This window comes from Micromonospora sp. NPDC049257, assembly GCF_040678915.1.
GTDB lineage: Bacteria > Actinomycetota > Actinomycetes > Mycobacteriales > Micromonosporaceae > Micromonospora > Micromonospora antibiotica.
Map to the genome: position 1 here is coordinate 57,672 of NZ_JBFAQU010000015.1, position 56,608 is coordinate 114,279.

52 protein-coding genes (2 of these 52 only partly in view) are annotated in these 56,608 nt (G+C 71.2%); 34 read left to right on the plus strand and 18 right to left on the minus strand.

Annotated elements, in window-relative coordinates:
* Positions 1-318 carry the 3' end of a DUF4132 domain-containing protein gene (locus tag AB0K25_RS21315; protein WP_363822204.1) on the plus strand. The gene continues 2,115 nt to the left of window position 1, outside the view, so 318 of the gene's 2,433 nt are visible here — the last part of the coding sequence; its start codon lies off the left edge, out of view; the stop codon is at positions 316-318.
* Positions 319-398: 80 nt separating this feature from the next.
* Here AB0K25_RS21315 and AB0K25_RS21320 read toward each other — a convergent pair whose 3' ends face one another.
* Positions 399-1,268, minus strand: coding sequence for a helix-turn-helix transcriptional regulator (locus AB0K25_RS21320; RefSeq protein ID WP_219460408.1), 870 nt, complete (start codon positions 1,266-1,268; stop codon positions 399-401).
* A gap of 101 nt (positions 1,269-1,369) precedes the next feature.
* On the opposite strand from AB0K25_RS21320, the gene AB0K25_RS21325 reads away from it, so the two are divergent.
* The 7 genes from AB0K25_RS21325 (at position 1,370) to AB0K25_RS21355 (ending at position 6,761) form a co-directional block, all read left to right on the plus strand.
* Complete coding sequence (locus AB0K25_RS21325) at positions 1,370-2,143, plus strand: SDR family oxidoreductase (protein WP_219460406.1); 774 nt, start codon at positions 1,370-1,372, stop codon at positions 2,141-2,143.
* 115 nt (positions 2,144-2,258) lie between these two features.
* Entirely contained in the window at positions 2,259-3,089 is an 831-nt protein-coding gene (locus AB0K25_RS21330) for a M23 family metallopeptidase (RefSeq protein ID WP_219460403.1), read from the plus strand.
* 137 nt (positions 3,090-3,226) lie between these two features.
* Complete coding sequence (locus tag AB0K25_RS21335; RefSeq protein WP_208570549.1) at positions 3,227-3,397, plus strand: hypothetical protein; 171 nt, start codon at positions 3,227-3,229, stop codon at positions 3,395-3,397.
* A 218-nt stretch (positions 3,398-3,615) separates the two neighbouring features.
* On the plus strand, positions 3,616-3,948 hold the full coding sequence (locus tag AB0K25_RS21340; protein ID WP_219460401.1) for a hypothetical protein: 333 nt from the start codon (positions 3,616-3,618) through the stop codon (positions 3,946-3,948).
* Between the two features lie 219 nt (positions 3,949-4,167).
* Positions 4,168-4,935, plus strand: a complete 768-nt coding sequence (locus AB0K25_RS21345) for a hypothetical protein (protein ID WP_219460398.1) — start codon at positions 4,168-4,170, stop codon at positions 4,933-4,935.
* Positions 4,936-5,017: 82 nt separating this feature from the next.
* Positions 5,018-5,371 (plus strand): hypothetical protein, encoded by a 354-nt coding sequence (locus AB0K25_RS21350; protein ID WP_219460395.1) that lies wholly within the window; start codon positions 5,018-5,020, stop codon positions 5,369-5,371.
* A 739-nt stretch (positions 5,372-6,110) separates the two neighbouring features.
* The gene (locus AB0K25_RS21355) at positions 6,111-6,761 is read left to right on the plus strand and encodes a DUF4291 domain-containing protein (RefSeq protein ID WP_363822209.1); all 651 of its coding nucleotides are present in this window, start codon (positions 6,111-6,113) and stop codon (positions 6,759-6,761) included.
* A gap of 150 nt (positions 6,762-6,911) precedes the next feature.
* On the opposite strand, the gene AB0K25_RS21360 is transcribed toward AB0K25_RS21355, so the two are convergent.
* Complete coding sequence (locus AB0K25_RS21360) at positions 6,912-8,441, minus strand: hypothetical protein (RefSeq protein WP_363822212.1); 1,530 nt, start codon at positions 8,439-8,441, stop codon at positions 6,912-6,914.
* Positions 8,438-8,974: a hypothetical protein gene (locus AB0K25_RS21365; protein WP_219460389.1), complete on the minus strand. Its 537-nt coding sequence runs from the start codon at positions 8,972-8,974 to the stop codon at positions 8,438-8,440. Before AB0K25_RS21365 ends, AB0K25_RS21360 begins: the two co-directional genes overlap by 4 nt.
* A gap of 379 nt (positions 8,975-9,353) precedes the next feature.
* On the opposite strand from AB0K25_RS21365, the gene AB0K25_RS21370 reads away from it, so the two are divergent.
* Positions 9,354-10,241 (plus strand): macro domain-containing protein, encoded by an 888-nt coding sequence (locus AB0K25_RS21370; RefSeq protein ID WP_219460386.1) that lies wholly within the window; start codon positions 9,354-9,356, stop codon positions 10,239-10,241.
* Positions 10,242-10,270: 29 nt separating this feature from the next.
* Here the strand turns inward: AB0K25_RS21370 and AB0K25_RS21375 are convergent, their stop codons facing one another.
* Positions 10,271-11,845, minus strand: coding sequence for a hypothetical protein (locus tag AB0K25_RS21375; RefSeq protein ID WP_219460383.1), 1,575 nt, complete (start codon positions 11,843-11,845; stop codon positions 10,271-10,273).
* Positions 11,846-11,871: 26 nt separating this feature from the next.
* On the opposite strand from AB0K25_RS21375, the gene AB0K25_RS21380 reads away from it, so the two are divergent.
* Together AB0K25_RS21380 and AB0K25_RS21385 are read left to right on the plus strand one after the other, a co-directional pair.
* Positions 11,872-13,389: a hypothetical protein gene (locus AB0K25_RS21380; RefSeq protein WP_357537279.1), complete on the plus strand. Its 1,518-nt coding sequence runs from the start codon at positions 11,872-11,874 to the stop codon at positions 13,387-13,389.
* Positions 13,386-14,576, plus strand: a complete 1,191-nt coding sequence (locus AB0K25_RS21385; RefSeq protein WP_219460379.1) for a nucleotide-binding protein — start codon at positions 13,386-13,388, stop codon at positions 14,574-14,576. The genes AB0K25_RS21380 and AB0K25_RS21385 overlap by 4 nt, the downstream gene beginning before the upstream one ends.
* A gap of 164 nt (positions 14,577-14,740) precedes the next feature.
* On the opposite strand, the gene AB0K25_RS21390 is transcribed toward AB0K25_RS21385, so the two are convergent.
* The 3 genes from AB0K25_RS21390 to AB0K25_RS21400 all read right to left on the minus strand — a co-directional run bounded on the left by AB0K25_RS21390 (position 14,741) and on the right by AB0K25_RS21400 (position 17,030).
* A complete protein-coding gene (locus tag AB0K25_RS21390) occupies positions 14,741-15,559 on the minus strand; it encodes an alpha/beta hydrolase (RefSeq protein ID WP_357537282.1) in 819 nt (272 codons plus the stop codon).
* 19 nt (positions 15,560-15,578) lie between these two features.
* On the minus strand, positions 15,579-16,148 hold the full coding sequence (locus AB0K25_RS21395) for a DJ-1/PfpI family protein (protein WP_208570275.1): 570 nt from the start codon (positions 16,146-16,148) through the stop codon (positions 15,579-15,581).
* Between the two features lie 93 nt (positions 16,149-16,241).
* A complete protein-coding gene (locus AB0K25_RS21400) occupies positions 16,242-17,030 on the minus strand; it encodes a GntR family transcriptional regulator (protein ID WP_363822217.1) in 789 nt (262 codons plus the stop codon).
* A 398-nt stretch (positions 17,031-17,428) separates the two neighbouring features.
* Here AB0K25_RS21400 and AB0K25_RS21405 point away from each other — a divergent pair, with 398 nt between their 5' ends.
* The 7 genes from AB0K25_RS21405 to AB0K25_RS21435 all read left to right on the plus strand — a co-directional run bounded on the left by AB0K25_RS21405 (position 17,429) and on the right by AB0K25_RS21435 (position 25,919).
* On the plus strand, positions 17,429-18,814 hold the full coding sequence (locus AB0K25_RS21405) for an extracellular solute-binding protein (RefSeq protein ID WP_308290677.1): 1,386 nt from the start codon (positions 17,429-17,431) through the stop codon (positions 18,812-18,814).
* On the plus strand, positions 18,811-19,764 hold the full coding sequence (locus tag AB0K25_RS21410; RefSeq protein WP_219460363.1) for a sugar ABC transporter permease: 954 nt from the start codon (positions 18,811-18,813) through the stop codon (positions 19,762-19,764). Before AB0K25_RS21405 ends, AB0K25_RS21410 begins: the two co-directional genes overlap by 4 nt.
* Positions 19,764-20,681, plus strand: coding sequence for a carbohydrate ABC transporter permease (locus AB0K25_RS21415; protein ID WP_219460361.1), 918 nt, complete (start codon positions 19,764-19,766; stop codon positions 20,679-20,681). The genes AB0K25_RS21410 and AB0K25_RS21415 overlap by 1 nt, the downstream gene beginning before the upstream one ends.
* Complete coding sequence (locus AB0K25_RS21420; protein ID WP_219460358.1) at positions 20,681-21,748, plus strand: ATP-binding cassette domain-containing protein; 1,068 nt, start codon at positions 20,681-20,683, stop codon at positions 21,746-21,748. The genes AB0K25_RS21415 and AB0K25_RS21420 overlap by 1 nt, the downstream gene beginning before the upstream one ends.
* Positions 21,748-22,824 (plus strand): ABC transporter ATP-binding protein, encoded by a 1,077-nt coding sequence (locus tag AB0K25_RS21425; protein WP_208570269.1) that lies wholly within the window; start codon positions 21,748-21,750, stop codon positions 22,822-22,824. The genes AB0K25_RS21420 and AB0K25_RS21425 overlap by 1 nt, the downstream gene beginning before the upstream one ends.
* 230 nt (positions 22,825-23,054) lie before the next feature.
* The gene (locus AB0K25_RS21430) at positions 23,055-24,515 is read left to right on the plus strand and encodes an NAD-dependent succinate-semialdehyde dehydrogenase (protein WP_357537287.1); all 1,461 of its coding nucleotides are present in this window, start codon (positions 23,055-23,057) and stop codon (positions 24,513-24,515) included.
* Between the two features lie 195 nt (positions 24,516-24,710).
* A complete protein-coding gene (locus AB0K25_RS21435) occupies positions 24,711-25,919 on the plus strand; it encodes an iron-containing alcohol dehydrogenase (RefSeq protein ID WP_357537289.1) in 1,209 nt (402 codons plus the stop codon).
* A gap of 142 nt (positions 25,920-26,061) precedes the next feature.
* Here AB0K25_RS21435 and AB0K25_RS21440 read toward each other — a convergent pair whose 3' ends face one another.
* Positions 26,062-26,838, minus strand: a complete 777-nt coding sequence (locus AB0K25_RS21440) for a maleylpyruvate isomerase family mycothiol-dependent enzyme (RefSeq protein WP_219460346.1) — start codon at positions 26,836-26,838, stop codon at positions 26,062-26,064.
* A gap of 487 nt (positions 26,839-27,325) precedes the next feature.
* Here AB0K25_RS21440 and AB0K25_RS21445 point away from each other — a divergent pair, with 487 nt between their 5' ends.
* The gene (locus AB0K25_RS21445; protein ID WP_219460343.1) at positions 27,326-27,940 is read left to right on the plus strand and encodes a DUF1062 domain-containing protein; all 615 of its coding nucleotides are present in this window, start codon (positions 27,326-27,328) and stop codon (positions 27,938-27,940) included.
* A 208-nt stretch (positions 27,941-28,148) separates the two neighbouring features.
* On the opposite strand, the gene AB0K25_RS21450 is transcribed toward AB0K25_RS21445, so the two are convergent.
* Positions 28,149-29,159: a LacI family DNA-binding transcriptional regulator gene (locus AB0K25_RS21450; RefSeq protein ID WP_219460339.1), complete on the minus strand. Its 1,011-nt coding sequence runs from the start codon at positions 29,157-29,159 to the stop codon at positions 28,149-28,151.
* A gap of 361 nt (positions 29,160-29,520) precedes the next feature.
* Here AB0K25_RS21450 and AB0K25_RS21455 point away from each other — a divergent pair, with 361 nt between their 5' ends.
* A complete protein-coding gene (locus tag AB0K25_RS21455; RefSeq protein WP_357537292.1) occupies positions 29,521-31,875 on the plus strand; it encodes an AbfB domain-containing protein in 2,355 nt (784 codons plus the stop codon).
* A 63-nt stretch (positions 31,876-31,938) separates the two neighbouring features.
* Here the strand turns inward: AB0K25_RS21455 and AB0K25_RS21460 are convergent, their stop codons facing one another.
* Positions 31,939-33,156 carry a chitosanase gene (locus AB0K25_RS21460; RefSeq protein ID WP_363822223.1) on the minus strand — a complete coding sequence of 406 codons (1,218 nt, stop codon included), beginning with the start codon at positions 33,154-33,156 and terminating at the stop codon, positions 31,939-31,941.
* Positions 33,157-33,562: 406 nt separating this feature from the next.
* A complete protein-coding gene (locus AB0K25_RS21465; protein ID WP_219460326.1) occupies positions 33,563-34,969 on the minus strand; it encodes an NAD(P)/FAD-dependent oxidoreductase in 1,407 nt (468 codons plus the stop codon).
* A gap of 382 nt (positions 34,970-35,351) precedes the next feature.
* On the opposite strand from AB0K25_RS21465, the gene AB0K25_RS21470 reads away from it, so the two are divergent.
* From AB0K25_RS21470 to AB0K25_RS21485, 4 genes are all read left to right on the plus strand, one after another.
* Positions 35,352-36,464: an IPT/TIG domain-containing protein gene (locus AB0K25_RS21470; protein WP_363822226.1), complete on the plus strand. Its 1,113-nt coding sequence runs from the start codon at positions 35,352-35,354 to the stop codon at positions 36,462-36,464.
* A gap of 59 nt (positions 36,465-36,523) precedes the next feature.
* Positions 36,524-36,637: an LPXTG cell wall anchor domain-containing protein gene (locus tag AB0K25_RS21475; protein ID WP_219460315.1), complete on the plus strand. Its 114-nt coding sequence runs from the start codon at positions 36,524-36,526 to the stop codon at positions 36,635-36,637.
* A gap of 85 nt (positions 36,638-36,722) precedes the next feature.
* Positions 36,723-36,935 carry a hypothetical protein gene (locus AB0K25_RS21480; RefSeq protein ID WP_363822229.1) on the plus strand — a complete coding sequence of 71 codons (213 nt, stop codon included), beginning with the start codon at positions 36,723-36,725 and terminating at the stop codon, positions 36,933-36,935.
* Positions 36,936-36,939: 4 nt separating this feature from the next.
* Positions 36,940-37,506: a hypothetical protein gene (locus AB0K25_RS21485; RefSeq protein WP_363822232.1), complete on the plus strand. Its 567-nt coding sequence runs from the start codon at positions 36,940-36,942 to the stop codon at positions 37,504-37,506.
* Positions 37,507-37,552: 46 nt separating this feature from the next.
* Here AB0K25_RS21485 and AB0K25_RS21490 read toward each other — a convergent pair whose 3' ends face one another.
* Positions 37,553-38,185: a TetR/AcrR family transcriptional regulator gene (locus AB0K25_RS21490; RefSeq protein ID WP_219460308.1), complete on the minus strand. Its 633-nt coding sequence runs from the start codon at positions 38,183-38,185 to the stop codon at positions 37,553-37,555.
* 84 nt (positions 38,186-38,269) lie between these two features.
* Between AB0K25_RS21490 and AB0K25_RS21495 the strand changes: the two genes are divergently transcribed.
* The 3 genes from AB0K25_RS21495 to AB0K25_RS21505 all read left to right on the plus strand — a co-directional run bounded on the left by AB0K25_RS21495 (position 38,270) and on the right by AB0K25_RS21505 (position 42,398).
* The gene (locus tag AB0K25_RS21495; RefSeq protein ID WP_255597984.1) at positions 38,270-38,890 is read left to right on the plus strand and encodes a CatB-related O-acetyltransferase; all 621 of its coding nucleotides are present in this window, start codon (positions 38,270-38,272) and stop codon (positions 38,888-38,890) included.
* 201 nt (positions 38,891-39,091) lie between these two features.
* Complete coding sequence (locus AB0K25_RS21500) at positions 39,092-39,553, plus strand: hypothetical protein (RefSeq protein WP_219460302.1); 462 nt, start codon at positions 39,092-39,094, stop codon at positions 39,551-39,553.
* Positions 39,554-39,644: 91 nt separating this feature from the next.
* Positions 39,645-42,398, plus strand: a complete 2,754-nt coding sequence (locus AB0K25_RS21505; RefSeq protein ID WP_363822236.1) for a tetratricopeptide repeat protein — start codon at positions 39,645-39,647, stop codon at positions 42,396-42,398.
* A 103-nt stretch (positions 42,399-42,501) separates the two neighbouring features.
* On the opposite strand, the gene AB0K25_RS21510 is transcribed toward AB0K25_RS21505, so the two are convergent.
* Positions 42,502-43,089, minus strand: coding sequence for an XRE family transcriptional regulator (locus AB0K25_RS21510; RefSeq protein WP_219460297.1), 588 nt, complete (start codon positions 43,087-43,089; stop codon positions 42,502-42,504).
* A gap of 80 nt (positions 43,090-43,169) precedes the next feature.
* Here AB0K25_RS21510 and AB0K25_RS21515 point away from each other — a divergent pair, with 80 nt between their 5' ends.
* The 4 genes from AB0K25_RS21515 to AB0K25_RS21530 all read left to right on the plus strand — a co-directional run bounded on the left by AB0K25_RS21515 (position 43,170) and on the right by AB0K25_RS21530 (position 48,637).
* On the plus strand, positions 43,170-44,234 hold the full coding sequence (locus tag AB0K25_RS21515) for an alpha/beta hydrolase (protein ID WP_219460294.1): 1,065 nt from the start codon (positions 43,170-43,172) through the stop codon (positions 44,232-44,234).
* Positions 44,231-44,869 carry a class I SAM-dependent methyltransferase gene (locus AB0K25_RS21520; RefSeq protein ID WP_308290676.1) on the plus strand — a complete coding sequence of 213 codons (639 nt, stop codon included), beginning with the start codon at positions 44,231-44,233 and terminating at the stop codon, positions 44,867-44,869. Before AB0K25_RS21515 ends, AB0K25_RS21520 begins: the two co-directional genes overlap by 4 nt.
* Positions 44,870-44,979: 110 nt before the next feature.
* Positions 44,980-45,180, plus strand: a complete 201-nt coding sequence (locus tag AB0K25_RS21525) for a DUF664 domain-containing protein (RefSeq protein ID WP_255597981.1) — start codon at positions 44,980-44,982, stop codon at positions 45,178-45,180.
* 184 nt (positions 45,181-45,364) lie between these two features.
* Entirely contained in the window at positions 45,365-48,637 is a 3,273-nt protein-coding gene (locus tag AB0K25_RS21530) for an FG-GAP-like repeat-containing protein (RefSeq protein WP_363822241.1), read from the plus strand.
* 116 nt (positions 48,638-48,753) lie between these two features.
* Here AB0K25_RS21530 and AB0K25_RS21535 read toward each other — a convergent pair whose 3' ends face one another.
* Genes AB0K25_RS21535 through AB0K25_RS21555 form a run of 5 tightly spaced genes read right to left on the minus strand, consistent with a single transcriptional unit; the run spans position 48,754 to position 53,487 of the window.
* Positions 48,754-49,512, minus strand: a complete 759-nt coding sequence (locus tag AB0K25_RS21535; protein WP_219460282.1) for a hypothetical protein — start codon at positions 49,510-49,512, stop codon at positions 48,754-48,756.
* The gene (locus tag AB0K25_RS21540; protein WP_363822244.1) at positions 49,509-50,543 is read right to left on the minus strand and encodes a hypothetical protein; all 1,035 of its coding nucleotides are present in this window, start codon (positions 50,541-50,543) and stop codon (positions 49,509-49,511) included. The genes AB0K25_RS21535 and AB0K25_RS21540 overlap by 4 nt, the downstream gene beginning before the upstream one ends.
* Positions 50,540-52,258 (minus strand): AMP-binding protein, encoded by a 1,719-nt coding sequence (locus tag AB0K25_RS21545; RefSeq protein ID WP_363822246.1) that lies wholly within the window; start codon positions 52,256-52,258, stop codon positions 50,540-50,542. The genes AB0K25_RS21540 and AB0K25_RS21545 overlap by 4 nt, the downstream gene beginning before the upstream one ends.
* Before the next feature lie 7 nt (positions 52,259-52,265).
* Positions 52,266-52,508, minus strand: coding sequence for a phosphopantetheine-binding protein (locus tag AB0K25_RS21550; protein WP_219460270.1), 243 nt, complete (start codon positions 52,506-52,508; stop codon positions 52,266-52,268).
* A 19-nt stretch (positions 52,509-52,527) separates the two neighbouring features.
* On the minus strand, positions 52,528-53,487 hold the full coding sequence (locus AB0K25_RS21555; RefSeq protein ID WP_363822249.1) for a hypothetical protein: 960 nt from the start codon (positions 53,485-53,487) through the stop codon (positions 52,528-52,530).
* A gap of 292 nt (positions 53,488-53,779) precedes the next feature.
* On the opposite strand from AB0K25_RS21555, the gene AB0K25_RS21560 reads away from it, so the two are divergent.
* The 3 genes from AB0K25_RS21560 to AB0K25_RS21570 all read left to right on the plus strand — a co-directional run.
* Positions 53,780-55,375: an amino acid adenylation domain-containing protein gene (locus AB0K25_RS21560; protein ID WP_363822252.1), complete on the plus strand. Its 1,596-nt coding sequence runs from the start codon at positions 53,780-53,782 to the stop codon at positions 55,373-55,375.
* Positions 55,376-55,660: an acyl carrier protein gene (locus AB0K25_RS21565; protein ID WP_219460261.1), complete on the plus strand. Its 285-nt coding sequence runs from the start codon at positions 55,376-55,378 to the stop codon at positions 55,658-55,660.
* A 372-nt stretch (positions 55,661-56,032) separates the two neighbouring features.
* A protein-coding gene (locus AB0K25_RS21570) for a helicase-associated domain-containing protein (RefSeq protein WP_363822255.1) crosses the window boundary here: on the plus strand, positions 56,033-56,608 show its beginning. Its footprint extends 1,125 nt past the window's final position; the window shows 576 of its 1,701 coding nt (coding positions 1-576); its start codon is at positions 56,033-56,035; its stop codon lies beyond the right edge, outside the window.

A 56,608-nucleotide genomic window follows, 5' to 3' on the forward strand; every position in this document is an offset into this window, starting at 1 on the left:
TCGGCGGAGATTCGCCGCGACGCCCTGGCCCGGCTGCTCCCCCGCCTGACCATCGCCGACCGGGTCACCCTCACGGACCGCTACCTGCACGTACGCGGGAACCTGCGCGGCTACCGGATCCACCTCGGCTCCGGCAACATCCTGATGGAGCCCCACGACGCATACCTGTGCATCGTCCCCGCGCGCGGGGGCACCGGCCGGCTGCACCTGCCGTTCGAGGACGACCCGATGTTGTCGATGATCCTGTCGAAGGCGATCATGCTCGCCGCCGACGACACGATCACCGACCCCACGGTGCTGGGGCAGCTCGCCCGATGACCGGGCGGGGCGGGCCCCGACGTCGTTCTCGCCGCATCGCCGCGTTCACCGCGCCTGTGCTGATCAGCCGGGCGGCTCGTTCAGGTGGTGGATCGGCCCGCACCGGGTGCCGCCTGCGGCTCGGTTGTCCAGCTGGCCAGCAGGGGCAGCACCCGCGCCGTGGGTGAGTCGGGTTCGACGGTGTAGACGACCAGACGTTGCTCGGGATCGTGCGGCCCGACGACGGATTCGATGCCGAAGCTGAGCGGTCCGGCCGTCGGGTGGACCAGTTGCTTGGTCAGCGAGGTACGGAAGGTGACCCGCTGGTCGTCCCACCACTGCGCCACGTCGGGATCGCCGTCCCGCAGCTCCTGCACCAGCTCGACGAGTCGCCGGTCGTCGGGGTGGCGTCCCACCTCGTAGCGCAGCGCTCCGACCGCGGCGGCGGCGAAGTCGGCCCAGTTGACGATCCGCACCCGCGCGTCGGGGTCCAGGAACAGCCACCGCGCGAACGACGACCCCGGTTCGGCGGCTGACCCCAGCACCGCGCTCAACAGCCCGTTGCGCGCCAGCACCTGCGTACGGCGTCCCAGCAGCAGCACCGGGACGTGGCTCAGCGCTCCCATCAGGCGCAGCATCCCCGGGTCGGGTCGCTGCGCGACCTCCGGCCCCACCCACCGCCGCCGCGAGGTCGGCGCGGCCAGATCCCGCAGGTGGGCACGTTCGATCTCGTCGAGCTGCAGCGCCCGCGACAACGCCTGCACCACCTCGTCGGTGACGACGTGCTGGCGTCCCTGTTCCAGGCGGCTGTAGTGGTCCGGGCTCAGCCCGGCGAGCACGGCGAGTTCCTCCTTGCGTAGACCCGGCACCCGCCGTGGGCCGGGGAATGCCTCGATGCCGGCCTGGGCGGGGGTCAGGCGGTCCCGCCGAGACCGTAGGAACGCCCCCAGGGCAGTGCGGTCGGCAGGCACCCACCCAGTGTAGGAGCGGACCTCGGCGCGAGCCTGGTCATGCGGTGACCGGGCAGCACGCGCCCTGGTGCGGGCCGCGTGCCTGCCCTGGGATGGTGACCATGACCCACCCCGAGACTCCTGCCGGGCGGATCGGCACCGTCCTGATCACCGGCTCCACCAGCGGCATCGGTGCCGCCACCGCCCGGATACTGGCGGCGCGGGGATGGCGCGTCGTCGTCACCGGCCGCGATCGGACCCGCGGTGCCGCCGTCGTCGCCGACATCGAGGGCACCGGCGGACACGCCGTGTTCGTCGCCTCCGACCTGACCGGCCCGCCCGCAGTGCTGCGGGACTTCGCCCGCGCCGCCAGCGAGGCCGCCGGTGGGCACCTGGACGCGCTGGTCCACAACGCCGCGCTGTGCCCGGCCGTCGACACCGTACGCCTCACCGACACCGACCTGGAGGCCACGCTCGCGGTCAACGTCCGCGCCCCGCACGTCCTGACCGCCACCCTGGCTCCGGCGATGGCGGCACGCGGTCACGGCGCGATCGTGGTCATCGGCTCGTGGATGGCCCACGTCGGGCACCCCTTCGTCGGGCTGTACTCGGCGACCAAGGCCGCGGAGATCCAACTCGCCCGCAGTTGGGCCGCGGAGTTCGGTCCCCACGGGGTACGGGTCAACACCGTCTCCCCCGGGGCGACGCGTACCCCGATCAACGCCGGCGACGGCGACGTGATCGCCCGGATGACCGCCGGCACCCCCGCCGGACGACCCGGGACCCCCGACGAGACCGCCGACGCGGTGGCGTGGCTGCTCTCGGAGCAGGCCGGCTACGTCCACGGCGCGGAGATCGCCGTCGACGGAGGTATCACGGCGACCCGTCCCGGTTGAGTGCCGTCACGCAGGCCCGAAGACGCCGGGTGTGCTCGCCGGAAGGTCATCGACGCTCCCAAACGATCGGGGTGAATCCCTTGCCCCGCAACGGAGATGACCTTAGGTTACATTGATGATCCTCAGTGGTGAGCCGCACCCTGACCCTCCGCGGAACGCCGGGGCCGGCGCTCCGCGGCCCGAGGATCTCGATGGCGTCGCCTATCTGCGGGGGCTGTCGAGGCGGGGCTTCATCACGGCGGCCGCGTTGGCGGCATCCGGGTTGTCGGCCGCCTTCGCGCTGCTGCCCGACTCCGCCCGGGCTGCCGGTGGCTACCTGCGACCGTGCGGAAACGTCCGGATTTCCAGCTCCTGGCAGGACCACCGCAACCGGACGCCGCCCTCGGGTGAGCCGGGCACCGACTACGCGGTCGGCACCGGCACTCCCGTCATGGCCGCGGCGAACGGCACGATCCGCTTCGTGAAGACCGACACCGCCACCGCCACCGGGCGCGTCGTGGGAATGGCCCACGACGACGGCAACTACAGCCGGCACCTGCACCTGTCGACGATCACCGTCTCCGTCGGTCAACGTGTGTCACGAGACCAGCCGATCGCGTACTCCGGCTCCTCGGCGAACGGCAGTGACCACGGTGTCGGACCGCACGTGCACACGAGTCTCTGGCTGAACACCGCAAGCCCGACGAACTTCTCCGCGACGGTGGACTTCGAGAACCACGTCGGAGACGTCGCCAACCCGAACCCGCCGGACCAGGAGGTAGACGAGGTGTTCATCGCGAACGTGAAAGGTAGCTGGTACCTCATAGTCCCCCAGGGGACCGGTAAGCCGCGGGCGGTGGTCCTGGGTGGCGACAGCAACGCCGCCGCCGCCGGCCTTCCCGTGCTGAACTTCAGCTGGGACCCGTCGATCAACGCGCTCCGGGCCGCGGTCGACGGCATCGGCTGAGCTGGCCCGGGATCTCCTCCGGTCACCGGTCGTCCGCCCGCGCCGCCGTCGTCCCCGCCGAAGGCGGACCGGGACGACCATGAAGGGTGGGCCGAGGCAAGTGGGTGCCCGATGCGACCATGGCGGATAATTGCCCGATGACAAATCCAGACCTCGACCCCGACGTCTACCCACCCCTGGACCCCGGTGAGCCGGTGCCGGACGACGCCGGCGAACTCCTCCCCGATACGCCCGGCGAGCTGCCGGAGGCACCGGTCGAGCCGATGCCCGACGACGGCGAGCCGGGCGGCGTGCCCGAGCCGGCCTGACGGCGAGCGCGGACGGGCCGGCCGCTCGTGCGCGCCTCCACCGGCCGCCGCCGGTCACGTCCCGGCCACCTTCGGTCACGTCTCGGTAGCCTTCGGTCACGTCCCGGTCGCTCTGCTCACGTCCCGGTCGGCGCAGGCGACGGTCGGGGGCCGCAGACGTGATGTCGACGCCCCCCGCCGCCGCGCCGACGGGGGGCGTAGGTCAGCGGCTCCGACCGGTGGGACTGCGCCGCCACCCTTCGAGCTTCCCAGGGTTACGGACCGGGTGCTGCCCGTACGGCTGGGTCGGCAGATCGTCCTTCGCCGAGCAGGCCGGATGGTCGCTCACCACGGCGGGACGCCGGCGCAACGAGGCGCAACTGCGCGCCGAACTCGACCGTGTCCGCGCCCACGGCACCGTCGCCGACACCCACGAACTCTTCCTGACCCTCAACGGCGGGGCGACCCGGGTCTTCACCGCCTGGCAGCTGCGACACCGGGCGAGGCCACCGGGACGCTACGTCACCTCGCCGGCCTCGCCGACGAACTCCGCGACCTCGAACGACACCTGACTGCGTGCCTGGCCCGCTTCGCCGGCTACCACGACCGGGTCACCCGGGCGCTCACCCGGGCCGGCGACGATTTGGCGTGGATCACCGGCGTGCAGGTCGACTCGTGCCACCACGTCTGGTTCGAACTCCACGAGGACCTGATCGCCACCCTCGGCATCACCCGCTGACCGCACCACGCATCGACTCCCGCAACTGGCGCGGGGCTGGGACACTGCGCCCATGAGTCAGGGTGTGCCCGGCGTGTCGTCCGGCCGGTGGTGGGGAGCGTTACGGATCGCCCTGGTCCTGCTGTGGCTGCTCGGGGCGGCGACGACGTGGTGGACCGCTCCGCGCCAGCAGGGCTACGACCGGGCCAGGGTGGACGTGGTCGCGGGCCGGGTGGTCGCGTACCAGTGGGGTGACCGGTGGCAGGTGGACCGTTCGCCACCCTGGTTCGGCTCCGCCACCCTGTGGGCCTCCGGCACCTCCGGGCCGCTGTTCGCGTGGAGAACACCCGACGGGCGGGTGCACTGGACGAACACCGACCGGTTCGGACAGGTGAGCACCACCGGGACCGTCGAGCAGGAGACCTACTCGGGACCCGGTGCCGTCGGTATCGCGCAGCAGCTGCGGGTCGCCGGGCTCGAACACCGCGCCGGTGGCGTCCACTCACCGATGACCGTCGTCAGCGGGACCGGCCTCCTCGTCGCAGTCGTCGCGCTCGTCGTCGTCGCCGCCGGCCCGGCTCCGGTCCGGGGCACCCGGTGGTTCTGGTTCTGGCTGATCTGCCTCGCCCCGTACGGCCTCGGACTGCTGTTCTGGATGGCCCGGGACCACCCGTGGTCGAGGTCCACGGCGGCGGTGACCACGCGGAGCCCGACGTACCCACGGGACCGGGGCGTGCTCGGCTTCGGCGTCGGCGCTCTCGCGTCGGTTCTGATCGGTGCCGTGCTGCTGGTCCTGCACCAGTCACTGGGTGACTGGTGGGTGCCGCGACCGGACGCCTAGCAGCACGCGGTCTCCCCGCGTATCGACCGGGGACGGGTCCGAACGGTCCTCGGGTGCGACCGGGGTGCGGGACAATGCTCCCATGACCTCTACCGGATCGTCGCGGCTGTCGTTGTGGTCCACCGACTCGGTGCTGTCGATCGGGTCGCGGGGCTCGGTGCTGTCCATCGGCAGCGTCGGCTCGATCGCCTCCGTCGGCAGCGTCGGCTCCGCCGGATCGGTCCTGTCCATCGGGTCGGCACTCTCGGTCGGGTCGGCCCTGTCGTGGCGGTCCCGCTGGTCGCTGCTGGCCGACCGTTCCTCGGGGGCCGCGATGGGTTCCCGCGAGAGCGCCCGCACGCTGGTCGGTCCGACGGCGACGGTGGCGGCCGTGGCGTTGGCCGCCTACGCCGGCTACCTCCTGACCCGCAGCCGCCATCCGGGTGAGGGTCGTTGAGGGCGGACGCGGCAGGGGTGCCGGGGGAAGGTGGCACCCGGCACCTTCGGCAGTTTCCGGGCTTGTCGTTGCGTGTCACAGCGGTCCAAGTGAGCAGCTGGCCGGGCACCACCGTGACCAGGTAGGGGCTGCCGTCGGACTGCTTGAGCGTCTTCGCGTACGCGTCGCTGACGGCGTGGACGCGCAGTTCGAAGCTCTGCCCCGGTGACCTGTCGTCGCCGACCACGACGCGGTTCGCCGGCCAGGTGTGCGGGGTGGGGAAGTGGAGCGGCTGTTCGTAGGAGTAGCCCTGGACACCGGCCGCGCGCACGAAGATCACGGCGGTTCGTCCCGCTGCCGGCTCGTCCCCCGTGCCGGAGACGTCCGAGCAGTTCGGCACGACCGTCGCACTCGTGATCGCGAAGCGCACCGACGGGGTCCTGGACGGTGTCGGAGCCGTCGTGGAGGGCGTCCGGGTGGGAGGTGGACTGCTTCGTGTCGGCGGTGGAGTCGTCGTCTCCGGTCCGGTCGATGCGTCAGAAGTCGGCGTCCCTGGTGGAGATGGCGTCGGGGCCGGGGGTGACGTCTGGCCGAGCGACGACTCAGCCGACCCGGGTTTTCAGTACGCAAGGTGCGAGCAACAGACACTCTCCTTCGTGGCGGCGATCGGCGCGACGGCACGGTCCACTGGGGATGATGCGGCTCGGTGGAGGCGCGAATCCGGTGGACCTGTCGGTTCCTGATCGTCGAGGATCGGCGGATGTCCGTACCCGTACGTCAGATCCGTGCTCGCTACTCGACCACGACGATCACCGTGTACCAGGCGTACCCGCCGCAGATCGCGCTGCCGGCGGTGTCCGCCGGACGTTTCGTGGCCCCCTTCAAACGGGACCGGATGACGTGGATCAAACCGTCGTTCCTGTGGATGATGTACCGCTGCGGCTGGGCCACCAAGCCCGGGCAGGAACGCGTGCTGTCCATCGAGATCACCCGGGCGGGTTTCGAGTGGGCGTTGGCACACGCCTGCCTGAGCCACTACGACCGTGACCTGCACGGCGACGCGGCGACCTGGGCGCAGCAGGTGAAGACCAGCCCGGTCCGGGTGCAGTGGGACCCGGAGCGGTCGCTGCGTCTGACCGCGTTGCCGTACCGGTCGCTACAGGTCGGGCTGTCCGGCGAGGCCGTCCACCGGTACGTCGACGACTGGATCGTCGCCGTCGAGGACGTCACCCCCGCCGTCGAGCAGATCCGGGACCTGCTGCGCCGGGGTGACGAGCAGGCAGCGGCAGCACGCCTGCCCGCCGAGCGCGGCTATCCGCTCCCGGACCGGATCGCCGTCGGCCTCGCGGCCAGCCCCGATGTCGCCGCTGCGCCGGGAGTCCCGCTCGACGGCACCGGCAGGGGCAACTGACGCCCTGCGGCCTGGCCGCAGCAGATCACCCGCCCGCCGACGTTCCGGCGGCTTCGGCCGCCGCCGCGCCGTGCTCCCCTGGCCCGGGGCGCACGGTGCTACACCGCGGGCCCGGACCGCCGCCGACGGGCGCCAGGCGTCACGTCCGGCTCAGGGCGGAAAACCCGGCGGCCGGGGCCACTGCTCCGCCTCCGGGTCGGGCCGGTAGCCCGGTGGCGGCTGCCCGGCGGGTGGGCGTACCGAGGACGGCGGCGCGGCGGACGGGCCCGGACCGTGCGCCCCGGCGGCGGGTGCAACGGTGACCCCGGCCACGGGTGGAGGGCCGCCGCCCGGTGGGGGCGCAGCCGCGACGCCGACCACGGGCCGGGCCACGCCGGGCTCGGCCGGGACACCCGGCGCGTCCATCGGTGGGGTGGCAGGCCGCGCGGCCGGTGGCTGGTGGCTGGTGGGCTGCGGCCCCGGGAGCGCCGGTACGGCAACCCGGGGCCGCCAGACCTGCTCCCCGCCGATCAGGCTGCGGAAGTCGAACTGACACTTCGGGCAGGTGCGCAGTGCGGTCTCGGCGCGGCGGTCACCGCACTTCTGGCAGTAGGTCACCACCGTCTCGTCGGCGTCCATCCCCTGGCAGCGGGGGCAGGCGAACTTGGGACCCTTGTTGTTGAGCTGTACCAGCCGGCCGGCGAGCACGTAGGGCGTGACCAGCCCGCCGATGCTGCTGGCCAGGTCCCGGGTCCGTCGAGTGCGCTCCTGCATGCGTTCCATCTCGGGGTTGGCGACCTTCTCCAGCCGGCAGGTGGTGCAGGTGCGCAGGGTCCGTACCGGCAGCAGTCCACGTAGCCGGGCCTGCTGGTGCAGGAAGGTCACCGCCGGCACGTCCGCCGGCTCGACGGTGATCCGGTCGACCCCGCCCGCCGCGAGGCGTTCCTCGACCCGGAACACCAGCGACTGCACCTGCCCGACGAGCTTCGGCGGCATACCGCCCGGCCGGCTGACGATCAGCGTGCCGACCATCAGCATGCCGTCGGCCAGGTTGGCAGGGACCTCGGCAACGGCGTCGGCCGTCTCGAAGGTGAAGGTCGCGCCGCCGGTACGGGTGACGACCGCCTGCCGGTGCGCCTGCCCGTCGCCGTCGAGCAGCCGGCCCGCGTGCCGGGACAGTGCCGCCTGCGCGCGGTTGGCCAGGCCGGCGGCGTGCTGCATCATCGCCACGTCACCCGGGCCCGTCTGCCGCCACCATGGGCTGAACGAGGTGGCCGCCGCCGGGTCGAGCCGACCGAGTACGGCGTCGAAGGCGCTCAGCACGGACTCGAAGAGACCGACGTACACCGAGGTCACGCCCCAGTTCCGCCCCAGCCGGCCCGGCCATCGGTCGACCAGCAGCACGCCCACCAGTGCCCCTGGGCCGTCGGCCTCCAGGGTGATGCGCAGCTGTACCGGCACCTGGGTCGGCGAGAGGGTGACGCCACCGAGGCGGGAGCCGCGTACCGCCTCCAGCAGGCTGAGCTGCTCGGTCTTCAGCTCGAAGGCGAGTTCACGGAGACTGCGCAGCAGTTGCTGGCGGGCCACGCTCGGCGGGGCGCCGAGCCGTCGTTGCGCGCCGGCCGCCAGCCGGCCGGGCTCCAGCCCGGCCGCGACGACCGGCGGCACGGCTCCGGGTCCACCGGTGTCAGCCCAGCTCATTCCGCTACGTCGTAGGAGACGCTGGTGTCGAAGCTGGACCCGGTGGCGTCGTAGCCCCCGGCGTCGTAGGAGGTGTCGTACGACGTGCTGGCGTCGTAGGAGGTCGCGTCGTACGTGCTGGTGTCGTAGGAGGTGCTGGTGTCGGTGCCGCTGGTGGCCCAGTCGACCTCGGCGGCTGCGGTCTCCACGTGGTCCACGACGGCGTCGGAGTAGTCGGCGGAGACCGTGTAGTTGTTCTCGGCGATGTCGGCGTGGTCGGCCGCCCGCGCCATGGCGCTCTCGGCGACGTCGATGTTGCCGGCGGCGGCGTTCTCCACGGCGTAGTCGGCCCAGTCCTGGGCGGAGTCGGCCCAGTCGTCACCGCTGTCCGCGTGCCAGTTCGACCAGTCCTGGTCGCCGACCGCGCCGCTGATCTCACTTTCCACGATGGACGCCGAGGGTTCCGGTAGCGCCACCACCGCCTCGGTCGGGGTGGTGTCCCCGATCGGCGTGTCGGTGGTCAGGAAGTCGCCCCAGTCCGAGTCGGCACTCATGCTCTGATTCCCCATATTTCGATGAACGTTTGCGGTAGGCGGTCGTCGGCCGAGCGCTCCGGCCGACGACCAGAACTGTCCCACGATCGCGACCGGGGCCGCGCGCTCGCCGCGACGGGGGGTGGACGTGTCGGCCGAGGTCACGGTGGTTTCCGGCCGTTGCGGCGGCGACGGTGTCTAGATGCCGACAGAGACTTCACCGCACCGGTGCCCGTTGCCGGGGCCGGCGAGCCGGGTCGAAGACGACTGGTCTCCTACGGTGCACCATCGACTGAACGGTGCCCCTGGTTTCGGCTCCGCCGGTCCGGCCTCCCGTGCCATGGCGGCCCCAGCGACCACGGCAGGGCAACCGTTGGTGCGAGCTGAACACAATGTCATCATGAAGAACCTCTCGGTTGTCGGCCCGGCTTGTGCCAGCCGCGCGATCTTCCGCACCCGCCGTGGACTACGCACCCTGCTCGCTCACTTTCTCGCGGCCGTCGGCCTGGTGTCGGCAGTGGTGCAGTTCCTCGGGCAGATGTTCTTCAACCAGGCATTCCCGGCGCCAGTCGCCGTCACGGCCGTCACTCTTTTCTGCTGCTTCGCCTGGGCTGTCGCCCAGGCCTATCCCCGCTCCCGGATCGAGCGCGAGTTCAGCACGCCGGACACCACGGTCCGGGTCGAGGTCGGTGACCTGTTCGAGCAGGAGACCCACCTCGTGGTCGGCTTCACCGACACCTTCGACACGGCGGTGGGCGACGACCGCATCATCAGTGGTGCCGCCGTGCAGGGGCAGCTTCTGCACCGGCGCTACGGTGACGACCAGCGGCGTCTCGACCAGGAACTGGCAGCCGCCCTGCGGCGTGCGGCACCGATCGCGACAGAGCCACCCGGGAGCAAGCCCGGCAAGCGCAAACGGTACCCGATCGGCACAGTTGCCGTCGCCGGCCGGCCGGGGCAGCAGATCTTCGCCGTGGCGTACAGCCGTCTCGGCAACGACCTCGTACCACGCTCGTCAGTGGACGATATGTGGGTCAGCCTGAACCGGCTCTGGGACGCCGTCTACGAGCGCGCCGAACGACGCCCGCTCGCGATGCCCATCATCGGTTCGGGGCTGGCGCGCATCGATCAGCTCGACCGCGAGTCCCTACTGAAATTGATTCTCATCTCTTTCCTGGCGCGGTCCCGAAAGACGCCGATCTGCCGGGAGCTACGCATCATCGTTCATCCCGACGACCTGCACTCCGTGAATCTTCTTGAGGTCCGGGCCTTTCTCCGGGCTCTGTGACCGGGGGACGGCGGTCGAAGGCCCGGACGTCAGGTCGGGCCCCCCTGTTTGAGCAGGTGCCAGGCGTTCAGGACGAAGTCCACAGCGAAGCCGGTCGCCGCCGGGTGCTCCTCCAGCAGCGTCGGCTCCAGCACGACCTGCCCGGGGTGGCGGCGGCGGAGGCGGTCGGTGAGCAGATACATGCCTGCCGGGGTGCCGATGCACAGGAATCGGAACGGGTGGTTGCGGGTGACTGCGAGCATCAGCAAGGTGACGTCGCCGATGTCGCGGGTTGCCGTGCGGACCAGGATCCCGCTGGCCGTCCACTGCGCGACATGCCGCTCCACCGGCAGGTCCATCAACACGAACACCGGCTCGACGGTTTGCAGCATTGCCAGCAGGTCACCGTGCCGGGCCAGCGTGTGATGGGTGGTCAGGGCCAGTAGCGGCCGGTTCGCCACCATGCCCTGGCACTGCGTCGGCGTAGCCCCGTCAGGCAGTAGCCCGAGCCGGATCGTGGCACCGCTCACGCTGGCGATCGCGGCGAACCGCTCCGGCACGGCCTGCTCGCCGAACGTGAACTGGCCCTTCGCCACGGCGCCGTCCAGCCAGAGCCCACAGACATGGTCCTCGCCGCCGGCCGACTCCGCGACGGAGGCGAACTCGGCGGTCAGCGGCGCCCGGAGCAGAACCCGCTGCCGGTGCAGTTCGAGCCCGTCCTCGTGCGCCGCCAGACGCTCCCGGGCCACCGTGATCAACGCAGCTGTCTCCGGGTCGACCTCGGCGACGGCGTCCCGGTACGCGGTGGCCAGCGCGGACTGCTGGTGGGACCCGACCGAGCCGAGGCCGGCCCGGTCCAGGACCTCGCACACATGGGCGTGGCATCGGGGACCGAGGACCTCCTCCTCGAACTGGCGCAGCCGCTCGAATCCCGGCGAGCCGGCCCTCGGACGTGCCGCGCCGTCGTCACCGCCCCGTTCCGGGAACTCGGCGCGCACCGCCGCGAACAGTTGTGTCCAGGACTGCGGCCCGCCTGTCTGCTCGAACACCGCCAGACGCCGGTCCGGGCTGTCCCGGCCAGCCGCCACGTCGTCACTGGCGAGTTGGCGGAACCCGCGGTGCACCAGGTCGAGTGACATCGCAGGGCGCATGCAGACTCGCAGCACCGCGTCGATGGCGCTGATCCGAAACTGCCAGGGCCAGTCGCCCGCCACGTCGACGAGGGCAAGCCCTCGATCCAGGTACGCCAGGTACTCGCGGTTACCGACCAGCAGTTCGCGTGCGGCGTCGACACCGGTCACGATGGCGGAGAGCGTCGTCGCGTACGTCTCGTGGCTGTCTCTCGACTGGTCGACCAGACGCAGAAAGACCTCGCGCAGCGTGTGCCGCCGGAATCCGGAGCGGGCTAGAATTCCCGCACCGGTCGCCAGCAGCCCCCATCCGGACGACCGTTGCAACTCGTGATGGAGCGCCTCGTGCAACTCTGTCATGGACACCTGGGCCGGCCCGGTCAGGCTTCCCATCGTCAGGGCCCAACTGTCCGACCCGTCGTAGGCGCCGTACTGATCGAAGCGAAGGACATCGGAGAGGTGATCTCGTCCGCAGCTCAGGGTTTCGCCGGCCATGTACCGATGATGCACCTTGGTGACCGGTGATCCCCCAGACCTTCGCCTGTTCGCGGGACGGCCTGGCCGCCGTGCTGCTCGGCGGGTACGACGGTGCGGGATCGTGGTCGATCGCCGCGCCCCAGATCCGCGGTGACGACGAACAACTGCTGGTCGAGACCCACGAGGGACTCCACCACGAGCTACAGAGTTCCACCGGCTACGGACTGGTCGCCGCGCTGTCCGCCCGGCTGTCCGGGCGGGGGGTGTCCCGCTACCGGCTCCGCGAGGTGTTTCACGAGATGGTCGTCCGGTCCCGGCAGGTCCACGAGGTGTTCGCTACCACCCTGGCGGCCGGCGTGGTCGGCGTCGATCTCACCCGGCGGCTGTTGTCCGACAACACCGACTACACAGGACACCTGGAGACCGGCCTGCGACTCGCCGGTCCCGGCGTGCCCGAGCCTCAGCGGGCCACGGTCGCGGCCGCGGTGCTGCGCTGCTGCATGGCGCCTGCCGGCGTCTCGACCCTGATCTCCAGCGGGTTCCGCCGCCTCTCCCGGGAGCACCTGGCGGCAGACGACCTCACCCCGGACGTCCGGCTGGATCGGTTCCGCGCCGCCCGCGCCGGTCCTGAGCTCGGCCGGATGGTGCGGGACCTGGCTGGCGCTCCGGAGGGGGAGCTGATGCGGGCCACGTACGAGCACGCGCGGCACGTCCTGGACCGGGTCGGCCTGCCGTCGGTCGCGTGGGCCGACCAGGCTGAGGTGGCCGAGGCGCTGCGGGCTGCGGTCGGCGCAGTGGACACCGACCTGGCGGCCCGGCTGAACATCGTGACCGGACGGCGTCCGCTGCTCGACGACGGCCTCGAATACGACCGGCAGAAGGTCGTCCTGCGCGATCGGCTGCCCGCCGAGGTCAGCATCCTGACCGATGCCGAGCAGGCCAGCCGGTCCTTTGGTGGGTCATTCGTCTGCGCCGTCTGGATGAGACGAGACGTACTGGCCAAACAGTTCCGGCTTCCGGCGACGCCTCCGTTGCCCGATCTGGTGGCGGCTCTGATCGACGGCGGTGGAACGGAGCCGGTCGTACGGCTCGGACTGCTGCCGGACGGCATGACACCCGGTGAGGTGCAGACGTGGCTCGGACCGGTGCCGGTCGTGGCGCTGACCACCCACCTCACGCTCGCCGTCCCGGAGGCCGACGCGCTGCTGCGGCGGTCCTCGCCGGTCCTCGTGTTGATGGATCTTCCGGTAGCTTGGCACGTAGCCGACTGGCTCAGGCAGGGCGCCACCGTCCGGCTGGCGCCGACGCCGCTCGACTCGCCGTTCGGTGGCGTCGAGCTGTGGTTGGCGGTGTTCGCGATCGACCGCCGACCCGGGCTTCGTTTCCTCGCGGTGGGAGGCAAGGTGGGAGTGTCGGTACTGGTGGAGCGGCTCCGGCAACGGCATGGTGAGCGGTTGGTGATCGACGGCGCGCTCCTGAGCACTGAGGCGAGCGTCGTTAACGCCGTTCTCACCAGGGTCTTCGACACCTGGCACGTGTTCGACCAGGACGCTGTCGAGTGACCGCCCGCTCCTGGCCACTGGCCCTGCTCGGCGCGACGGAGCCAACCGTCGATGGCACGGTGCCGGTGGACGCCGCATCGGTCAACCGGCTCGGCGACACCCTCGGTCTCGATCCGGACGACACCCGCGTGTGGATGCGCGGACTGATCGAGCAGGAGCATCCGCTGGCGGCGTTCGAGATGCGGTCGGGGGCTTGGCGCGTCAACCTTCTCCCGGCGGTCGCCGTCTCGGCGGTGACCGGGCTGGTCGGCGCGGCGGTGCTCCAACTGCTGGACGTCGGCTCGCTGCCCGGGGTACTGCTCGGCCTGGCCGCCGGGGCGCTGCTGCACGTCGAGCAGGTCGAGGTCGCCGAGGCTGACGTGGTCGTGCACGCCCGGCTGTGCGCGGCGGCGGCCAGCGGCGACCCGCAGAGCGTGGCGGCCCTGTACGCAGCGCTGCCCGCAGATGTCCGGGACGAGTTGACGCTGACCGAGTTCGCGGCGGTGGCGCTGCGCCTGCACGAAATCGGCCTGGTCGAATGGACCGGCACCGGCGTCAACCTCCGCGCGGCGAACGCCCGACGCGGATTCCGGTTGGTCGCCCGTGCCCCTTCGGCAGCCGCGATGTCGGCGGCGTTACCCGACGCCCCGGACACCTCCCACGAGCACCGTCAGCGGGTCTTCGTCGTCCACGGCCGCGACGACGCCTTCGTCGGGCGGATGTTCGAGCTGCTCAGCCTCCTCGGCCTGCGCCCGATGGAATGGGAGTCGCTGGTCGCGGCGGCAGACCGGGGACCCGCACCGGTCCTACACGAGGTGATCCGCGAAGGGCTGTCCCGGGCGCAGGCCGTGGTCGTGCTGCTGACCCCGGACGACGTGGTCCACCTACATCCCAATCTGCGTCGCGATCAGGAGGACGGCCACGAACTGACCCCGGCCGGTCAGCCCCGACCCAACGTCCTGATCGAGCTGGGCGGCGCCCTGTACGGTTTCGCCGACCGGACGGTCATCGTCCGGGCCGGGGCGATCCGGCCGATCGCCGATCTCGGCGGGATCAACTACATCGACTTCGACGGCCGCGAGCCGTCCCGGGCGAAACTCGTGGAGCGGCTTCGCCGGGCCGGTTGCGTCGTCGACGACCGGGGCACCGAGTGGCGGCGTCCGACCCGGTTCGAAGGGCTCGACACCTTCACCCGCCGCCCGGCCTGACCGGCACACCGGCACCCTGTTGCCGGGTCCGGAGGCCGGTCGTTTGCGCACGACGATGCGACATCGGTGATCCCGGTGGCACCTCAGGCTGTGCGCGGCGGCACCCGGCAGGGGCCGCGTCATCTGCCCGCCGGGGCGGGGGACCTGCCGCGGCGGCCGGCGCGTTACGTCCGGTCCGGGTTGAGGAAGCACGACAGCAGGTGCCGGAACTCGTGCGGGTGCTCGATCGCCGGCACGTGTCCGCAGCGATCGAACACGTGCAGACGCACGTCGGTCAGGTGGTCGAGCAGGGGTCGGGTCGCCGTCGCGAGCGGGGTGACCCGGTCATCGGCACCGTGGACGAGCAGGACGGGCGCGCGGATCGCGGCCAGCGTCCGCGCCCCGAGGGTGAGGTCGTCGACCCAGCGCGCCCGGGGCGGCGGGAACAACGCCGCGTACGCGGCGGCTCCCGCCCGCATCGCGTCCGCGCGGGCGGCGACGGCCGCGTCGGTCACCAGCGTCTGGTCGAGGAAGAGTCGACTGAGCATGTCCCGTGCCCCGACGGGGCCGGTGGGGGCGGCCCAGAGCGCGTCGAGGTCGGCCGACAGCGGTGCCCCGGGGGCACCCATCGTCGAGACCGCCACGACCCGGGTGACCTGCCGGGGGTACGCGGCCGCCAGGGCCAGCGCCACGGCCCCGCCCATGGAGTGGCCCACCACGGCGTAGTGCTCGATACCGAGCGCATCCATCAGTCCAGCGGCCTGCCGGGTCCACAGCCGGAGTCCACCCCGGGAGCCCGCCGGGACGGGGGTGCCGCCGAACCCGGCCTGGTCAGGGGCGAGCACGCGCCAGGACGGGCCCAGGGCCTGGGCCGTCGCCGCCCAGGCTCCGGACCCGGTCGTGCCGGGTCCGGAGCCGTGCAGCATCAGCACCGCCGGCCCGACGCCACTGTCGAAGACGTGGACGGGAGAGCCGTCGACGGTGACCGTCCGCGGTGTCGTCATCGGGACGGGCCGGGTGCGCTCACGCCGCGGGCGAGTCGACGGACTTCGCGAAGAGTTCCATCATCGCCCGGCCGAACTGCGGCATGTCGGGCCATCCCCGGCAGGAGACGAGGTTGCCGTCGACGACGTCGGGCGCGTCGATGACGGTCGCGCCCGCGTTCTCCATGTCACCGGTGATGGGCGGGAAGCAGGCCGTCTTGCGACCCTTGAGCAGCCCGTACACCGCGGGGACCTGCGCGCCGTGGCAGACCAGCGCGACGGGGAGGTTGCGGGCGAAGAAGTGTTCGGTGATGCGCCGGACGTCGGCGTCGACCCGGATCCACTCGGGTGCCCGTCCGCCGGGGATGATGAGGGCGTCGTAGCGTTCGACGTCGACCTCGGCCCAGGGCACGTCGACCGGCAGTTTCCTGCCGTTCTTCTCCACGTAGGCGTCGGAGTTGGGGTCGAACTCGTGGATGACCAGTTGCACGTCACGTAGCGTGCGTGACGCGACGTCGACGTCCCAGCCGCCCTCCTGCACGCGGTAGTAGGGATACATGGTGTCGAGTTCCTCGGCGGCGTCGCCGGTCAGGAGCAGCGCTCTGGGCATCTGCTTCTCCTCGCAATGTGGTGGCGGTGAGGTGGACGCGATCCAATCCGATCCAATCCGATTGAGCTAGCATTCCTCCGCCCCGCCCGCCCGTCAAGCCTGCACGGCCATCGCCTCCGCGCCCTCGATCTCGTCGAACAGCCGCCGGAAACGCTCGCCGGAGCGCAGGATGTGCCGACGCATCGCATAGGCGGCGGCGTCGGGGTCCCGCGCGGCGATCGCCGCCACCACGTCCTCGTGCTCGGCCATGGCCAGGTGGGTGACCTGCGTGTCGTGGTGCAGCCGGAACAGGTGAACGTGGCTGTGCAGCCGGGCGAGCGACTCCCGGATGACCTGGTTCTCCGCGCTCTGCGCGACGAGATCGTGGAAGGCGGCGTCGCGCAGCCCGAACGCGCCGTAGGCGGTGGGTCCGCTGCCACCCTCCAGCTCCGCCATCTCCTCCAGCATCCGCCGCAGGCCGGCGACCTGCGCCAGGGTGGCACGTTCGGCGGATCTGCGCGCCGCCGCCGGTTCGAGCAGCAGGCGGACCTCGAGCATGTCCTCGAAGCGGTGCCGGGTGATCTGGGGCGGGATGCGGTAGCCGGCGTGGGGCACCCGCACGACCAGCCCCTCGGCCTCCATCCGGTTCAGCGCGTCCCGGATCGGCGTCTGCGAGACCCCCAACTCGCGCGCCAGGACGTCGATCGTGACGCGGGAGCCGGGCTCGATCCGGAGCGACATCAGCTGTCCGAGCAGCGTGTCGTACACCTCGTCGGCAAGGCGGCCGCCAGCTCGTCCCGGCGACGTTGCGCCCGGCACGACCCTACGGCCCCGCGCGGCCGTCGCTTCGTCGTCCATCGTGACGTGGGGTCCTCTCTTGCGCCTGCGGGAACCTGTTGACATCAGTCACGACGCTGCGACATGCTGACGCCCCCCACCCGATCGTATAGGAAACGTGACGGACGCCCGTCATCCTGCACCGTCGCCGTAACGCCTGCCATCGCTCCACTCGATCATCTGGAGCTCCCATGAGCATGCTCGACGTCCTGCCCGCTTCGTCACCGGGCCACCGATGGGCCGACGTACCCCTTCTCGACAGCTGACGACCGGCACGTCGCGGCGGTCCGTGACCACCGTCCACGGGTCGACCATCGCGCCGGCCCGGCACCACGCCTGAACGACCCGGCACCTGCTCGGCGAGGCACCTAGCGAGGCTCTAGAAGTCCCCACCACCCCAGAAAGCAGGAACCCTCATGCGGCATCCGAAGCGAGTTGGACGAACATCCGTTTCCGGCCGAAAGGTGCGGCTGGCGACGGCGGCCATGCTCCTGCTGGCCACGACCCTGGCCGCCTGCGGCGACGGCCAGGACGACGGTACGAAGACGAGCGCCCCGAAGGCACCGGCGACCATCCCGGAACTCACCAAGGACCCGCTGACCCTCAGCTTCATCTGGTTCGACTGGCCCCCCGCCCACGCCCTGGAGGACTTCGCCAACGCGGAGTACAAGAAGGAACGGCCGAACGCCACCATCAAGGTCAACACCGTGCCGAACGCGAACTGGCACGACGCGATGTTCACCCAGTTCGCCGCGCGCAAGACCGACTTCGACATCGCGATCCTGGACTCGCAGCACATCGGCGAGGCCGTGACGAACGGCAACATCCTCGACCTCACCGACTTCGTCAAGAAGAACATCGACGTCGACGCCTACAACCCGTACCTGCTCGCGGCGTACGGCCAGTTCCCGCAGGCCGAGACCGGCAAGCGCGACGAGAACGCCAGCCTGTACGGGCTGCCGCTGCTCGGCGACACCTGGACGATGATCTACCGCAAGGACCTGATCGGCGACAAGCCCCCGCAGACCTGGGACGAGATGATCTCGGTCGCCGCGAAGTGCCAGGCGGACAACCCGGGCGTCAGCGGGCTGGCCTTCCACCAGGCCAACGGCTCCGACGCGGCAGCCGTCACCTACAACACGGTCAACGGCGTCTACGGCGGCAACCTCTGGAACGCCAAGGACCGCAAGATCGACGGCGTCCTCAACGACACGGCGGGCCACGAGGCGATGGACGTCCTGGTCAACAAGATGAAGCCGCTGACCGCCAAGGGCTCCGGCAACTGGTTCATCGACGAGGTTAACGCCGCGGTCGCCCAGGGCAAGGCGTGCATCGCGTTCAACTGGATCGCCGCCAGCGGCGGCCTGCTCGACCCGAAGCAGTCGACGCTCGGCACCAGCCGGGAGCAGATCCTCGGCAAGCTGGGGTTCGCCACCCTGCCCACCCAGAAGACGAACCTGGTCCCGCTCGGCGGGATGGGGATGCACGTGTCGGCCTACTCCCCCTCGGCGCAGCAGGCCGAGGCGCTGAACTTCATGCGGTGGTTCGAGCAGGCCGACGTGCAGAAGAAGTGGGCCGCGGCCGGTGGCGTGCCCGCGCGTACGGATGCCCTGCAGTCACCCGAGTTCCTCAACGCCGGGCCGTTCAACCAGGTGTACGCCGACTCGGTGCCGCGGATGCGGGACATGTGGAACGTGCCCGAGTACGCGCGGCTGGTCGACATCGAGAACACCGGCGTCAACGCGGCCCTCAACGGTGCGAAGAACCCGAAGGCCGCGCTCGACGACATCGCCCGGGAGCAGCAGGGCGTGCTCGACTCCAGCAACCGCAAGGGCGGCGGCGGGCTGTGAAAGACCCCGTCCCGCTGACGACCGACCGCCCCGGGCAGGTGGTGTCCGCGACGCCACCTGCACCGGGCCGGTCCCGCCGCCGGCTCAGCGACCGTGGCCTCGCCGTGGTCTTCGTCTCCCCCGCGCTGCTGCTGTTGCTCGGCATGTCGGTGTTCCCGCTGCTGTGGGCGTTGTACCTGTCGTTCACCGACTACTCGGCCACCCGGGGCGGGCCCGCCCGGTTCGTCGGGTTCGGCAACTACACCGCCATCCTGACCTCGGCGCAGGTCCACCAGCGGGCCCTGACCACGCTGATCTACGTGGTCGGCGCGGTCACCCTGCAGACCGTGCTCGGCTTCTCCATCGCCTACCTGATCTCCCGCCGTACGCACGGGCGCGGAGTGCTGACCACCCTGTTCCTGGTGCCGATGATGTTGTCGCCGGTCGTGGTCGGGCTGTTCTGGCGGTTCATGCTCGACGCGCAGTTCGGCGTGGTCAACAGCATGCTCGGCTCACTGGGTCTGGGGCAGGTGGAGTGGCTCACCCGGCAGCGCACCGCACTGGTCTCCCTGATCGTCGTCGACACCTGGCAGTGGACGCCGTTCATCATGCTCATCGCGCTCGCCGGCCTCACCGCCGTCCCGAAGTACCTGTACGAGGCCGCCTCGATCGACCGGGCGTCCGAGTGGTTCCGGTTCCGCACCATCACCCTTCCGCTGGTCTGGCCACTGCTGCTCATCGCCGTGCTGTTCCGGGCCATCGAGGCGTTCCGGCTGTTCGACCTCGTCTACATCCTCACCAGCGGAGGACCGGGGGTCTCCACCGAGACGCTGTCGTTCCACGTCTACAAGGTCGCGTTCCTGGGCTTCAACACCGGCACCGCCTCGGCGTACGGCATCCTCATGGTCCTCGTCGTCATCGTCCTGACGCAGCTCTACCTGCGCTACCTGAACAAGCTCAAGGAGGGCTGATGGCCGTCTCCGTCGACGAGGCCGTGTCCGCGGGCCCGACCCCGGACCGCCCGCCCCCCGCACGCCGGGTACGCCGTCGGGGCCGTGGCCGGTCGGTGCTGGAGGTCGTGCTGCTGACCGTGCTGGCCGTCGTGATGCTCTTCCCGGTGCTCTGGATGATCGAGACGTCCATCAAGGAGAACCGGGACGTCTACGCCGTGCCGGCCGAGTTCTTCGGCTTCACGGTCACCCTCGACCACTTCCGGGACGTCTTCGTCGGCGCCGACGGTGGACGCTCGGCACTGTCCGTGGCGTTCCTCAATTCCGTGGTGGTCGCCGGGGTGTCCACGGTGCTGGCCACCGTGCTGGGGGTGCCGGCGGCCTGGGCCTACTCCCGCTTCACCCTGAAGGCCAAGAAGGACCAGCTGTTCTTCATCCTGTCCACCCGCTTCATGCCGCCGGTGGTGGTCGTGGTGCCGATCTTCCTCATGTACCGCCAGGTCGGACTCATCGACAGCAAGCTCGGTCTGATCCTCATCTACGCCGCCTTCAACGTCCCGTTCACGATCTGGATGATGAAGGGATTCGTCGACGAGGTGCCCGCCGAGTACGAGGACGCCGCCATGCTCGACGGCTACAGCCGCCTGCAGGCGTTCGGGAAGTTCACCCTGCCCCTGCTCGTGCCCGGCATCGCCGCGACGGCGGTCTTTGCGCTCATCTTCTCGTGGAACGAGTTCGTGTTCGCCATCTTCCTCACCTCCAGCGACGACGTACGGACGGCACCACCGGCCATCGCCGGCCTGATCGGCGGCACCACCGTGGACTGGGGTCTGGTGGCCGCCGCCTCGGTGGTGTTCGCCCTGCCGGTGCTCGTCTTCGCCTACCTGGTCCGCCGGCACCTCGTCGCCGGTGTGACCCTCGGGGCGGTGCGACGCTGATGGCGGGCATCGAGGTGAGCGCCCTGCACAAGCGCTACCCGGACGGCACGGTCGCCGTCGAGCACGTCGACCTGTCCATCGGCGACGGCGAGCTGTTCGTGATGCTCGGCCCGTCGGGGTGCGGCAAGACCACCACGCTGCGGGCCGTCGCCGGTTTGGAGCGGCAGACCAGCGGCGACATCCGCATCGGCGACACGCTGGTCAACGACCTGCCGCCGGCCGAACGCGACATCGCCATGGTGTTCCAGTTCTACGCGCTGTACCCGCACCTGAAGACCCGCGACAACCTGGCGTTCCCGCTGCGGGCCGAGGGACTGCCCAAGCACGAGGTGCAGGCGCGGGTCGAGGAGGCGGCCCGGCTGATGCGGCTCGGTCCGCTGCTGGACCGGCGGCCCCGTCAGCTCTCCGGCGGAGAGCAGCAGCGGGTCGCGCTCGCCCGCGCCCTGGTGCGCCGGCCGCGCGCCTTCCTGATGGACGAACCCCTCACCAACCTGGACGCCGAGTTGCGGGCGGACATGCGCACCGAGATCAAGCACCTGCAGGGGGAGCTGGGGGCGACGATGGTCTACGTCACCCACGACCAGGTCGAGGCGATGTCGCTCGGTCACCGCATCGCCATCCTCAACAAGGGCCGTGTCGAGCAGATAGGCACCCCGCTCGAGGTGTACGACCGGCCGGCGAGCCTGTTCTGCGCGGCGTTCATCGGCTCCCCACCGATGAACCTCATCGAGGTGGAGGTGGCCGACGGGAAGCTGCGCGGTCAGGGCGGACTGGTCCTCACGCCACCGCCCGGCCTGCCCCGCGACCGCCCACTGGTCGCCGGGGTCCGGCCGGAGGCGCTGGAGGTCACCGCGCCGGGGGCGGACCGGTCGGTTCCGGCCCGCGTGGTGTCGGCGGAGTGGCTGGGCGACGAGATCATCTACGTGGTCGACCACAGCGGCGGACGCGACGTCCGGGTCCGGATGCCACCGACGGTCCGGTTCGCCGCCGACGCCCAGGTCGGGCTGCGGCACACCGGCGGGACACCGGCGGTCTACGACGTACGCACGGAAGAGCTGGTGGCCTGATGGGAACCGTTGCGGTACAGGGGCTGTGCAAGTCCTTCGGTAAGGTCCAGGCCCTGGACGGGGTGACGCTGGACGTGCCGGACGGCGCGTTCTTCGTGGTGCTCGGGCCCTCCGGGGCGGGCAAGACGACGACCCTGCGGGCGATCGCCGGCCTCGACCGGCTCGACGCCGGGACGGTGCACCTGGACGGCAGGGACGCGACCACCGACGCCCCGGCCGCCCGTGATCTCGCGATGGTCTTCCAGAACTACGCCCTCTACCCGCGACACACGGTGTACGAGAACATCGCATCACCGTTGCGGGCCCGGCGCCGTCCGTCGGGCGAGATCTCCGCCGCCGTCGAGCGGATGTCGGACCTGCTGCACATCGGGCGTCTGCTGAACCGTCGTCCCGCGCAGTTGTCCGGCGGTGAGATGCAGCGGGTCGCGTTGGCCCGGGCGCTGGTGCGCAGCCCCCGTGCGTTCCTCATGGACGAGCCGCTGACCAATCTCGACCTCAAGCTCCGCGTCGAGATGCGTACCGAGCTCACCCGCATCCACCGCAGCCTCGGGGCGACCTTCGTCTACGTGACCAACGACCAGGTCGAGGCGCTGTCCATGGCCGATCAGGTCGCGGTCCTCAAGGAGGGGAAGGTGCAACAGGTAGGCACCCCGACCGAGGTGTACGAGCGTCCCGCCAACCAGTGGGTCGCGGGATTCGTCGGGAGCCCGCCGATCAGCCTGCTCCCCTGCCACGCCGAGGGGGACCGCCTGGTCGGTGCGGCAGGCTGGACGCTGCCGCGGCCCCGCTGGGCCGCCGCGCAGGACGGCCGCCCGCTGCTGCTGGGTCTGCGTGCGGAGGACCTGTCCGTCGAGCGGCGCGCTAGCGCCACGTTGCCGGGAGAGCTCTACGGGCTGGAGCCGCTCGGCGACCGGACGGTGGTCGACGTCCGGGTCGGTGCGCAGATCCTCAAGGTCAAGTCCCGACCCACCATCACCGGTACGCCTGGCGAACAGGTGCTCGTCGCGGTCGACCTGGACCGGGCGCACCTGTTCGACGCGGGAACCGGGCTGTCGCTGTCCGAGGCCGGGCGGTAGCCACGTCGGGGGGCACCGGCACCAGGCACCGCCACGTACCCCGCGGCGCGTCACCGGTGAGCACGACCTGACGACCAGCGCCCGCGAGGGCGGTCGGTGGTGCGGGCGGCACCGCAGACGAAGCCATCTTCGAACCGCGCCCCGCCGGGGGCGGGTGACCCGTCCGACTGCGCGCGGCGCGATCGCCGGGCAACCCGGACAGCACCACGACGAGCACAGGAGGCGACGCAATGAGTGACCCGATGGACGTCCTGGCCCCCGAGCACCGGCGGCTGCGGATCGGCGACGCCTGGCGCGACGCCGCGGGCGGCGTCACCTTCGCCGTCGAGGACCCGGCCACCGGCAGGACCATCGCCGAGGTGGCGGACGCCGACGTCGCCGACGGGCTGGCCGCCCTGGACGCGGCGAGCGGGGCGGCGGCGCAGTGGGCGGCGACCCCGCCACGGAAACGGTCGGAGTTGTTGACCGCGACGTACCGGGTGCTGACCGAACGGTCCGAGGAGGTGGCCCGGCTGATCACGCTGGAGATGGGCAAGCCGCTCGCCGAGGCCCGGGCGGAGGTGGCCTACGGCGCCGGGTTCTTCCGGTGGTTCGCCGAGGAGGCGGTACGGGTCGAGGGGCGTTACAGCACCGCCCCTGCTGGTGGATACCGCATCCTCACCGTGCCGAAGCCGGTCGGACCGTGCGTCTTCGTGACGCCGTGGAACTTTCCGCTGGCCATGGGTGCCCGCAAGATCGCCCCTGCGTTGGCCGCAGGCTGCACGACGATCACCAAGCCGGCCGCCCAGACACCGCTGACCATGCTGTTGCTGGCCCGCATCATGGCGGAGGTCGGCGTACCCCCGGGGGTCGTCAACGTGGTCACCACCAGGCGTTCCGGCGCGGTGGTCTCCGCGCTGCTGGCCGACGCCCGGACCCGCAAGCTGTCGTTCACCGGCTCGACCGAGGTCGGGCGGGTGCTGCTCCGGCAGGCCGCGGACAACGTGCTGCGTACCTCGATGGAACTGGGCGGCAACGCGGCCCTGATCGTGTGTGCCGACGCCGACCTGGACGTCGCGCTGGACGGTGCCATGGTGGCCAAGATGCGCAACATCGGGGAGTCGTGCGTCGCGGCCAACCGGATCTACGTCGAGGAGCCGGTACGCGAGGAGTTCACGGCGCGTTTCGTCGAGCGGATGGGTGCGCTGTCGGTGGGCCCCGGTCTCGACGACGGTGTGGACGTCGGTGCGTTGATCGACGATGCCTCGGTCACCCGGATCGACGAGCTGGTCACCGACGCGGTCGATCGCGGCGCCCGGGTCCTGGTGGGTGGTGAGCGTCCGGCCGGGCCGGGGCACTTCTATCCGCCCACGGTCCTCGTCGACGTGCCGGGGGAGGCGCGGATGCTGGGGGAGGAGATCTTCGGCCCGGTGGCGCCGATCATCTCGTTCACGTCCGACGACGAGGTGCTGGCGAGGGCCAACGACACCGAGCACGGCCTCGTCGGGTACGTCTTCACCCGTGACCTGCGGCGGGCGCTCCGGTTCGCCGAGGGGCTGGAAACCGGGATGGTCGGCATCAACCGTGGCCTGATCTCGGACCCGTCGGCCCCGTTCGGTGGCGTGAAGCAGTCCGGGATCGGCAAGGAGGGGTCGCACGAGGGCATCCTGGAGTACCTCGACCTCACCTACGCGGCGATCGACCTCCCGTGACCGGCCTCCCGCCCCGGGCATCCACCGGAGATCGTCGCGTCCGGTGCCCGTCCGCCCTGCCCGGTCCCCGCCCGGGAGGCGTCCGGGCCGCTCAGGCCGCCCGGGCGGCCGACCTCACCGACGCCGTCGGGGTCCCGCAGGTGACCTGGCGGTCCGCCCAGCACATCGCCGCCGATGTTCCGGAGAGGCACCGACATGCTTGAGACCGTCCGCGGACCGCGCCAGTTGATAGTCGGCGAAGGGGTCGCGCAGAACATCCCCCGGGTGGTGGCCGAGAGTGGCTCGCGGGTCCTCATCGTGACCGACCGGATCCTGCTGGGGCAGCCGGGGGTGGCCGGGATCGTGGCCGCCGTACGGGAGCGGGTCGAGGTCGTCGAGGTGTTCTCCGACGCGACCCCGGACGTACCACTCACCGATGTCGACCTGGCGGTCTCGGCCGCCGCCGCGGTGGACGCCGACGTGATCCTCGCCGTCGGGGGTGGCACGGTGATCGACCTCGCCAAGATCGTCGGGGTCATCCGGCGGCACGGTGGGACGCCGCGCGACTTCTACGGCGAGGCGCGGGTGCCGGGGCCGACGATTCCGCTGGTCGCGGTCCCCACGACGTCGGGGACCGGCTCCGAGCTGACCCCCGTCTCGGTGCTGACCGACCCGGACCGTGCGCTGAAGGTGGGGGTCTCCAGCGTCCACATCGTGCCCGACTTCGCCATCGTCGACCCCGAACTCACCTACACCTGCCCGGCGACCGTCACCGCACACTCGGGCATCGACGCGTTCTGCCACGCGGTGGAGAGCTACACGGCGCGGCCCCGGGCCCACGGACCGCGCGATCCGGTGGAGCAGGTGTTCCTCGGTCGCAACCCGGTCACCGACCACTACGCGCTCCGGGCCGCCGAGCGGATCGCCCGGAGCCTGCGTCGTGCCGTCAGGGACGGCGGCGACACCGACGCGCGGGCGGACATGTCCTACGGGTCGGTGCTCGCCGGGCTCGCCTTCTCCCACGCGGGCAACGCGGCCCCGCACGCGCTCCAGTACCCCATCGGCGCGGCCACGCACACGCCGCACGGTCTGGGTGTCGGACTGTTGCTGCCCTACGCGCTGCGTGCGGCCAGAAACGCTGTCGGCGACCGGTTGGCCGTCCTCGCCGGGGTGTGCGGGCTCGACGTCGCCGACGCCTCGGATGCCGAGGCCGCAGACACGTTCCTCAGCTGGCTCGACGGGCTCCTTGCCGACATCGGCATCCCGCCCACCCTGGCCGACATCGGGGTGGCCCGCGCCGATCTTCCCCGCTTCGCGGAGATGGCAGGTGGCGTCACCCGCCTGATCCAGAACCACCCGGGCCCGACCGACACCGCGAGCCTGACCGCGATCCTGCAGGCGGCCTGGGCCGGGGACCGGGCCTGACCCGGCGCCGGTGCTGCGTGGGCGGCGGCCCCCGTCGGGGAGGTCGTCGCGGCGCGGCCCCGTCCGCTGTCCGGGCAGGGCCGGCAGGGTCCACCGCCGTGCGCCGAGGCCGGCGCACGGCGGGTGGGTCCGTCGTCGCGTGCTACTCCTCCGGCTCCCAGGCGATCAACTGGTCGAAGACACGCCGGTCGCCGTCGACCCGCAGCGAATCCATCGTAATCCGGCCGTAGCAGAACATGACCAGCTCATGGGCCGTGCCCCGGGCGGAGACGTAGGCCATCTGCGGGTCCTCGACGGCGACCGGCGTGGGGAGGCGGGCGGTCCGGGCGCCGTCGGCGGAGAACCAGGTTCGCCATGACCGGCCCTCGGTGGCGTGGTAGTCGACGACCGCGGGCTGGTGCGGCCAGGCGATGGTCGTCGCGACGCAGGTGGTCAGGAACTCGTCGACACCGTCGAGGGCCACCTCGTCCGGCAGCGGCTGCGGGGTGCCCACGGCGGCCTGGGCGTCGTAGGTGTGCACGGCGACCTGCTGGAGTTGGTGCCGGGCGACGGCACCGGTCGTCTGCGGCGACTGCGACGGACCCCACCACGTCCAGCAACCGCGGTCCGGGCCGGCATCGCGCAGCGCGTCGAGCAGTTGCTCCGTCGACGCGGCGAACCAGTCCAGCAGAGCGTCGCGCTCCCGGGGAACCACCGGGGCGGACATCGCCGGTGGAGCGTCGGCGGGGCCGGCGGCCACGATGGCGGCCCACCTGCGTCGCCCTTCGCCCAGGTGCTGCACCAGGTCGAACAGCGTCCACTCCGGGCAGGTCGGTACCCGCACGTCGAGGCTGGGTGCCGTCGCGACCGCCGCCCGGAACGCGCATGATCGTTCGTCCATCAGGCGCAACAGGTCAGCGAACTCCAGAGTCTCTTCCACGGCAGCTTTCTACTAGCTCCCGGCCACAACCGACAGGGGATTTCGTCTTCCGGGCGGCGGGGTCGCACGGAAAACCGGTTGTCCCTCGTCGCGCGGGTTGACCATGCTGACGCGCATGGGTCGGTGACCAGTGGCGCACGTGCGCGATGACGACGGGTTCGAGTCAGCTCCCCGTCTCATTCGTCGTGCCACTCGAAGCCCGCACCGGGTGACCGGTGCGGGCTTCCTTCACGCGACGTGATCTGCGACGTCGCGCCAGCCGGCATGCTCCCCGCCGAGATGCCGGCTGCCCGCCACCGGATCCGGGATGCACCCCCGGCGTGCCATCGCACCCCCGGGCGTCTCCTGCCTAGACCCTGGAATCGCCGAAGTCATGAACAGTTCCCGCCATCTCCGCGTGCCGGCCCACGGCCATGGGCCCGGCATCGACCGCAAAGCGCTGTGGGTGGTCAGCGAGCTCGGACTACCCACCATCGTCAGGTCCTGCGTGTCGTGCAGGTCCACCCGGCACCACCCCACCGGCAAGGTCCGGGTCAACGCCAACCACAAGCTGCTCGACGTGTGGTTGTTGATCTGCTGCGACCGGTGCGGTCGCACGTCGAAGATTCCCGTCCACGAACGCGTCAACGTGCGGGCGCTGGACAACGATCGGCTGCGGCTGTTCGAGAACAACGATCCGGCCGTGGTGCGACAGTTGACCATGGACGCGACACTCGCCCATCGGGCCGGCCACCAGCTCGACTGGACCGGCACCTGGCAGCTGGACACCGACCTGCCGTTCTACGACCTCCAGGATGCGGACGCCGCGCCACTGGAGGTCGTCGTCAGGTTCGAGCTGCCGGCGCCCGTCCGGATCGAGAAGCTGCTCACCGCCGGGTTCGGCCTGAGTCGTCCCGCCCTGCGGGGCATGGTGGACTCCGGGCGCATCCGCCTGCCCCTGCCCGTCGGAGCCAGGGCCCGCGAGGATTTCACCTTCCTGGTCGTCGCCCCGCCCCGGTCACCCGGGGCTGTCGGTGCACGTCCCGGCGGGGGTGCGTCGGTCGGAGGCGGTGGTGGCCGGCGCGGCTCCCGCCCGGCGGTCTCGGCGTCGGACGGGGGCTGACCCCCGCGCGGGGCTGGCCCAGACGTCGTCGTCCGGGCCGGCCCCGCGCGGGGGTCGGACCGTGACGACCCGGTTGTCCACGAGGGAGGTGAACGTCGACTCGGGGGTGATCAGGCCCCACTTCACCAGCCACCGGTAGGTCCGCTCGAACTCGGCCTCGGGGTAGGGCTCCGGGGTCGACGTGGCGCACCCCGGAAGGGACGACCGGTCAGCGCACCGGCCCGGTGCTCTCCCGCGTGACGAGGTGGAAGGAGGGCTGCACGTGCATCGGCGGACCCCCCTCCCCCTCGATGCGGGACACCAACCGGCGCACCGCCGACCGGCCGATCGCGCGTTTGTCCGGGGCGACGGTGGTCAGGGTGGGATTGCTGAAGCGTCCCTCCTCGATGTCGTCGATGCCGGCCACCGCCACGTCGTCGGGCACTCCCGCCCCGGACCGGGTGAGCGTTCGCAGGGCGCCGATGGCGGTCAGGTCGTTGTAGGCGAGCACGGCATCGGGAGGATGGTCCAGGCTCAGCAGGTGGCGCATCGCGTGCTCGCCGTCCGCCCGGCCGAACTGCTCCGTGGGTACGACGAGACCGGGGTCGAACGGGATCCCGGCCGCGTCGAGCGCCTCCCGGTAGCCACGGATGCGCAGGTGCGCGGACTGCCGGTCGCCCCCCGGCGGTGCGCCGACGAACGCGATCCGCCGACGGCCCAGCGCGACCAGGTGCGCGGTCGCCGTCCGGCTCGCCGCGACGTTGTCGATCGCGACGTGGTCGTACGGCACGTCGTAGACCCCCTCCCCGATCAGGACCAACGGCATCCGGGCCCGCCGGGCCAGCACCTCCTCCCGACCGATCGCCACCGGACTGAGGATGAGACCGTCGATGAGGTGCCGCTGCGCCCCCTCCAGGAGGGCCAGCTCGGCACCGCGCTCGGCGGCGGTGTTCTCCATCAGCAGCGTGTACCCGAGTCCGGCGGCCTCGCGGATGGCCACGTCCGCCAGTTCGGCGAAGTACGGATTGGTCAGCTCGGGAACGGCAAGCGCGATCAACCCGGTACGGCCACGGCGCAGGTGCCGGGCGCTCAGGTTGGGGGTGTAGCCCAGTTCGTCGATGGCCCGCTGCACCCGTTGCCGGGTGCCCTCCCCCACCGGCCGGTAGCCGTTGACCACGTTGGAGACGGTGGCGAGGGAGACTCCCGCCCGCTCGGCGATGTCCTTCAGGCTGACACCCATCTGCCGTCCCCGCCTCCTGCGCCGTCGACCGGTTGCCGGCACCGCCGCCACGCAGCCGCCGCAGCGACGCCGACGTCCACCGGGCACAGCGCGGCGGTGCGGAGATGAGGCTACCGATCCGGGTGGCGGACGCGCGGGCGGCAACGCATCGACGGATGGGGATTGACGTGTTGTCCGTCGGGGATCTATAACGTTATACACACCGCCCGGAAGTTCTGCCGACTGCCACCTGCCGCCCGGGACTTCCCCCGACGTCCGCGCCCGGCCTGGGGACCGGACGTGACCTGACCGGCCGCCCGACACCCACTGCCAGCCGCCGGCGGCGCAGTTCGGCCCTGACGGCCCGTCCGATGGAGACGGCATGACACGTCCCGATCCCGTCCGCCTCGCCGCCCCCCTGCTACTCGTTCTCACCCTGATCGCCGGCCTGCTCGCCGCGCCGGCCAGCCCGGCGCGCGCCGTGCCGGCCAAGAACCCACCGCTGACCACCCCCTGGACCGCCCAGGCACTCGTCGGCACGCCACTGCCGGAGTACCCGCGACCGCAGATGACCCGGTCCGACTGGCTCAACCTCAACGGCGAATGGCAGCTACGCCAGTCCGCCACCGACGACGCCCCGGCGTTCGGCACCGAGCTGCCCGAGCGGATCAACGTGCCGTTCCCGGTGGAGAGCGCCCTGTCCGGGGTGCAGCGCGCCGCCGGCGACAACCGCAACTACCTGTTCTACCGGCGGGTGGTGACGGTGCCCGAGAGCTGGAACGGACGCCGGGTGCTGCTCCACTTCGGCGCGGTGGACTGGCAGACCACCGTCTGGGTCAACGGGGTGGCCGTCGGTGGTCACACCGGTGGCTACGACGCCTTCACCCTCGACGTCACCGCGCCGTTGCGGGGCGGCGCGAACGAGATCGTGGTGAAGGTGTGGGACCCGACGGACAGCCGGCAGAACGGCAGTCTGCCGCCGATCGGCAAGCAGACCAAGCAGCCCGGCGGGATCTTCTACACGCCCAGCTCGGGCATCTGGCAGACCGTGTGGCTGGAACCGGTGCCGACGGCCTCGATCAGCAGCGTCGACCTCACACCGAGGCTGGCCGACGACACCCTGCGCGTCCGGGTCGCCACCCGGGGGGACGTCAGTGGTCACCGTGTCCTGGCCGAAGCGCTCGACGGCACCACCGTGGTCGGCTCCGCCACCGGCGGTTTCACCGAGTTCGCGGTGCCCGTGCCGAACGCCCGCCGCTGGTCGCCCGACGACCCGTTCCTCTACCACCTGCGCATCACCCTGCGTAATGCCGCGGGCGGTGAGGTCGACCGGACCACCCACTACTTCGGGATGCGCGAGATCAGCACCGGCGTGGTCAACGGTGTCCTACGGCCCAAGCTCAACGGCCAGTTTGTCTTCCAGGCCGGCACGCTGGACCAGGGCTTCTGGCCGGACGGGCTCTACACCGCGCCCACCGACGCCGCGCTCGCCTTCGACCTGCAAAAACACAAGGACCTGGGCTTCAACATGGTGCGCAAGCACATCAAGGTCGAACCGCAGCGCTGGTTCTACCACGCCGACCGGCTCGGTCTGCTGGTGTGGCAGGACGTCCCGTCCCTGACCGCGCAGGACATCAACGCGACCGACGCGCAGCAGGCGCAGCTCGAAGCCGAGGCCCGCGAGATCGTGAACGAGCATCGCAGCTCGCCGGCCGTCGTCACCTACACCGTCTACAACGAGGGGTGGGGTGAGCGGGCGCTGGCCGACACCCGCCGGGTCGCCCAGGCCGTCAAGACCCAGGACCCGACCCGGCTGGTCAACGCGCACAGCGGCCACAACTGCTGCCAGTCGTTGGGCGATCCCGGCAACGGCGACATCGACGACTGGCACGTCTATCTGGGGCCGGGCTCACCGGTGCCGTCGGGGAGCCGGATCGCCGTGCTCGGTGAGTTCGGCGGCCTCGGCCTGCGCGCGCCCGGGCACGAGTGGAGCCCGAACGGCAGCTTCTTCGCCTACGAGTGGCAGCCGAACGCGACCGTGCTGACCGACCGCTACGTCGGCCTGGTGCAGGGCACGCAGAACCTCATGATCGGCAAGGGGCTCAGCGCCTCGGTCTACACCGAGATCACCGACCAGGAGGGTGAGCTGAACGGATTCCTCACCTACGACCGGCAGGTGGTCAAGATGGACCAGGCCCGGGTGCGGGCCGCGAACCTGGCCCTCATCGCCGCGTCGAGGACGGTCGGCAGCTCGGCACCGGTGGCGCTGCCGCTGAACACCCGCCGTTCCCTACAGGTGACGACTCCCGGGTACACCAACCGGTTCCTGCGGCACCGGGACAGCCTCGCCTACACCGAGGTCGTGGACGCCAACAGCTCGGCGGTGCTCAGGAACGACGCGACGTACACGGTCCGGGCGGGTCTGGCCGACGCGGCGTGCTATTCGTTCGAGTCGGTCAACTTCCCCGGGCAGTTCCTCCGGCACCAGGAGTCGCGCGTACGCAACTCGCCGGACGACGGCTCGGCGCTGCTGCGCGCGGATGCCACCTGGTGTGCCCGGGTCGGGGTCGGCGGGGGTGGGGTCTCGTTGGAGTCCTACAACTTCCGGGGCAGGTACCTGCGGCATTTCAACTCGGAGGTCTGGCTGAGTGACGGCACGGGCGGCTCGGCGTGGAACACACCCGTGCTGTGGGCCGCGGACAGCACCTGGAACATCGCGACACCCTGGGCACCCTGAGGGAACGGTCCAGGGCGTCGGCACCGCGCCGACGCCCTGGACCACACCGTGGCACGACACGTTTCAGCCGATGCGGTACTGGTCGCCGTAGACGGCGAAGACCAGTGGCGTGTTCAGGTCGAAGTTGCCGTTGTCGAGGAACACCCGCTGGGCCGTGTCGACGCGGGAGGTGTCCGAGTGGGCCTCCTCCTTCTTCATCTCGACGACCCGCTCGTCGAGGAACGCGTTGAGCCAGGTCCGCTCGTTGCCGCCCTGCGCCGGGGGCTTCGCCCGGGTGAGGGCGCGGCTGCGGATCTGCCGCATGCCCTCGTACCCGTGCATGACGGCCGCGTCGTAGTAGGCGAACTGGCCGAGTGCCCGGACCCCGTCGTTCTTCCCGTCGCGGACCGACGGGGTGAAGTAGACCCGGTCCCGTTCGGCCTCCTGGGCGGCGCGGAACACCGGGTCGTTGGCGGCGGTGCGCCAGTCGCGGGGGTAGTTCGGGTCGAGGCCCGCGTGCGACGCGGTGCCGTTGACGGCGCGCAGCGCCGGCAGGTAGCCGGCCAGCACGTTGCCGGGCTTGGTGTTCGTGTACGCCTGGACCAGTTCGAGCATGTCGCCGGTGCCGGAGCAGAAGCCGATGATGCCGGCGGTGTAGCCACGACCGTCGCCGATGTCCTCGATGTAGGAGAACTGGGCACGCCAGTCGAGCGAGGAGTTCTCGGCCGCCGAGACGAGCTGCATGGCGACGTCCTTCTTCGCCGGGTCGTCGAGGTTGGTGCCGGCCGGGGCGGTGGCGGTCGGGGTCGGGGTCGGGGTGCCGCCGCCGGGGAGGGTCCACTGCTGGTTGGCGGTGCCACCGCAGGTCCAGATCTGTAGTCGGGCGCCGTTCGCGGTGCTGTGGTCGGTCACGTCGAGACACTTGCCCGAGGCGGGGTTGACCAGGGCGCCGCCAGCGGCGGCGGTCCATTTCTGGGCGCCGGTGCCGTTGCAGTCGTACAGCTGGATCTTGGTGCCGTTGGTGGTCGACGCGGCGGTGACGTCGAGGCACTTGCCGAGCGCACGGATCGAGCTGTCGCTGTTGCCCACCGTCCACGTCTGGGCCGCCGTGCCGTTGCAGTCGTAGAGCTGCACGGCCGTGCCGTTGGCCGGGTTGGCACCGGCCACGTCGACGCACCTGCCGGCCAGACCGGTGATCGGGCCGGCGGCTGCGGCGCTGGCCGACGGCAGGCCGTAGCCGACCGCCGCGATGCCGGTCAGCAGGGTGCCCACCGCGTAGGCGACTGTTCTTCTGCGCACCATGGCGTTCCTCGGGGGAAGGGCGGCAGGCCGCCGGCCGGTCGGTGCCCGGACGCGACGTTCGCCCAGGCGGGCACCGCAAGAATTAGGAAACTCTATTAACAACTAGCAGTACGTCCATCGGCTGTCAAACAGGGAGGAAGACCGCACGAGTCCGCAACGCCGGCCCAACCCGGCGTCCCCCTCCCGCACGGCCCCGGGTCGCCCTGGCCGCACAGCCCCCAGGTTGCCCTGGCCGCACGACCAGGGCAACCACGGTCAGCCACGCCCCCATGACCCGGGCGCGCACAGTCGGCACGTCACGACCCGTACGACAGGCGCAGACTGCCGAGCCCGGGTCACGCGCAGCCTGCCGAGCCCGGGTCAGGCGCGGACCGTCGGGACAGGGTGGGAGCGACCGTGAGCGCCTTCAGGCAGGCGTCTCACGGACCCGCTCAAGGCCGAGGTGCGGGCTGGTGACGAGGCGGTAGTCAGCCGACTCCGCATCGGAGAGCGGGTTGCCACGGACCGGGGTGAAGTCGGGCCCGACGGAGTCCGGTGCGCGCACGGCCCGCATCTGCACCCGCACCGCTTCGTCACGCAGTTGATCGGTGATGACGCGGGTGGACGAGTTGGCCGCCTCACGCAGGTCGGACAGGCCACCGATGATCTCCGCGAAGGAACGGGACGAGACGCCTTCATCCGCCTGCACGGCCTGCTCGTCTCCGATCAACCGGTCGGACGTGAGGAAGAAGCCGTCCTTACCGAGATAGCGCTCGTACATGATGCTCACCAGCGCGAAGAGACGCATGTACGCACGACGGTAGGCAAATTCGAAGAACCTGAGGGCCTCCGCTTCACTGACCTCGCCACGGTCCATCGAAGCGACGCACGCCGCCGCGGTCAGAGCGCTGTAGAGCGCCAGATGCACGCCGGTGGACAGGAGCGGGTCCAGGAAGCATGCGGCGTCGCCCACGATCGCGTAACCCGGCCCGCAGAACTGATCCGCGATGTACGAGTAGTCGGTCTCGACCCTGGTAGTGCCCAGGAACGCCGCCCCGGCGGTCAGGTCCGCCACGGTCGGCGAGGCGGTGATCAGGTGCCGGTACAGGTCGTCCGACGACGGATGCTCGGAACGGTCACGGGCGAAGGCGTCCTTGGTGGTGACGTAACCGATACTCATCCGTCCGCCCGCCATGGGGATCACCCAGTACCAACCCTCTGGCGAGGAAATGATGTTGATTCCTCCGGTCGGCGTTTCGGGCAGCAGCCTGGCGCCGGTCCAGTAGCCCCAGATGCCGACGTTCCGCAGGTTGCTCAGCGGCTCACGGTTGCCGAAGTGACGGGTGCTGAGCAGCCCGTTACGGCCGGTGGCGTCGACCAGAAAGTCGAAATCATCCACGGTGAACGATTCACCGTGCTCCGAGGAGCACTCCACGGCCACGGGCCGGCCGTCGGCGAACCGAACTGAACGACCGGTGACGCCGGTGGTGACGGCAACCCCGTTCTGGCGGGCGTGCTCCAGCAGCAGCGTGTCGAACTCGCTGCGATCCACCTGCCACGACTGCACTCCGGACTGTTCTTGCCAGTCGAACGCCCACTGGTCGTCATCCCAGTGGATGACGCCGCCGTTCTTCTTCACGAAACCATAGTCGTCGATGACTTTCGACATGCCGATGACGTCCAGCACCACCCGGCACGACGGCGTGAGCGACTCACCCACGTGGTATCGCGGAAAGTGGGAGCTCTCGATGAGCTGCACGTCGAGTCCGGACTGGGCCATCGCTGTCGCTGCGGTGCTACCAGCCGGGCCACCGCCGATTACGAGAACCTTCATGTCACTGCCACCTCGCCGTTCTGGCCGTGTATGGGGTCGCCGACGATGCGACGACGACGTCTTTCTCCGGGAGTCGAACTGCGGCTCAGCCAGCCGCGACAGCTGGCCCGGGCGGACACCGGCGGAGCGCTTCCATTTGGTGCGACCAGGGCCGCAGCCGACATCAGGGGTGGTACCGGCCATGCAGCACAGAAGACCCCGTCCTCGCACGTCACCGATAGACGATCGTACATGAAGGTATCGACGATCGTCTTGATTCCGCGATAAACCGAGAACCGGGTTAACTCCGGTATTCCAATGCTGTGAACAAACTGCCGCCTGCCGCGGTCGACGGGGACGCGCCATCGGGTGGGGACGCGATCCCGCCCAGGTCGACCGGGGCATGACCGGGGCGGACGCACCGTGCTCAGTCGACCTGTCCGCCGAGGTGGCCGGGATAGCAGTGATCACCGCCGGCGCCACCATCGGCACCGCCACCGCGCCGGCCGCCGGGGGCACCGACACCGAGACGCTACTGGCGATCTCGATACCGGGTGCGCTCGGCGTGACCGCCAGCGGCACCGTCGAGGAGGTCACCGCCACCCGGGCGGCGGACGGCTCGTCGGCGTCCGCCAGCGTCAACGGTCTCAACCTGACCGTGCTCGGCATCGACGTGCTGGACGCCGCCGAGGTCACCGCCACCGCCGTCTGCCCGCAGATCGGCGCGACCAGTGCCGACACCACGCTCGTCGGGCTGGAACTGTTCGGCACGACGGTGACGCTGACGGCGAACACTCCCGCCGTCGTGGGCAGCGCGGCAGTGGTGGTGCCGGGGCTGCTGGGCGCGAGTCTGAACGCCTCGTTGACCCGCGTCGAGACGACCACCGCCACCGGCGCCACCGCGATCACCGTGCGGGCCGTCCTCACCCTGTCGGGCACCGTCCTCGTCGTCCCGGTCACCATCCCGGTCGGCATCGTGATCGTGGCCGAGGCCATCTGCGGGCGTCCGGCGGCGGCACCGACCACCGCGACGATCACTCCCGACGAGGGCCCGCAGTCGGGCGGCCAGACGGTGACGATCACCGGCACCGGCTTCGTCCCCGGTGACACGACAGTCATCTTCGAGGGGGTGCCCGGCACCGGGTTCACCGTCAACCCGGCCGGCACCAACCTCGTGGTGAACCCGAACGGCACCTCGCTGACCGTGGTCACCCCACCCGGTTCGCCCGGCGCGGTGGACGTCACCGTCCTGCTGCCCGGCGACGACGTCACCGCGCCTGACGGGTTCACCTACGAACCCGTCCCGCCGCGCATCGACACCGTCAGCCCCGGGCAGGGGCCGACCGGTGGCGGCACCACGGTGACGGTCGGTGGTTCCGGGTTCGTGCCGGGCGGCACCACGGTCACCATCCGCGCCACGACCATCCCGGCCAGCAGGTCACGGTGGCACCGGACGGTCGCTCGTCGACCTTCCGTACGCCGCCCTGCGCGGCCGGTGACACCACTGTCGTGGTAAGCACCGGCGGGGCACGTCCAACGGGTTTACCTTCCGTTACGTGGCGCGGATCCTTGCCGGTGACCGGTGACGCCATCGTCGCGCCGCTGACCGTCGGGGTGATGCTCGCGCTCCTGGGCATCGTCCTCCTCCTGCTGACCCGCCGCCGGCAGCGCGCCGGCCGGATCGGCTGACCGGATGCTCCCGGCCAGAGTCCGACCGGACCCTGGCCGGGACGCACGGTCGGGCAGGTGCCGTTGCGGCACTACCATGCCCCGCATGTGGTGGAAGACCGCAGCGGTGCCGACGGTGGCGTTGCCGGCCGCGTCCCTCGGCCGGACCGCGCACCGCCGCGTTCCACCGGGACCTGCAATGGGCCACGGTGGCCCGGGCAGCCCGGAGCCTGTCGTCGGACGTGTCCCCCACCGGCCGGCCAGCGCCGCCTCCGACGAGCACCTGCGCGCCGCGGTGATCCGGGCCGGGACCGTGTGACCTGATGAGTCCCGGTGGTACCGACGTGAGCCTGCTGGAGCTGGTGCTGGGGTTCGTCGTCGCGGTCGTGCTCATCACGGTGATCACGATGATCCTGCGTCGCCGTGGCGGCAGCCGGGACCTGCTGGGCTCCCAGGTACGCGAGCTGCGGGCCCGGGCCGCCGCCGCCGCGTCCCCGAGCGCGGACACCCGCCAGTGGGACGCGGCCACCCGGATCGCCGACGCCCGCAGACACGAAGCCGCCGCCCGGGCCCCCGCCGCTGACGACGTCCCGTCCGACCCGCCGACTGCTGCGGCGTCCGCCGCGGACACGGCCTCCCCCGCCACCGCGGATCGTCCGGCGGCGGACCGGCCGACTCAGGACCCCACCGCCCCGCTGTACGGGCGATCCCCGACACCCGACGCGATGGTCGACGCGTTCGCCTGGCTGCGGATCGCGGCACTCGTGGAGGCCGGGCACCGCGAGCAGGCCGTCGACCTGCTCAGCACCACGATGGCCATCTCGACCGACGAGGCGCAGCTGCTCGTCGACGGTCTGGCCGACGCCGGGGGTGAGCGTCGTCCCGACTGACCCGCGTGATCGCTGCGGGTCCGGCCCGGGTTCGATGGTGTGTGTGCTACCGGTGGGCGTAGGCGCCCGCGCGGGCGGCCGTGGCGACGCTGCGGGCGACGCGTTCGGGAAGGTCGGCGTCGCTGGCCGCCCGCAGGAGGAGGAGTTCGTGGTACAGCGGGGCGGTTGCGGCGACGAGCAGTTGACGGCTGTCGGTGCCCGCCGGGATCTCACCGCGTTCGACGGCACGCCGGGTGATGTCGGCGCAACGGTCGTAGCGGTCGACCCAGAAGGCGCGTAGGGCCTCGGCGGCCTGGTCGGACCGGAAGGACGCGCCGATGAGCGCGACGGTCACCGGGTCGGTGGTCAGTGCCGCGTACACCTCGTGGTTGGCCGCGACGAGGTCACCTTCGAGTGAGCCGGTGTCGGGTGGGCGCCAGGCGTCGACGCTCGCCTCGTTCAGGACGTCGGCCAGCAGGCCACCGACATCCCGCCAGCGTCGGTAGACCGTCGTGCGGTGGACACCCGAGCGCTCGGCCACCACGTCGATGCTCAGGGAGTCGTAGCCGTGCTGCACCAGCTGGGCGAGCGCGGCGTCGAGTACGCGGCGGCGGACCGCTGCGCTGCGTCCGCCGGGTCGGCGCGCGCGGTCGGTCACCGCCTCGTCGGGGTGATCGCTTGTCGGTCGTGGCGACGCCATGCCACGATGCTATCGCTACAGCCGTAGCCTTAACGAGCGAGGTCCGCCATGCCGCCCGACCCGACGACCCTCCACCCGGTGGCGATGCATCCCCGGGTGGTGTTCCTCAAGCCGCTGGTCACCTCCCCCAAGATCACCGTCGGGGACTACACGTACTACGACGATCCCGACGACGCTGCCGGCTTCGAGCAGCGCAACGTGCTCTACCACTTCGGACCGGAACAGCTGGTCATCGGCAGGTTCTGCGCGATAGCGGCAGGCACCCGGTTCCTGATGGCCGGGGGCGACCACCCGGTCACGGGTCCGTCGACCTTCCCGTTCACCCTCTTCGGCGGCGAATGGGCCGAGCGGACCCTCGACGTCGTGACCGCCATGCCCAGCCGGGGTGACACCGTCATCGGCAACGACGTGTGGTTCGGCTACCGGGCGACGGTCATGCCGGGCGTACGGATCGGCGACGGGGCGATCATCGCCGCCGGTGCGGTGGTCACCACCGACGTGCCGGCCTACACGATCGTCGGCGGTAACCCGGCGCGGCCGATCCGGCAGCGCTTCGACGACGACGACATCCACCGGCTGCGACGGGCCGCGTGGTGGGACTGGCCCGCCGACCTGGTCAACCGGCACTGCCGCGCCCTGATGACGGGCACACCCGCCGAGATCGAACGCATCGCCGTCGAGAACGGGTTGGCACCGGCCCGGTGAAGTCCGCCCCCTGCGGGAATGCGCCGTGGCCGACACAGCGCGGGCCTGCCGCCCATCGGCCACGAAACCGCCTTCGAGGCGGGGCTCGCCCTCATCCTCCGCGGTCTCGTCGCCGAAGCGGCGACCACCGGCCGCCGGCCGAACGTCGCCCGCCGCCCCGGCTGTGTTCCACCAGTGGCGGTGACCCTAGACAATGCAACGATGACCCGTCGTAACACGAAGATCGCCGGGTGGGCGGCCGGCACACTCTGCTCGCTGGGCCTGGTCGGCCTCGGCGTGGCGTTCGTCCGGGTCGGCGTGACGGAGGCCGACAAGTGGGCCAGCACGCTGGGGATCTTCGCCACCGTGCTGGGGTTGGCGCTGACGGCCTACACCGCGGCGGCGACCCCTAGGGCCACGCCGCAGGCCGGGGCCGGGCCGGCCGGTCGGGTCGACAACACGATCCAGGGTGGCGAGTTCACCCAGTCGGTCATCCAGGCCCGTGACCTGACGCTCGGGGTTCCGCCCGCCCCGGCATCCCGGGCGGCCGCCGACGGTGCGGTGACCAACACGATCACGGCCGGCACGTACCGCGGCCCGGTCATCCAGGCCCGTGACGTCGTCCGGCAGCCAGCCGACCCGCCGGCTGCCGACGACGGTGCCGACCCGTCCCGGGCGGGGTGACGTGAAGGGCGACAGGTTCGGACGCCGGCTCTTCGGCCGGCGGACGGACGGAGCGACCTCGAACACGATCACGGGTGGGGTGTTCCTCAACGTGGTGATTCAGGGTCACACCATCAACGTGACCCTGCCGCCGCAGGTCACCCCCGCCGGGCTCCCCCGGGCCACGAAGTCCTTCACCGGTCGGGAAACCGAGGTCGAGCTGCTGCTCAGGGAGCTGGCTCCCGGCGGGAGCACCGGAGCGGGACCGGTCTCGGCGGTGGCCGGTCTGGCCGGGGTCGGCAAGACCGAGCTGGTCGTGCAGGCCGCCACCCGGGCCCGACGACAGCCGGGGTGGTTCCCGGGCGGAGTGCTGTTCGTGGACCTGTCCGGCTACGACCCGCAACGGAGCCTGTCGCCCGGCGCGGCGCTGCTCGGCCTGCTGCAGGCACTGGGGCTGCCCGGTGAGTACATCCCCGCGGGCGAGCAGGACCGCAGTGCGTTGTTCCGCAGCGTGCTGGCCGCCTATGCCGCACAGGACCGGCGGCTGCTGCTGGTGATCGACAATGCGGCAACCGCCGCCCAGGTGACCCCGCTGCTGCCGAGCGACGACAGCACCGCCACATTGATCACCTCCCGACACACCCTGGCGGTCGGGGCCCGACTGCACGACCTCGACGTGTTGGACGTCGAGACGTCCGTTCGGCTCCTGGTCGACCAGTTGGGACAGCTGCGCGGCCCGGCCGACAGCAGGGGGCACGACGAGCCGCAGGCCGCTGCCGAGATAGCCGAACTGTGCGCGGGCCTGCCCCTGGCGCTGCACATCGCCGCCGGTCTGCTGGCCGATCCCGGCACCCGTACGCTGGCCTCCCTCGCGGGGGCGTTGCGCGCCGCACACACCCGGCTGGACCGGCTGACCCGGGAGGACCGTGCGGTGCGCGCCGCGTTCGACCTCTCCTACCGGCAGCTGAACCCCACCCAGGCCCGCCTGTTCCGACTGCTGCCGGTCAACCCCGGCCCCGAGGTCGGCACGGAGGCCGCCGCATGCCTGGTCGACACCGATGCGCAGCGGGCCGAGACGCTGCTGGCGGACCTGGCCCGGGCCCACCTCGTCGCGGCCGGCCCCAGCTGGGGGCGGTGGCGGATGCACGACCTGGTCCGCCTCTACGCCGAGGAGCAGTCGGACTCGGCTGCCGGAGCCGATGCTCCGGATGCCGCCCGTGCCCGGCTGTTCACCTACTACGTCGCGACCACCGCCGCCGCCAGTGTCCAACTGGAGCCTCCGTCGGTCGCCGCCGCGCTCGCCGCGCGCTCCGTCCCGGCGGACGCCCTGGCCCGGATCGAGACCACCTACGCCGCGGCCGGGCAGATGCAGCCGCCCCCGGTCACGGTCACCTTTTCCACGCGGGCACAGGCGTTGGCCTGGTTGGAGATCGAACGGCCCAATCTGATTGCCGTCTGTACGACCGCGGCGACGCACGGGCACCGCACGGCCAGCATCGGACTGGCGTCGCTCCTGTACACGTTCCTGTCGTTCCGTCGGTATCTGTCGGAGCTGATCACGGTCACCGACAGCTTCCGTGCCCTCTGCCGGGAGGCCGGGGACCGGCACGGCGAAGGCATGGCGCTGAGCCACCTCGGCGCGGCCCTCAACGAGGCGGGCCGGTCCGACGAGGCCGTCACCGCCCACATCCGGGCGGTCGAGCTCATCGGGGAGACCGGTGACCGGCACGACGTCGGCGTGGCGCTGAACAATCTCGGCCTGGCACTGCGGGCGGTGGAGCGGTTCGACGAGGCGATCGCCGCCCACACCCGGGCGTTGGACATCTATCGTGAGATCGACGCCCGGCACAGCGAGGGCACGGCGTTGAACAATATCGGCCAGGCGCTGCGGGCGGTGGGGCGGTTCGACGAGGCGGTCATCGCCCACACCCGGGCCGCCGGGATCTGTCGCGAGACCGGGGATCGGCAGGGTGAGGCTCTCGCCCTGAACAACCTCGGCGCGGACCTACAGGGGATGCAGCAGCACGAGCGGGCCATCGCCGTGCACACCCGAGCCGCTGACCTCTTCAGCGAGCTCGACGACCGGCACCACGAAGCTGAGGCACGGCACCATCTGGGCTCGGCGCTGCGGGCGGTGCGGCGGTTCGACGAGGCGGTCGTCGCACACACCCGGGCCGTCGAGCTCTTCCGGGACAGCGGTGACCGGGACGACGAAGGCTTGGCGTTGACCGGCCTCGGCCTGACTCTGCGCAGAGGTGGACGGTGTGCCGAGGCGGCGGCCGCCCACACCCGGGCGGCGCAGGCGTACCGCGAGGCCGGCGACCGGCGCAGCGAGGGCATCGCGCTGAGCAACCTCGGTGTGGCCCTGCAGGACGCGGAACGGTTCGACGATGCCACCGAGGCCTACGAACAGGCAGTGGAGGCGTGTCGCGAGACTGGTGACCGGCCGGGCGAGGGTGTCGCCTCGTACAACCTCGGCAACAATCTGCGGGCGGCGGGGCGGTGCGGGGACGCGGCCGTCGCCCACTCCCGGGCCGCGGGCATCTTCCGGACGGTCGGCGACCGGTACCGCGAAGGCAAAGCGCTGCTCGGCCTCTGCCTGGCCCTGCTCGACACGGGGCCGGCCGACGAGGTTCGACGCCACTATGAACGGGCGGTCGAGGTGTTTGCCGGCGTCGACGAACACGAGAGCGTCGCGCTGGTGCAGCGGTGGCTCGGCAACCTTCACCCGGGAACGATCCCGCCGGGGATCTTCCCGCCGGAGTTCCATCAGGCGGCGTTCGTCGTTCTGATGGGGCTCATGTTCGCCGATGCCCGGTCGGGCAGGTCGCTGCGGGGCGGTCCCGGCGTGCCGGACGGCAGGTAGGCGGGGTAGCCGAGCTCCTGGGCGTTTCTGCGAAGGATGCCGTGGCTGGTCGCGCCACCCTCGGCCTGGCTCGGGTGAGGTGTCTGCTCCGGAGCCGGGTCGTTCAGGTGGGCGATGTCAGGGAGGGCGACAGGTGGGCGCGTTCGCCCTGGGCGCTGAAGAGGGTGAGCAGCTCTGCGGCCTGAGCGTCGGCGCTGCCGATCTGGTGCGGGATGCGGGTGTCGAACTCTGCGGCTTCGCCGGGGCCCAGCTGGTATTCCTGGTCACCGAGGACGAGCCTGACATGTCCGTTGAGTACGTAGAACCATTCGTACCCATCGTGGGTCTGCAGTGTCGTCGTAGCCGATCTGCCGGCCGGTGGATAGATCACCTTGTAGGCCTGGATGCCTCCGGGACGTCTGGTCAGCGGCACGACGGTGAAGCCGGACCGCCGTACCGGCCGCAGGTGGATGCGTGGATCGCCGGTGGGCGGGGCCGCGACCAGTTCGTCGAGCGGGACGCCGTGCGCCCGCGCCAGCGGCAGGAGTTGCTCCAGCGTCGGGCGCAGTTTCCCGTTCTCGAGACGCGACAGCGTGCTTGCGGTCAGGCCGGTCTCTGCCGCCAGGGCGGCCAGGGAGATGTTCCGGGCCTTGCGTAGTGCGTGCAGGCGCGGGCCGACGCCCGCGAGGACGTCGTGCGACGTGACGTTCATGGATTCATGATGCGGATCCGCAACGTTTCTCGCAAATAGGCAACGCTGCTGGTCATGCTGGTGGCGGAGGTAGGTAACCGATGCTCACATCAGCAGCAACTTCGACACCGGCAACACGGTGGTCGCGCACCGTCGCGGCCGCCACGGCCGCGCTCGTCCTGGCGACAGCGTGCACGACCACCGGCGGCAGGACGCAGAACACGACGGCACAGCAGGCGAGCGCCACCATCACGGCAGGTCACGATGCGGCCACCCGGGATGATGCCCCGTTCAACCGTCAATTCACCCACGAGACAGCCGACGTCGATGGCGTGACGATGCACTACGTCACCGGCGGCACCGGCGAGCCGCTCGTCCTCCTGCACGGCTGGCCCCAGTCGTGGTACTCGTGGCGCGAGATCATGCCGGCGCTCGCCGAGAAGTACACCGTGTATGCGCTTGATCTGCCGGGACTCGGCGACAGCGAGGGTGCGCCGTCCAGTTACGACAAGGCGACCCTGGCCCGCTACGTCCACCGGCTGCTCGTCGACAAGCTCGGGCTGAAGAAGATCAACCTGGCCGGCCACGATCTCGGTGCCGGAGTGGCGTTCCAGTACGCCACACAGTTCCCGGACGAGGTCGTCAAGTACGCCCACCTCGACTATCCGATGCCCGGCCCCGCCCTCAGCGCGAGCGCCTACCGGCAGGCGAGCTGGCACATGTCGTTCCACCACCAGGACGGGTTCCCCGAGTTGTTGGTCGACGACGACGTCCGTGACTACCTGTCTCTTTTCTACGGGTATGTTGCCTACGGTGGGGTCAGCTTCGGCGGGCCGGGCGCGAAGGCTCCCTTCACCGCACAACAGATTGACGAGTACGCCCGCACGTACCAGCGCCCGCAAGTCCTGACCGGCGGGTTTGAGCTCTACCGCACCCTGGACCAGGACGAACGGGACAACAAGGCCGCGAAGCCGATCACCATGCCGACGATGCTGCTGACGGCCGAAGGCACGCTCGACTTCACCCGCTCGACGGTCCGGCCCCTCATGCCCACCATCACCCGCGCCGTGGAGGTGCCCAGGGCCGGGCACTGGCTGATCCAGGAGAACCCGGAATTCGTCACCACCGAACTGGTGACGTTCTTCGCGAGGGGGGCGGACCGGTGACCGGTGCACTCGATGCCGAGTCGTTCTGGGAACAGCACCACCGCGCCCGGCGCGGCGGCTCCGCTGGGAACCCCAACCCGGTGCTGGAGGAGACAGCCGGGACACTGCCTCCCGGCGATGCCCTCGACCTGGGATGTGGCGCCGGCGGCGACACCATCTGGCTTGCCCGGCACGGCTGGCAGGTCACCGCTGTGGACATCTCAACCGCCGCCGTGGAACGGGTGTGGGCACGCGCCCGGCAACTCGGCGTCGACGGCCGGGTGACCGGCGAACAGCACGATCTGGCCCGGAGCTTCCCCGACGGGCAGTTCGACCTGATCTCCGCGCAGTATCTGCACACTCCCTTCGCGCTGGACCGCGGGCGAGTACTGCGTACCGCGGCGCACGCGCTGCGCCCCGGCGGTCATCTCCTGATCGTCGACCACGGCTCGACCGCGCCCTGGTCGTGGAACAGAGATCCCGACACGCATTACCCCTCACCCGGCGAGACCGCAGCCGAGCTGGCCCTCGACCCGGCCCGGTGGTCCGTCGTACGCGCCGACATGCCGCGCCGCCGGGCCACCGGACCGGAAGGCCGGAGCGCCACCGTCACCGACAACGTTCTGCTCATCCAACGACATGATCGGAGAAGCTGATGCCGCCGACCACCCGAACCAGGAAACGCAAGGACACCGGGCCCGGATGGACCGCCCCCGGGGAGAAGGACACTCTGGTCGGCTTCATCGACTACCTCCGCAATGCGATCATGGACAAGGTCGCCGGCGTACCGGAGCCCGAGTTCGAGACCTGGACCGAGCTGACCCAGCCGGCACGCCGGCCGCCCGGCCGTGGCGCCCTGCCGCCGTCGCAGCGATGGGTGCTGGTCCACATGATCGAGGAGATCGGACGCCACGCGGGGCACGCGGACATCATCCGCGAGAGGATCGACGGGTCCACCGGCCGCTGACAGCCACTGCGGCCAACTCTCAGCTCCCTCAGCCAGCCTGAAAGCGCCGATAATTGGTGGCTGGGCGGTAAAATGCCCGTTAAATATCCTCGACAGTCGCTCGGAAAAACAATTAATCCAGCCCGAGTGGACGCGCCACACAGCACAGTGGACTTCGATGTCGATCGAAATTATTCTCCGTGCCATGCTCCGTAGACATCGAAGGACATTCCTCTTCCTGGCAACAATTCTGGTATCAGCACTGGTGGCCGGCCTGGCCGGGCCGGGCCGGGCGGGGGTGGGAGAACCGGCCAGAGCCGCGGCGAAGGCGGCTTTCCAGGCGAAACTGGCGACATTCGGGGCGCGGCTGGCCGATGCGGTGCCCGACACCATAACGGTCGAGATCCCGTTGGATGCCGAGGTCGACCGCGCCGTGTTGGCGGCCAGGGTCAACGAACTCAACAACCGCAATCCGCTGTTCAGCGACACGATCCGGGAGGAGATCGAGCGTTACCAGCCGGATCTACCGCCGGGAGGTGGGGCTCTACACTGGGTCGATGTCGACGGTCAGGTCACGCTGACAAGCACCAGCCTGGTGTTCACCCTGGAGGCGGACGACGACCATCCCGATCTGACCTGGTATCAGGACCTGATTCTGGCCGCGATCGGGTGGGGCCTGCAGTGGGCCCTGACGGCGATCTGCGGGCTCATTGTTCCGGCCTTCGTGCTGACCTGCGGGGCGGTGGGAGGGTTCCTCGCCGGGTTCACCACCTGGATCATCAAGGCCCACTGGGAGAACCGGCTGGACGACTGGCACCAGTATCTCTACGCGTTCGCCGCCGGCCTGGCCGGGGCCGCCGCCGGCACGTTCCAGGCGTTCTGGGAGTCCCGATTCGGTGATTGGATCAGGTCCGGCGAGGGGCGAGAGTGGGTCTTGAAGCAAATGAAGGCGATCGCGGCGAAGTGGAGGAACTCGTGGTGGCCCGCCCTCGCCGACACCATCTCCGCGACCGCCGACTGGGTGGCAGCCCGTTGGGGCGACATATGGGCGGCGGTACAGCGGCCTCCGGCACCCACGCCGCCACCGCCACCGCTGTCGCTGCGCGTCATGCCATTGGGTGACTCGATCACGCAGGGTGTCGGCGGAAGCCCGGCCGGGACCGGCTACCGGGCCCGGCTGTGGGACCTGCTGTCGGACCAGCCGGGCGCACTGGACTTCGTCGGCTCGGTGGACACCGGTGAGCTGCCGGACACCAACCACGAAGGTCACCCAGGCTGGAAGATCAACCAGATCAACAGCCTGGTGCGTGACTGCCCGGTGGCCCGCTACCGCCCCAACGTAGTCACCCTGCACATCGGGACGAACGACCTGCGCAGCGCCGTCGACATCCCGGCCACCGTGGGGCAGCTGCGCACGTTGATCAACACCACTCTCCGGCGTGGCCCGGAGTCCACCGTCTTCGTGGCCACCCTGGTGCCGTCGCTGTCGCCGGACATCAACGCGCGGGTGCAGCAGTACAACGCGCAGGTGGTGAGCCTGGTCGGCGAACTGCGCGCCGTCGGACGGCCGGTGCGGCTGGTCAGCATGAGCGCGGTGACTGCCGCCGACATGACCGACGGGCTGCACCCGAACAACACCGGGTACCGCAAGATGGCCGACGCCTTCGACGGCGCGATCACCGGTGCACTGGCCGAAGGGCTGATCCGGCCGCCGCGTACGGGCGATCCCGGGGCGTGTGGTGTGCCGCCCAGCACGACCCCGCCGCCGACCGGTCCTCGACCGGAGGGCTGGAACTACGTGGGCGAGGTCGCCGCCGGGGCCGGCCCGCGTGAGCAGGTCCGGTTCGCCGACCTCAACGGCGACGGCCGCGACGACTACCTGCTCGTCGGCGACCAGGGCCAGGTCAGGGCCTGGCTCAACGCCGGTGTCGGCAACGGCGTCAGCTGGCAGAGCCGGGGGCAGGTCGCCTCCGGATCCGGGCCCCGCGAGCAGATCCGGTTCGCCGACCTCAACGGCGACGGCCGCGACGACTACCTGGTGGTCGGCGACCAGGGTCAGGTCAAGGCGTGGTTCAACGTCGGCGTCGGCGACGGGGTGGCCTGGGCCGCCCAGGGTGAGATCGCCTCGGGCGTGGGTGCGACCCGCGACCAGATCCGGTTCGCCGACATCGACGTCGACGGCCGCGACGACTACCTGGTCGTGGACAGCGTGGGTCGGGTCAGGGCCTGGCAGAACAACATCGGTGGTGCCGGCTCCCCGTGGGGTGGGCTCGGTGAGATCGCCTCGGGCGTCGGCGCCAACGGCAACCAGGTCCGCTTCGCCGACCTCAACGGTGATGGCCGGGACGACTACCTGGTGGTCGACGAGCAGGCCGGGATCCGCGCCTGGCTCAACAACATCGGCACCGGCGGTCGACCGTGGGGCTACGAGGGCACCGTCGCCGGTGGGGCCGGCGTAACCAGTGCCGAGTTGGACCTGGCCGATCTGAACGGCGACGGCCGCGACGACTACCTCAAGGTCGGCGCGAGCGGCCAGGTCACCGCCTGGCTCAACGACCGGTACGGCCGCCCGGACCCGTGGGCCTGGCAGGGGCTGATCGCCAGCAGCGGCGCTCCACGTCAGCAGGTGCGGTGGGCGGACCTGAACGGCGACGGCCGCGACGACTACCTCGTGGTCGGCGGCCAGGGGCAGGTCAGCGCCTGGTTCAACGTCCGGGACAGCGGTGGTGTCGGCTGGGACTGGCGGGGCGAGGTGGCCTCCGGTTCGGGTCCGCGTGAGCAGATCCGGTTCGCCGACCTCAACGGCGACGGCCGCGACGACTACCTGGTGGTCGGCGACCAGGGTCAGGTCAAGGCCTGGCTCAACGCCGGCACCGGCAATGCGGTCGCCTGGTCGTCGATCGGGCAGGTGGCTGCCGGCTCCGGCCCGCGCGACCAGATCCGGTTCGCCGATGTGAACGGCGACAACCGGGACGACTACCTGGTGGTCGGCGACCAGGGCCAGGTCAAGGCCTGGCTCAACGCCGGCACCGGCAACACCGTCAGTTGGGCGTCCCAGGGCGAGGTCACCTCGGGCTTCGGTGCGGCCGGGGCAACGGTCACCTTCGCCGACCTCAACGGCGACCGCCGGGACGACTACCTGGTGCTGGGTGAGTACGGCCAGGTCCGGGCGTGGATCAACAACCGGGGCGGGCCGGGCAGCGCCTGGCTCTCCCGGGGCGAGATCGCCTCGGGCGTGGGGTACCCGCGAAGCCAGGTCGAGCTGGCGGAGATCAACGGCGACCGCCGTGCCGACTACCTGGTCCTGGACGACCAGGGCGGAGTACGGGCCTGGTTCAACAACGAGGCTGCCGGTGGCCCAGCGCCGGGTAACCCCCCGGTGATGCCGGGCGACCCGACCCCCGCTCCCCCCAACGACAACGGATCCCGGCAGACCAACGTCCTGCCGCTCTGCGTCGCGAACCGGTGCCCGCACTGACGGGCTGACCCGTCGGGGAGGCGCGGCGACCTCCGCGCCTCCCCGACCGGCCCGCCTCCGCAGGATCGCGTCGCCTTCGGCGTGATCCTGTCCGGCCCGCCACGGCTCCGGGTCGGTCACGGCTCGATGCTGGTGTACTCACAGACCGCCGCCGGAAAACCGCCCGGGCCGAAGCGCAGCTCGACGACGTGCCCGCGTTCGGTCCTGGTGACCGCTGGTGTGATCGACTGACCGGCCCGCGCCGGTCGCAGGTACCAGCACCGGCTGGTGTCGGTACGGCCGGGCGGCACCCCCGCGTCGGCCAGCGCGTTCTCGCCGCGCTCCAGGTAGCACGCGAAGAAGACGTGGTCGTTCAGATCCGTCTCGCGGTCGCTGAAGGTGAAGCCCGCCGTCTCGGCTCCGCCGCTGCGGGGTCGTCGCGGCGACTCCGGCAGCAGCGGCGAGTCGCCGCCGAAGCCCGGGGGTGCCTCGGTGCGCGGTGTGGGTCGTGCGCTGGTGCCGCTGTCCAGCCAGGTCCACCTGCTGGTCCACACCGCTACCACGGTGCCGTCGGCGGCGCGCAGGGTCAGCTCGTCGTGCCCGCCGTACCAGCCACGCCGGTCAGGACCGAGGGTGACGGCCAGTTCGGCGTCGAGCGGCGCTCCGGGGAGCACCCGCACCGGCGGGGTGTACGCCTCCACGTACCGCACCACGGCACGGACCCGGTGCCGTTCGAAGTAGGACCAGCGGTCGAGGCCGGCCATCTCCTGCCACCAGCCGGCGGAGACCTCGTCGAGGAGGTGCACCAGCTGGGTCGGTTTCAGGGTGCCCCGCTGGGTGATGGCCGGATAGCGCGCCTCGGTGCCCGCGCGGTACACCCTGGACCCGACGGTCACGGCAGCTGCCCCTGCGGTCGGCCGGGCCGCCGCGGTTTGATGGTGGTGCTCACCGCGACCGGACGGGTCCGGCCCCCGCAGTGGTGTACCGCCATCGGGCCCTCCGCCCGGCAGGCGCAGGGCAACACCCGGTTGAGGCTGGAGCCGATGCAGAAATCCTCGTAGGCGGTCCGGTCGCCGGGAAGCAGGCGGGCCAGCAGCGCCATCACCGGGTCCACCGCCTTGATCCGGCCGTCGTCGTCGCGCACCTCCAGCCAGGCGTGGTCGAGGTCCATCATCCCGATCAGCCAACCCCGCCGGGCGTACGCCTCGTAGCCCATGGCCCGGCACTCCCGTTCGAGATACAGGCTGGCGGAGACGCAGTTGACCACCCCGTTGGCGAGCGTGTCGTCCGGGTCGACCTGCCAACCGGACGGCAGCATCTGGAAACGCGGCCCGCCATGGCGGATACCGGCGAAGAGCCGGGCCAACCGGGGGGAGACGATCCGGTCCGCCCGGCCGGCGGTGACCAGGTCCAGTTCGACGGCGACCAGGTCGGGCACGGCCGGGAGCCGTACCTCGTCGTCGGTCAGGGTCACGGGCCCGGCGGCGCTGGTCCAGCCGGAGGCCGTGCCACCGCTACGCTCCGGCACCGGTCGGTGCAGCAGCCAGCCGGGGCCCGTGCCGCATCCGCCGTCCGGACACCTCATCGTCGCGGTCATCCGCCAGGACCTCGGTTCCGTCCAGGTGGCGGCGGGCTTCAGGGAGAACCGGAACGCGAACTCCCAGCCGATCTCCGGGAGGCTGTTCCCGGTGCCCGAGTAGAGGCCCAGATTGATGAGGTCGTAGTGGCAGAATCGCCGTTCGTCGCCCGCGCCGGTGACCGGTAGCCCGGCTTCGACCAGCAGCTCCAGCGTCTCGGCGGAGCAACGCAGCAGCCCCAGCGCGCCCGCCTGGTCGACGGTGACCTTGCGGTGGGCCGGCGGGACGAGGGTGATGCGGCGCAGCGCGGCGAGCCACCTGTCGGTCTCCGCCACGGTGACCGCGCTCACCGCGGCCACGCCCCGGGGTCGGCGGAGTCGTAGAGCACCTCGCCGGGAAGGGAGCCGTCCGTGGCGGCCCGGAACATGGGCCGCCGTCGTGGTTTACCGCTGGTGGTACGCGCCACCGCGGGCGCGGGCACGCTGAGCACCCGGACCCGTACGCCGGGGCCGCCCTCCCGGCCGAGTATCCGCGCGACCTCCGCGGCCCACGGACCTGGCCGCTGCCGGATCAGCGCATGCAGTACGGGTGTGTGGCCGGCGGAACCGGCCAGGACCACGACGCGTTCCGGGGAGAGGCCGTCGACGCCGGCGAGGCGGGCCTCCAGGTCCTCCGCGTAAAGGTTGCGTCCGCGTACCTTGAGGCTGTCGCCGGCCCGGCCGAGGACGAACAGTTGGCCGTCGTGGAGGAAGCCGTGGTCGCCGGTGCGCAGCCGGCCCCCGACGAAGGCGGCGTCAGTGGCATCGGCCCCGTGGTATCCGGCGGCCATCGACCGGCCGGTCAGAGCGATCTCCCCGACGACGGCGGGCGGCAGCGGTCGGCCCTCGTCGTCGACGATGGTCACCGCGACACCGTCGCGGGCATCGCCGCAGCCGATCAGCCAGTCGTCGTCGGCCGACGGGTCGGTCCCGACCTCCTCGACGGCGGTCACCTCGACCGGCTCGCCGGGGCGCAGCTCGCCGGCGACCCGGAGCGCCACCGGTGGTGGCGCCAGGTGCAGGCCGGTCGCGACGAGGGTGTTCTCGGCCAGCCCGTACGCGGGTAGGAAGGCCCGGGTGCGGAACCCGTGCGGGCCGAGCAGCGCCGCGAACGACTCCAGGGTGCGTCGGCTGACCCGTTCGGCTCCGACGATCGCGGCCCGCCAGTGACTGAAGTCCATCCCGGCCAGCTCGTCGGGGCCGATCCGCCGGGCGGCGTAGGCGTAGCCGAAGGTGGGTGCGGCGGTCAGCGTCGCCCCCTGCTCGCCGAAGCAGGACAGCCAGCGTCGGGGCGAACGGATGAACTGGTCCGGTCGCATGGCCAGGATGTCGCTCTGATTGAGCACCGGGGCCAACGTGCAGCCGATCAGCCCCATGTCGTGGTAGGTCGGCAGCCAGGTGGCCGTCACGTCCGCAGCGCCCATGTCGAGCCAGCGGCGGATCGCGGTGATGTTGGCCAGGAGGTTGTCGGCGCGGATCGCCACCGCCCGGGGGTGGCCGGACGATCCGGAGGTGAACTGGACCAGTGCCACCTCGTCCCCGGCCGGTGGCGTCGGGTCGTCGACGGCAGGCGTGGCGGGACGGCCCGGCCGCACGTCGCCCGGCTGGTCGGGACCCGCGACGGTCAGCACGGTCACCGCCAGTCCGGCGGCGGCTGCGGCGCTGCGGGCGGTCCCGGCCAGGTGCGGGTCGACGAGCACGGTGTGGGTGCCGGCGACCCGCATCAGGTGGGTCAGTTGCTCCGGGTACGCCGCACCCGCGCCGAGCCCGGCGGGCGGCGGCATCGGGTTGACCACCCCGCCGGCTGCCAGCACCCCGAAGAAACCGGCCAGGAACGTCTCCGGTGACACCAGCAGGAGCGAGACCACCTCACCCCGGCGCAGTCCCGTGTCGCGCAGCAGTCCGGCCACGTCCAGTGCGGCGGCGGCGAGCGAGGGGAAGTCGTGCCGGGCCCAACCGGCGTCGTCGGTGGCCACCCGCAGCCCGTGGCCGGTGCGCGGCTCGGTGAGCCAGCCGGTCAGGCTCATGGTGTCGTCATCCGGTCGCCTGGCTGACCAGCGCCACCACGTCGGCGACCGTGACGACGTCCATCGCCTCGTCGTCGGAGATCGGTGCCAGGTCGAACCTTCTCTCCAACGCGACCGCCAGTTCGATCAGTGCGAGCGAGTCGAAGTGCAGGTCGTCGACGAGTCGCTGGCCGTCGGTGACGTCCCCGGCCGGGTGGGGTGCCATGCTGGCCACCAGTTGGCGGACCGTCACCTCGACGGGCTCTGCCATCGGAATTTCTCCTTTTTCCTCAGCTCAGGCTCCGGATCGGATGTGGCACGCCGTGACGGTTCTCGTAGTCGGCGACGGCCCGCTCCTCGGCGGCACGCCACACCTCGGTGACCTGTGCGTCGACGTCGTCGAGACCGGCGGCGCGCACGCGGCGCAGCAGCGCGTCCCGGGCGGTGTCCCACTGGTCGCGCAGTTGCCGGCCCCGGGCCCGCACCACCATCGGCAGCGCCGACGGGTTGCGCCGCTCCGGTCCGACCAGCACGTGGACCACGTACGGGACGGCGTCGAGGACCTGGTCGCCGACGAGCCGGCGGCGGCCGTCGACCACCGCGTGGCGCATCGCCCAGACGCCGAAACCGACGTGTCGGGACTCGTCGCGGATCACGTTGCGCAGTCCCTCGGCCAGCACGGGCAACTGCCCGCAACGGCGGACCGCTTCGGCCACCGAGCGGAGCACGACCAACGCGAGGGCCCCCTCGGCCACCACGTGGTAGGTGGTCACCGCGGCGTACCAGGCGTCGAGGTCGTCCGGGTCGCGGCGTACCCGTTCGGTCTGTTCCAGCAGGTACGCGTCGAACAGCTCCACGGTGGCGGCGGAGGCGTCCGCCCGGCACCGTCGCGCGTACGCGTGGGTTGGCTCGGTGGATCCCTCCACCGCCTGGAGGTAGCCGAGGAAGAAGATGCTGTGCCGGCTCTCGTCCACGAGCTGGCTGGAGAGGTAGAACTGGGCGGCCTGGGTGGGGGCCGCGTACACCAGGGGGGTCAGTAGTCGGGCGACGGCGACCTCACCGACGGCGAGTTCGACGAGAGCGGCCCTGAGTTCCTGGTGGAGGAAGGGCCGCAGCGCCTGCCACGCCGGTCGGTCGGCGGCCATCGCCAGGTCCTGGGTGGACCAGTTCTGCCGCTCCCAGCGCAGGTACAGGCTCTCGGGAGTGGTCTCCCGGTCGTCGATGAGCTGTTCGTCGAGAACGGCCGTCACCGTGGGACTCCTTTCCCGTGGCCGCCCTGCGTCACGGGGCCGCACCGGTGGCAGCCGGCAGTTGGACCGGCCCGAGGAACGGCATCGACCAGTGGTCACCTAGAGAATCGGCGAGCGGGTGCCGGGTGTCAAGCAGGGTCTCGGGCACTGCTCGGGCAGCGAGTTCGCTGTGCTCTGGCCGTGCTTCTCCGCGTCCTCTGTGGACATGTTCGTGTGGTAGAAAGGCAGGAATTTTCGTCGGCGTCACCGACTACGAGGTCCGGAGGGGAGGCCCGCCATGGGGATACCGGCCGTGGCACGTGGCAGCCTCGTCGATCTGGTCCGCGAACAGGCCGAGCGTGATGCGTCGAGTGTGGCGGTGGCCGACGAGGGCGGTGTGCTGACCTACGGCGATCTGGAGCGGGAGAGCAGCCGCCTCGCCCACGTCCTGGCGGCCCGTGGACTCCGGCCGGGTGACCGGGTCGTCCTCCTGCTCCCCCGGTCCGCCGCGGCGATCTGCGCCATCTTCGCGGTCCTGAAATGCCGTGGCGTCTACGTTCCGCTGGACACCGCCGGTCCGCCGGCCCGGCTGCGGCCCCGGATCGTCGCGGCCGAGCCACGGTTGACCATCGGTGATGCCTCCACCCACCGCCTGCTCCGGCAGTGCTGGGACGGTCCGTCGGCCGTGACGGTCTGGCTCACCGACCCGCCGCCGGAGGCCCGGCGACCGCAGGACGTCGTGGCGGCCGAGATCGCCGCCGCACCGGCCACGCCACCGGCCACCGAACCGACCCCCACCGACCTCGCGTACCTGCTCTTCACCTCAGGTTCGACAGGGGTGCCGAAGGGGGTGCCGATCACGCACGAGAGCGTGCTGTGGCTGGCCTCCTGGGCACGGGAACACTTCCAACTGACCAACGTGGACCGGCTCTCCTGCCACTCGGCCCTGTCGTTCGACTTCTCCGTGCTCGACATCTACTCGGCCGTGGCGGCCGGCGCGTCGCTGCACCTTGTCCCGGCGCACTACAACCTCGTACCTGATCTGCTGGCGCGGTTCATCCGTGAGTCGCGGCTGACCCAGTGGTCGTCCGTGCCGTCGGTTCTCATGGCGATGGCCAACCGTGGGGTGGTACGGGACATGCCGGAGCTTCGCCGGTTGATCTGGTGCGGGGACGCCTTTCCGGTCGACGGCCTGCGCCACTGGATGGCGAGCCTGCCGCACGTCCGGTTCACCAACCTCTACGGGCCCACCGAGACCACTGTCGCGAGCAGTTACTACGACGTCGGGTCGATGCCGGCGCCGGGTGCCGACGTGCCGATCGGCACCGCGCTGCCCGGTGAACGCCTGGGAGTGTTCGACGAACACCGGCGGCCGGTGCCGACCGGCGTGGTCGGTGACCTCCACATCGCCGGGGTCGGACTCAGTCCGGGGTACTGGCGAAGCCCGGCGGAGACGGCGGCGGTGTTCGGCACCGTCGAGGGTGACGACTCCACCCGCTGGTACCGCACCGGGGACCGGGCCAGCCTCGACGAGGAGGGACTCGCCTACTTCCACGGTCGTGGTGACCGGCAGATCAAGTCCCGCGGTTACCGGGTCGAACTGGACGAGATCGCCCGGGTGGCGCGGCAACTGCCGGAGTTCGCCGACGTGGCGATCGTGGCGGTGGATTCACCCGAGGCCGCCGGGCGCGAGATCGGCATCGCCTACGTGGCCGCCGGCGACCGGCCGCCGGACCACGCGGCGGTACGGTCCGCACTGGCCCGGACGTTGCCCCCCTACATGTTGCCGACGCGGTGGCTCGCAGTGGGTGCGATCGACACGAACAGCAACGGCAAGATCGACTATCCGGCGCTGACCCGACGGTTCCTCGACCATGCCGATGCGGCCCCGCCCAGGACGGAGACCTAGATGTCGTCACCCACCACCTGGCCGGCGCCGTTCGAGGCGATCCTGCGCCGTTACCTGGCGGCGCTCTCCTCGGCTCAGGACATCCCGGCGGAGCCTCTCGTCGACCTCGGCCTGGACTCGTTGCGGGCGACAGCGCTCCTGGCGGAGTTGGAGAAGGAGTTCGGTGTCGACTTCGGCGACGAGGTGCTCGACCCCGCGTTGTTCTCCGGTGCCGGCCACCTGTGGACCGTGGTCCAGGACCTGATGGACGATCCCTCCTCGCGCACCGGGCAGACCGTGGGTTGATCCGGGCGCGGCAGACGGCTCCGGTGCGGTTGGACCCGTCCGGTCGCGGTCGAACGGATCACCAATTCGTGGAGGTCGGCCTCCGGAAAATCGGCAACCCACGCCTGGCGACCGAGCACCTGTTCGCGTCGACCGTGCCGCTGGCCTACGACCAGCAGCCGGACCCGGCCCAGGTCGCCCCTGGCCGCGTAGTGTCCTTGCCGGGCGGGTCCCGTCACGCGCAACGGGTTCGCGCGGTTGGATCCAGGGGTCGCCGGATGTTCTGGGAGTGCAGTCGTGAGTCCATTTGATCAGCTTGCTGGCCTTGACCTGCCGACCCTTCAGGCGTTGGAGACAGCTCTGGCGCTGGGTGGCCTGGTCACCGAGGCGGAGGTGTCGGCGTTGGTCGGCGCCGACGCGACGCCGTACCTGCAGCGCGCCACCGATGCGGGGCTCGTCAGGCGACTGCGGGGCCGACTCACGGTGAGCGGCGTCGTGCGAGAGGTCTTCTCCCGGCCGCTGGGTGTCGGCCCGGCCGCTGGTCAGCTCGCCGCCGCGTTGAGCGCCGATGACCTGAAGGTGGTGGCGCGCAACCTGGGGCTGGCCGCGAAGGGCCGTAAGGCGGAACTGCTGGCGGAGGTGGAGGAGTTCTTCCACGACATGGACAACGTGCACGCTCTGGTGAAGCGGATGCCGGCCGCGACCCGGGCGGCGGTGGAGGAGGCTGACCGCGACGGTGGACAGGTCCGTCGCTACGGGGGCAGCAGCATGGCACACCGGAGTCGGTTCACGGACCGCTACCGGCGGGTGCATCCGCTGGACTGGGCCGAGGAGCACGGGCTGGTCTACCGCGTGACCTGGGAGGACTATCAGCTGGCAGGTCAGGTCGCACTCGCTGTGCGAGAAGCGGACTACCGCGCTCCGTTCCAGCCACAGGAGCCGCTGGTTGCCTGGCATACGCCGCAGCCT

What these genes read in the sequence shown, in the direction of transcription:
- AB0K25_RS21325 (WP_219460406.1), top strand. Translation starts at nt 1,370, where the DNA reads ATGACCCACCCCGAGACTCCTGCCGGGCGGATCGGCACCGTCCTGATC.
- AB0K25_RS21330 (WP_219460403.1), top strand. Translation starts at nt 2,259, where the DNA reads ATGATCCTCAGTGGTGAGCCGCACCCTGACCCTCCGCGGAACGCCGGG.
- AB0K25_RS21335 (WP_208570549.1), top strand. Translation starts at nt 3,227, where the DNA reads ATGACAAATCCAGACCTCGACCCCGACGTCTACCCACCCCTGGACCCC.
- AB0K25_RS21345 (WP_219460398.1), top strand. Translation starts at nt 4,168, where the DNA reads ATGAGTCAGGGTGTGCCCGGCGTGTCGTCCGGCCGGTGGTGGGGAGCG.
- AB0K25_RS21350 (WP_219460395.1), top strand. Translation starts at nt 5,018, where the DNA reads ATGACCTCTACCGGATCGTCGCGGCTGTCGTTGTGGTCCACCGACTCG.
- AB0K25_RS21355 (WP_363822209.1), top strand. Translation starts at nt 6,111, where the DNA reads ATGTCCGTACCCGTACGTCAGATCCGTGCTCGCTACTCGACCACGACG.
- AB0K25_RS21360 (WP_363822212.1), bottom strand. Translation starts at nt 8,441, where the DNA reads ATGAGCTGGGCTGACACCGGTGGACCCGGAGCCGTGCCGCCGGTCGTC.
- AB0K25_RS21365 (WP_219460389.1), bottom strand. Translation starts at nt 8,974, where the DNA reads ATGAGTGCCGACTCGGACTGGGGCGACTTCCTGACCACCGACACGCCG.
- AB0K25_RS21370 (WP_219460386.1), top strand. Translation starts at nt 9,354, where the DNA reads ATGAAGAACCTCTCGGTTGTCGGCCCGGCTTGTGCCAGCCGCGCGATC.
- AB0K25_RS21375 (WP_219460383.1), bottom strand. Translation starts at nt 11,845, where the DNA reads ATGGCCGGCGAAACCCTGAGCTGCGGACGAGATCACCTCTCCGATGTC.
- AB0K25_RS21390 (WP_357537282.1), bottom strand. Translation starts at nt 15,559, where the DNA reads ATGACGACACCGCGGACGGTCACCGTCGACGGCTCTCCCGTCCACGTC.
- AB0K25_RS21395 (WP_208570275.1), bottom strand. Translation starts at nt 16,148, where the DNA reads ATGCCCAGAGCGCTGCTCCTGACCGGCGACGCCGCCGAGGAACTCGAC.
- AB0K25_RS21400 (WP_363822217.1), bottom strand. Translation starts at nt 17,030, where the DNA reads ATGTCAACAGGTTCCCGCAGGCGCAAGAGAGGACCCCACGTCACGATG.
- AB0K25_RS21415 (WP_219460361.1), top strand. Translation starts at nt 19,764, where the DNA reads ATGGCCGTCTCCGTCGACGAGGCCGTGTCCGCGGGCCCGACCCCGGAC.
- AB0K25_RS21420 (WP_219460358.1), top strand. Translation starts at nt 20,681, where the DNA reads ATGGCGGGCATCGAGGTGAGCGCCCTGCACAAGCGCTACCCGGACGGC.
- AB0K25_RS21425 (WP_208570269.1), top strand. Translation starts at nt 21,748, where the DNA reads ATGGGAACCGTTGCGGTACAGGGGCTGTGCAAGTCCTTCGGTAAGGTC.
- AB0K25_RS21430 (WP_357537287.1), top strand. Translation starts at nt 23,055, where the DNA reads ATGAGTGACCCGATGGACGTCCTGGCCCCCGAGCACCGGCGGCTGCGG.
- AB0K25_RS21435 (WP_357537289.1), top strand. Translation starts at nt 24,711, where the DNA reads ATGCTTGAGACCGTCCGCGGACCGCGCCAGTTGATAGTCGGCGAAGGG.
- AB0K25_RS21450 (WP_219460339.1), bottom strand. Translation starts at nt 29,159, where the DNA reads ATGGGTGTCAGCCTGAAGGACATCGCCGAGCGGGCGGGAGTCTCCCTC.
- AB0K25_RS21455 (WP_357537292.1), top strand. Translation starts at nt 29,521, where the DNA reads ATGACACGTCCCGATCCCGTCCGCCTCGCCGCCCCCCTGCTACTCGTT.
- AB0K25_RS21460 (WP_363822223.1), bottom strand. Translation starts at nt 33,156, where the DNA reads ATGGTGCGCAGAAGAACAGTCGCCTACGCGGTGGGCACCCTGCTGACC.
- AB0K25_RS21465 (WP_219460326.1), bottom strand. Translation starts at nt 34,969, where the DNA reads ATGAAGGTTCTCGTAATCGGCGGTGGCCCGGCTGGTAGCACCGCAGCG.
- AB0K25_RS21470 (WP_363822226.1), top strand. Translation starts at nt 35,352, where the DNA reads ATGACCGGGGCGGACGCACCGTGCTCAGTCGACCTGTCCGCCGAGGTG.
- AB0K25_RS21480 (WP_363822229.1), top strand. Translation starts at nt 36,723, where the DNA reads ATGTGGTGGAAGACCGCAGCGGTGCCGACGGTGGCGTTGCCGGCCGCG.
- AB0K25_RS21485 (WP_363822232.1), top strand. Translation starts at nt 36,940, where the DNA reads ATGAGTCCCGGTGGTACCGACGTGAGCCTGCTGGAGCTGGTGCTGGGG.
- AB0K25_RS21490 (WP_219460308.1), bottom strand. Translation starts at nt 38,185, where the DNA reads ATGGCGTCGCCACGACCGACAAGCGATCACCCCGACGAGGCGGTGACC.
- AB0K25_RS21495 (WP_255597984.1), top strand. Translation starts at nt 38,270, where the DNA reads ATGCATCCCCGGGTGGTGTTCCTCAAGCCGCTGGTCACCTCCCCCAAG.
- AB0K25_RS21500 (WP_219460302.1), top strand. Translation starts at nt 39,092, where the DNA reads ATGACCCGTCGTAACACGAAGATCGCCGGGTGGGCGGCCGGCACACTC.
- AB0K25_RS21510 (WP_219460297.1), bottom strand. Translation starts at nt 43,089, where the DNA reads ATGAACGTCACGTCGCACGACGTCCTCGCGGGCGTCGGCCCGCGCCTG.
- AB0K25_RS21515 (WP_219460294.1), top strand. Translation starts at nt 43,170, where the DNA reads ATGCTCACATCAGCAGCAACTTCGACACCGGCAACACGGTGGTCGCGC.
- AB0K25_RS21525 (WP_255597981.1), top strand. Translation starts at nt 44,980, where the DNA reads ATGGACAAGGTCGCCGGCGTACCGGAGCCCGAGTTCGAGACCTGGACC.
- AB0K25_RS21530 (WP_363822241.1), top strand. Translation starts at nt 45,365, where the DNA reads ATGCTCCGTAGACATCGAAGGACATTCCTCTTCCTGGCAACAATTCTG.
- AB0K25_RS21545 (WP_363822246.1), bottom strand. Translation starts at nt 52,258, where the DNA reads ATGAGCCTGACCGGCTGGCTCACCGAGCCGCGCACCGGCCACGGGCTG.
- AB0K25_RS21550 (WP_219460270.1), bottom strand. Translation starts at nt 52,508, where the DNA reads ATGGCAGAGCCCGTCGAGGTGACGGTCCGCCAACTGGTGGCCAGCATG.
- AB0K25_RS21565 (WP_219460261.1), top strand. Translation starts at nt 55,376, where the DNA reads ATGTCGTCACCCACCACCTGGCCGGCGCCGTTCGAGGCGATCCTGCGC.